General features: G+C 68.9%; 56 protein-coding genes and 2 pseudogenes (2 of these 58 only partly in view). 23 read left to right on the forward strand and 35 right to left on the reverse strand.

Annotation, left to right across the window (positions count from 1 at the left end):
* From pyrG to CKO31_RS03970, 8 genes are all read left to right on the forward strand, one after another.
* On the forward strand, window positions 1–995 hold the 3' portion of the coding sequence (gene pyrG, locus CKO31_RS03935; protein WP_200234246.1) for a CTP synthase. It extends 682 nt beyond the left edge of the window; the window shows 995 of its 1,677 coding nt (coding positions 683–1,677); its start codon lies beyond the left edge, outside the window; its stop codon occupies window positions 993–995.
* 192 nt (window positions 996–1,187) lie between these two features.
* On the forward strand, window positions 1,188–2,465 hold the full coding sequence (eno, locus tag CKO31_RS03940; protein WP_200234247.1) for a phosphopyruvate hydratase: 1,278 nt from the start codon (window positions 1,188–1,190) through the stop codon (window positions 2,463–2,465).
* Between the two features lie 48 nt (window positions 2,466–2,513).
* The gene (gene ftsB / locus CKO31_RS03945; RefSeq protein ID WP_200234248.1) at window positions 2,514–2,810 is read left to right on the forward strand and encodes a cell division protein FtsB; all 297 of its coding nucleotides are present in this window, start codon (window positions 2,514–2,516) and stop codon (window positions 2,808–2,810) included.
* Window positions 2,811–2,859: 49 nt separating this feature from the next.
* A complete protein-coding gene (gene ispD, locus CKO31_RS03950) occupies window positions 2,860–3,582 on the forward strand; it encodes a 2-C-methyl-D-erythritol 4-phosphate cytidylyltransferase (RefSeq protein WP_242475130.1) in 723 nt (240 codons plus the stop codon).
* A gap of 432 nt (window positions 3,583–4,014) precedes the next feature.
* On the forward strand, window positions 4,015–4,488 hold the full coding sequence (ispF, locus tag CKO31_RS03955) for a 2-C-methyl-D-erythritol 2,4-cyclodiphosphate synthase (protein WP_200234249.1): 474 nt from the start codon (window positions 4,015–4,017) through the stop codon (window positions 4,486–4,488).
* Window positions 4,485–5,597: a tRNA pseudouridine(13) synthase TruD gene (gene truD / locus CKO31_RS03960; RefSeq protein ID WP_322789087.1), complete on the forward strand. Its 1,113-nt coding sequence runs from the start codon at window positions 4,485–4,487 to the stop codon at window positions 5,595–5,597. The genes ispF and truD overlap by 4 nt, the downstream gene beginning before the upstream one ends.
* Window positions 5,598–5,732: 135 nt before the next feature.
* The gene (locus CKO31_RS03965; RefSeq protein WP_200234250.1) at window positions 5,733–7,097 is read left to right on the forward strand and encodes an NAD-dependent succinate-semialdehyde dehydrogenase; all 1,365 of its coding nucleotides are present in this window, start codon (window positions 5,733–5,735) and stop codon (window positions 7,095–7,097) included.
* Between the two features lie 35 nt (window positions 7,098–7,132).
* Window positions 7,133–7,996, forward strand: coding sequence for an alpha/beta hydrolase (locus CKO31_RS03970; protein ID WP_200234251.1), 864 nt, complete (start codon window positions 7,133–7,135; stop codon window positions 7,994–7,996).
* Between the two features lie 111 nt (window positions 7,997–8,107).
* Here CKO31_RS03970 and CKO31_RS03975 read toward each other — a convergent pair whose 3' ends face one another.
* The 3 genes from CKO31_RS03975 to CKO31_RS03985 all read right to left on the reverse strand — a co-directional run bounded on the left by CKO31_RS03975 (window position 8,108) and on the right by CKO31_RS03985 (window position 13,369).
* A complete protein-coding gene (locus tag CKO31_RS03975) occupies window positions 8,108–11,209 on the reverse strand; it encodes an efflux RND transporter permease subunit (RefSeq protein WP_200234252.1) in 3,102 nt (1,033 codons plus the stop codon).
* Entirely contained in the window at window positions 11,206–12,483 is a 1,278-nt protein-coding gene (locus CKO31_RS03980; protein ID WP_200234253.1) for an efflux RND transporter periplasmic adaptor subunit, read from the reverse strand. Before CKO31_RS03980 ends, CKO31_RS03975 begins: the two co-directional genes overlap by 4 nt.
* A gap of 181 nt (window positions 12,484–12,664) precedes the next feature.
* Window positions 12,665–13,369 (reverse strand): DUF502 domain-containing protein, encoded by a 705-nt coding sequence (locus CKO31_RS03985; RefSeq protein WP_200234255.1) that lies wholly within the window; start codon window positions 13,367–13,369, stop codon window positions 12,665–12,667.
* A 277-nt stretch (window positions 13,370–13,646) separates the two neighbouring features.
* Between CKO31_RS03985 and CKO31_RS03990 the strand changes: the two genes are divergently transcribed.
* Entirely contained in the window at window positions 13,647–13,886 is a 240-nt protein-coding gene (locus tag CKO31_RS03990) for an AbrB/MazE/SpoVT family DNA-binding domain-containing protein (protein ID WP_200234257.1), read from the forward strand.
* Window positions 13,887–14,223: 337 nt separating this feature from the next.
* Here CKO31_RS03990 and CKO31_RS03995 read toward each other — a convergent pair whose 3' ends face one another.
* Complete coding sequence (locus CKO31_RS03995; protein ID WP_200234259.1) at window positions 14,224–14,469, reverse strand: acetyltransferase; 246 nt, start codon at window positions 14,467–14,469, stop codon at window positions 14,224–14,226.
* A gap of 211 nt (window positions 14,470–14,680) precedes the next feature.
* Window positions 14,681–15,346 carry an FAD-binding oxidoreductase gene (locus CKO31_RS04000; protein WP_200234261.1) on the reverse strand — a complete coding sequence of 222 codons (666 nt, stop codon included), beginning with the start codon at window positions 15,344–15,346 and terminating at the stop codon, window positions 14,681–14,683.
* Window positions 15,347–15,664: 318 nt separating this feature from the next.
* On the opposite strand from CKO31_RS04000, the gene CKO31_RS04005 reads away from it, so the two are divergent.
* Both CKO31_RS04005 and CKO31_RS04010 read left to right on the forward strand, forming a co-directional pair.
* Window positions 15,665–16,051: a TusE/DsrC/DsvC family sulfur relay protein gene (locus tag CKO31_RS04005; RefSeq protein WP_200234263.1), complete on the forward strand. Its 387-nt coding sequence runs from the start codon at window positions 15,665–15,667 to the stop codon at window positions 16,049–16,051.
* A gap of 183 nt (window positions 16,052–16,234) precedes the next feature.
* Window positions 16,235–16,549 carry a hypothetical protein gene (locus tag CKO31_RS04010; protein WP_200234264.1) on the forward strand — a complete coding sequence of 105 codons (315 nt, stop codon included), beginning with the start codon at window positions 16,235–16,237 and terminating at the stop codon, window positions 16,547–16,549.
* Between the two features lie 177 nt (window positions 16,550–16,726).
* Here the strand turns inward: CKO31_RS04010 and CKO31_RS04015 are convergent, their stop codons facing one another.
* The gene (locus CKO31_RS04015; RefSeq protein WP_200234266.1) at window positions 16,727–17,386 is read right to left on the reverse strand and encodes an EF-hand domain-containing protein; all 660 of its coding nucleotides are present in this window, start codon (window positions 17,384–17,386) and stop codon (window positions 16,727–16,729) included.
* Between the two features lie 487 nt (window positions 17,387–17,873).
* Between CKO31_RS04015 and CKO31_RS04020 the strand changes: the two genes are divergently transcribed.
* Together CKO31_RS04020 and CKO31_RS04025 are read left to right on the forward strand one after the other, a co-directional pair.
* Window positions 17,874–18,305 (forward strand): CBS domain-containing protein, encoded by a 432-nt coding sequence (locus CKO31_RS04020; RefSeq protein WP_200234268.1) that lies wholly within the window; start codon window positions 17,874–17,876, stop codon window positions 18,303–18,305.
* Between the two features lie 13 nt (window positions 18,306–18,318).
* On the forward strand, window positions 18,319–19,758 hold the full coding sequence (locus tag CKO31_RS04025) for a sigma-54-dependent transcriptional regulator (protein WP_200234270.1): 1,440 nt from the start codon (window positions 18,319–18,321) through the stop codon (window positions 19,756–19,758).
* Window positions 19,759–20,079: 321 nt separating this feature from the next.
* Here the strand turns inward: CKO31_RS04025 and ligD are convergent, their stop codons facing one another.
* From ligD to CKO31_RS04095, 14 genes are all read right to left on the reverse strand, one after another.
* Window positions 20,080–20,973, reverse strand: coding sequence for a non-homologous end-joining DNA ligase (gene ligD / locus CKO31_RS04030; RefSeq protein WP_200234271.1), 894 nt, complete (start codon window positions 20,971–20,973; stop codon window positions 20,080–20,082).
* Between the two features lie 29 nt (window positions 20,974–21,002).
* Entirely contained in the window at window positions 21,003–22,598 is a 1,596-nt protein-coding gene (locus tag CKO31_RS04035; RefSeq protein ID WP_242475131.1) for a BCCT family transporter, read from the reverse strand.
* Window positions 22,599–23,062: 464 nt separating this feature from the next.
* A complete protein-coding gene (locus tag CKO31_RS04040) occupies window positions 23,063–23,404 on the reverse strand; it encodes a hypothetical protein (RefSeq protein ID WP_200234272.1) in 342 nt (113 codons plus the stop codon).
* Entirely contained in the window at window positions 23,401–24,447 is a 1,047-nt protein-coding gene (locus CKO31_RS04045) for a CHAD domain-containing protein (protein WP_200234273.1), read from the reverse strand. The genes CKO31_RS04040 and CKO31_RS04045 overlap by 4 nt, the downstream gene beginning before the upstream one ends.
* 12 nt (window positions 24,448–24,459) lie before the next feature.
* On the reverse strand, window positions 24,460–25,152 hold the full coding sequence (locus tag CKO31_RS04050; RefSeq protein WP_200234274.1) for a cytochrome c3 family protein: 693 nt from the start codon (window positions 25,150–25,152) through the stop codon (window positions 24,460–24,462).
* A 486-nt stretch (window positions 25,153–25,638) separates the two neighbouring features.
* Window positions 25,639–26,301 carry a potassium channel family protein gene (locus tag CKO31_RS04055; protein WP_200234275.1) on the reverse strand — a complete coding sequence of 221 codons (663 nt, stop codon included), beginning with the start codon at window positions 26,299–26,301 and terminating at the stop codon, window positions 25,639–25,641.
* Window positions 26,301–27,773, reverse strand: a complete 1,473-nt coding sequence (locus tag CKO31_RS04060) for a TrkH family potassium uptake protein (protein ID WP_200234276.1) — start codon at window positions 27,771–27,773, stop codon at window positions 26,301–26,303. Before CKO31_RS04060 ends, CKO31_RS04055 begins: the two co-directional genes overlap by 1 nt.
* Before the next feature lie 104 nt (window positions 27,774–27,877).
* Window positions 27,878–28,222, reverse strand: coding sequence for a Na+/H+ antiporter subunit G (locus tag CKO31_RS04065; protein ID WP_200234278.1), 345 nt, complete (start codon window positions 28,220–28,222; stop codon window positions 27,878–27,880).
* A complete protein-coding gene (locus CKO31_RS04070) occupies window positions 28,212–28,505 on the reverse strand; it encodes a K+/H+ antiporter subunit F (protein WP_200234279.1) in 294 nt (97 codons plus the stop codon). Before CKO31_RS04070 ends, CKO31_RS04065 begins: the two co-directional genes overlap by 11 nt.
* Entirely contained in the window at window positions 28,502–29,095 is a 594-nt protein-coding gene (locus CKO31_RS04075; protein WP_200234280.1) for a Na+/H+ antiporter subunit E, read from the reverse strand. The genes CKO31_RS04070 and CKO31_RS04075 overlap by 4 nt, the downstream gene beginning before the upstream one ends.
* The gene (locus CKO31_RS04080; RefSeq protein WP_200234281.1) at window positions 29,092–30,825 is read right to left on the reverse strand and encodes a proton-conducting transporter transmembrane domain-containing protein; all 1,734 of its coding nucleotides are present in this window, start codon (window positions 30,823–30,825) and stop codon (window positions 29,092–29,094) included. Before CKO31_RS04080 ends, CKO31_RS04075 begins: the two co-directional genes overlap by 4 nt.
* A complete protein-coding gene (locus CKO31_RS04085; protein WP_200234282.1) occupies window positions 30,822–31,166 on the reverse strand; it encodes a Na+/H+ antiporter subunit C in 345 nt (114 codons plus the stop codon). Before CKO31_RS04085 ends, CKO31_RS04080 begins: the two co-directional genes overlap by 4 nt.
* Window positions 31,166–34,054, reverse strand: a complete 2,889-nt coding sequence (mbhE, locus tag CKO31_RS04090) for a hydrogen gas-evolving membrane-bound hydrogenase subunit E (protein ID WP_200234283.1) — start codon at window positions 34,052–34,054, stop codon at window positions 31,166–31,168. Before mbhE ends, CKO31_RS04085 begins: the two co-directional genes overlap by 1 nt.
* Window positions 34,055–34,174: 120 nt before the next feature.
* Window positions 34,175–34,576 carry a CBS domain-containing protein gene (locus tag CKO31_RS04095; RefSeq protein WP_200234284.1) on the reverse strand — a complete coding sequence of 134 codons (402 nt, stop codon included), beginning with the start codon at window positions 34,574–34,576 and terminating at the stop codon, window positions 34,175–34,177.
* Between CKO31_RS04095 and CKO31_RS04100 the strand changes: the two genes are divergently transcribed.
* Window positions 34,575–34,802: a hypothetical protein gene (locus tag CKO31_RS04100; protein WP_200234286.1), complete on the forward strand. Its 228-nt coding sequence runs from the start codon at window positions 34,575–34,577 to the stop codon at window positions 34,800–34,802. The two genes, CKO31_RS04095 and CKO31_RS04100, sit on opposite strands and share 2 nt — an antisense overlap.
* Here the strand turns inward: CKO31_RS04100 and CKO31_RS04105 are convergent.
* On the reverse strand, window positions 34,799–35,209 hold the full coding sequence (locus tag CKO31_RS04105; protein ID WP_200234288.1) for a DUF1523 family protein: 411 nt from the start codon (window positions 35,207–35,209) through the stop codon (window positions 34,799–34,801). The two genes, CKO31_RS04100 and CKO31_RS04105, sit on opposite strands and share 4 nt — an antisense overlap.
* Before the next feature lie 490 nt (window positions 35,210–35,699).
* On the opposite strand from CKO31_RS04105, the gene CKO31_RS04110 reads away from it, so the two are divergent.
* The 4 genes from CKO31_RS04110 (at window position 35,700) to CKO31_RS04125 (ending at window position 40,057) form a co-directional block, all read left to right on the forward strand.
* Complete coding sequence (locus CKO31_RS04110; protein ID WP_200234289.1) at window positions 35,700–35,888, forward strand: CsbD family protein; 189 nt, start codon at window positions 35,700–35,702, stop codon at window positions 35,886–35,888.
* 437 nt (window positions 35,889–36,325) lie between these two features.
* Window positions 36,326–38,692 (forward strand): PAS domain-containing hybrid sensor histidine kinase/response regulator, encoded by a 2,367-nt coding sequence (locus CKO31_RS04115; RefSeq protein WP_200234290.1) that lies wholly within the window; start codon window positions 36,326–36,328, stop codon window positions 38,690–38,692.
* 100 nt (window positions 38,693–38,792) lie between these two features.
* The gene (locus tag CKO31_RS04120) at window positions 38,793–39,503 is read left to right on the forward strand and encodes a histidine kinase (RefSeq protein WP_200234291.1); all 711 of its coding nucleotides are present in this window, start codon (window positions 38,793–38,795) and stop codon (window positions 39,501–39,503) included.
* Window positions 39,504–39,760: 257 nt separating this feature from the next.
* Window positions 39,761–40,057 (forward strand): hypothetical protein, encoded by a 297-nt coding sequence (locus CKO31_RS04125; RefSeq protein ID WP_200234292.1) that lies wholly within the window; start codon window positions 39,761–39,763, stop codon window positions 40,055–40,057.
* Window positions 40,058–40,246: 189 nt separating this feature from the next.
* Here the strand turns inward: CKO31_RS04125 and CKO31_RS04130 are convergent, their stop codons facing one another.
* The 4 genes from CKO31_RS04130 to CKO31_RS04145 all read right to left on the reverse strand — a co-directional run bounded on the left by CKO31_RS04130 (window position 40,247) and on the right by CKO31_RS04145 (window position 44,438).
* A complete protein-coding gene (locus CKO31_RS04130; RefSeq protein ID WP_200234293.1) occupies window positions 40,247–40,501 on the reverse strand; it encodes a hypothetical protein in 255 nt (84 codons plus the stop codon).
* Window positions 40,502–40,783: 282 nt separating this feature from the next.
* On the reverse strand, window positions 40,784–41,077 hold the full coding sequence (locus CKO31_RS04135) for a hypothetical protein (RefSeq protein ID WP_242475132.1): 294 nt from the start codon (window positions 41,075–41,077) through the stop codon (window positions 40,784–40,786).
* Window positions 41,078–41,276: 199 nt separating this feature from the next.
* On the reverse strand, window positions 41,277–41,642 hold the full coding sequence (locus tag CKO31_RS04140; RefSeq protein WP_200234294.1) for a DUF6164 family protein: 366 nt from the start codon (window positions 41,640–41,642) through the stop codon (window positions 41,277–41,279).
* Between the two features lie 90 nt (window positions 41,643–41,732).
* Window positions 41,733–44,438, reverse strand: coding sequence for a cation-translocating P-type ATPase (locus tag CKO31_RS04145; protein ID WP_242475133.1), 2,706 nt, complete (start codon window positions 44,436–44,438; stop codon window positions 41,733–41,735).
* Between the two features lie 323 nt (window positions 44,439–44,761).
* Here CKO31_RS04145 and CKO31_RS04150 point away from each other — a divergent pair, with 323 nt between their 5' ends.
* From CKO31_RS04150 to CKO31_RS27855, 3 genes are read left to right on the forward strand one after another with little or no spacing between them, the layout of a single operon-like run.
* Window positions 44,762–46,462 carry a DUF1538 domain-containing protein gene (locus CKO31_RS04150; RefSeq protein WP_242475134.1) on the forward strand — a complete coding sequence of 567 codons (1,701 nt, stop codon included), beginning with the start codon at window positions 44,762–44,764 and terminating at the stop codon, window positions 46,460–46,462.
* Window positions 46,459–46,842 (forward strand): P-II family nitrogen regulator, encoded by a 384-nt coding sequence (locus tag CKO31_RS04155; RefSeq protein ID WP_200234295.1) that lies wholly within the window; start codon window positions 46,459–46,461, stop codon window positions 46,840–46,842. Before CKO31_RS04150 ends, CKO31_RS04155 begins: the two co-directional genes overlap by 4 nt.
* Window positions 46,839–47,207 carry a hypothetical protein gene (locus CKO31_RS27855; RefSeq protein ID WP_242475135.1) on the forward strand — a complete coding sequence of 123 codons (369 nt, stop codon included), beginning with the start codon at window positions 46,839–46,841 and terminating at the stop codon, window positions 47,205–47,207. The genes CKO31_RS04155 and CKO31_RS27855 overlap by 4 nt, the downstream gene beginning before the upstream one ends.
* 85 nt (window positions 47,208–47,292) lie before the next feature.
* Here CKO31_RS27855 and CKO31_RS27860 read toward each other — a convergent pair.
* Window positions 47,293–47,568 (reverse strand): annotated as a pseudogene (locus tag CKO31_RS27860) (transposase); the annotation flags it as partial.
* Window positions 47,569–47,707: 139 nt separating this feature from the next.
* Between CKO31_RS27860 and CKO31_RS04165 the strand changes: the two are divergent.
* Both CKO31_RS04165 and CKO31_RS04170 read left to right on the forward strand, forming a co-directional pair.
* Window positions 47,708–47,941, forward strand: coding sequence for a DUF433 domain-containing protein (locus tag CKO31_RS04165; protein ID WP_200234298.1), 234 nt, complete (start codon window positions 47,708–47,710; stop codon window positions 47,939–47,941).
* On the forward strand, window positions 47,938–48,381 hold the full coding sequence (locus CKO31_RS04170; protein ID WP_200234300.1) for a DUF5615 family PIN-like protein: 444 nt from the start codon (window positions 47,938–47,940) through the stop codon (window positions 48,379–48,381). The genes CKO31_RS04165 and CKO31_RS04170 overlap by 4 nt, the downstream gene beginning before the upstream one ends.
* A gap of 329 nt (window positions 48,382–48,710) precedes the next feature.
* On the opposite strand, the gene CKO31_RS04175 is transcribed toward CKO31_RS04170, so the two are convergent.
* From CKO31_RS04175 to CKO31_RS04215, 9 genes and pseudogenes are all read right to left on the reverse strand, one after another.
* Window positions 48,711–48,938 carry a type II toxin-antitoxin system HicB family antitoxin gene (locus tag CKO31_RS04175; protein ID WP_322789088.1) on the reverse strand — a complete coding sequence of 76 codons (228 nt, stop codon included), beginning with the start codon at window positions 48,936–48,938 and terminating at the stop codon, window positions 48,711–48,713.
* Window positions 48,935–49,123: a type II toxin-antitoxin system HicA family toxin gene (locus CKO31_RS04180; RefSeq protein WP_200234304.1), complete on the reverse strand. Its 189-nt coding sequence runs from the start codon at window positions 49,121–49,123 to the stop codon at window positions 48,935–48,937. Before CKO31_RS04180 ends, CKO31_RS04175 begins: the two co-directional genes overlap by 4 nt.
* Before the next feature lie 889 nt (window positions 49,124–50,012).
* Entirely contained in the window at window positions 50,013–50,879 is an 867-nt protein-coding gene (locus CKO31_RS04185; protein WP_200234305.1) for a transposase, read from the reverse strand.
* A gap of 173 nt (window positions 50,880–51,052) precedes the next feature.
* Window positions 51,053–51,358 (reverse strand): type II toxin-antitoxin system RelE/ParE family toxin, encoded by a 306-nt coding sequence (locus CKO31_RS04190; RefSeq protein WP_200234307.1) that lies wholly within the window; start codon window positions 51,356–51,358, stop codon window positions 51,053–51,055.
* The gene (locus CKO31_RS04195) at window positions 51,355–51,543 is read right to left on the reverse strand and encodes a hypothetical protein (RefSeq protein WP_200234308.1); all 189 of its coding nucleotides are present in this window, start codon (window positions 51,541–51,543) and stop codon (window positions 51,355–51,357) included. The genes CKO31_RS04190 and CKO31_RS04195 overlap by 4 nt, the downstream gene beginning before the upstream one ends.
* 191 nt (window positions 51,544–51,734) lie before the next feature.
* Window positions 51,735–52,025 (reverse strand): annotated as a pseudogene (locus CKO31_RS04200) (efflux RND transporter permease subunit); the annotation flags it as partial.
* A 59-nt stretch (window positions 52,026–52,084) separates the two neighbouring features.
* The gene (locus CKO31_RS04205) at window positions 52,085–52,951 is read right to left on the reverse strand and encodes a transposase (protein ID WP_200234309.1); all 867 of its coding nucleotides are present in this window, start codon (window positions 52,949–52,951) and stop codon (window positions 52,085–52,087) included.
* A gap of 88 nt (window positions 52,952–53,039) precedes the next feature.
* Complete coding sequence (locus tag CKO31_RS04210) at window positions 53,040–53,438, reverse strand: response regulator (protein ID WP_200234310.1); 399 nt, start codon at window positions 53,436–53,438, stop codon at window positions 53,040–53,042.
* Between the two features lie 753 nt (window positions 53,439–54,191).
* Window positions 54,192–54,539: the final stretch of an alpha/beta fold hydrolase gene (locus CKO31_RS04215; RefSeq protein WP_200234311.1), read on the reverse strand. Its footprint extends 471 nt past the window's final position; the window shows 348 of its 819 coding nt (coding positions 472–819); its start codon lies beyond the right edge, outside the window — the gene reads right to left on this strand; the stop codon is at window positions 54,192–54,194.

Below are 54,539 nucleotides of genomic sequence, written 5' to 3' on the forward strand. Positions count from 1 at the left end.
ATGTGCCGGAGGCGGCCGTCATTTCCGCCGTGGACGCCGACAACATCTACCGCATCCCCATGCTGCTGCACGCCCAAGGCCTGGATGCGCTGGTGGTGGAGCAGTTCGGGCTCGACGTGCCGGCGGCGGATCTCGGCGAGTGGCAGCGGGTGCTCGAGGGCTTCGAGCATCCAACCGAGACCGTCACCATCGGCATGGTCGGCAAGTACATGGACCTCACCGAGGCCTACAAGTCCCTGTCGGAGGCCCTCGCCCACGCCGGCGTGCATACCGGCACCCGGGTGCGCATCCAGTACCTGGACTCCGAAGAGATCGAGCGCACCGGCACCGACTGCCTGACGGGCATCGACGCCGTGCTGGTGCCCGGCGGCTTCGGCGAGCGCGGCATCGAGGGCAAGATTGCTGCCGTGCGCTTCGCCCGCGAGCAACGCCTACCCTACCTGGGCATTTGTCTCGGCATGCAGGTGGCCGTCATCGAGTACGCGCGCAACGTCGCCGGACTCGCCGGCGCCCACAGCACCGAGTTCGACCCCCGGACGCCGCACCCGGTCATCGCGCTCATCACCGAGTGGCAGACCGAGAGCGGCCAACGTGAGACCCGAGGCGCGGACGCCGACAAGGGCGGCACCATGCGCCTGGGCGGGCAGAACTGCCGGCTGGAGCCCGGCAGCCTCGCGCGCCGGGTCTACGGCCGCCACCAGATTCGCGAGCGCCACCGCCACCGCTACGAGTTCAACAACCGCTACTGCGATGCCATGAAGGACGCGGGCCTGCGCTTTTCGGGCTGGTCGCTGGATTCCAGGCTGGTGGAGATCATCGAAATACCGGATCATCCCTGGTTCGTGGGCTGCCAGTTCCACCCGGAGTTCACGTCCACGCCGCGCGACGGCCATCCGCTGTTTCGCGGCTTCGTGGAGGCCGCGTTGGCGCAGCAGCGCCGCACCGGCGCAGCGGCGCGGGTGGGCAAGACGCCGGCACCGGAGCAGGTGGCCTGACGCCGGCGCCGCGGATGCCGCACCGGCGCCCCAGGCCCGACCGGCCGCTGGCGCGACGGCGTCGCGGCACCGGCGCCCAACCCTGACCCGGCAGCCACCAGGGCGCTCATCGCATCGTCTCTGCGACCCAACAGGCTCCCCAATAGGCGATTCGCCCCGCTGTAACCGCGACCCAAGCTGGAGAACCGAACCATGTCCGAGATCGTCGATGTCCGCGCCCGCGAAGTGCTCGACTCCCGCGGCAACCCGACCGTCGAGGTGGACGTTATCACCGCCGACGGCGCCATCGGCCGTGCCGCCGTTCCATCGGGGGCGTCCACCGGCTCCCGCGAGGCCCTGGAGCTGCGCGACGGCGACAAGGCCCGCTACGGCGGCAAGGGCGTCCTCAACGCCTGCGCCAACGTCAACGGCGAGCTCAAGGACGCCGTGACGGGCATGGATGCCAGCGAGCAGGAGGCCATCGATCGCAAGATGATCGACCTCGACGGCACCGACAACAAGGGCCGCCTCGGTGCCAATGCCATCCTCGGCGTCTCCATGGCAGCCGCCCACGCCGCCGCGCAGGAGGGCTCGCTGCCCCTGTATCAGTACCTGGGTGCGGATGCGGCCACGCTGCCGGTGCCGATGATGAACATCGTCAACGGCGGCGAGCATGCCGACAACAGCGTCGACTTCCAGGAGTTCATGATCCTACCGGTGGGTGCGTCGAGCATCCGCGAGGCGGTGCGCTATGGCGCCGAGGTCTTCCATGCGCTGAAGTCCGTGCTGAACGGCCGCGGGCTCGCCACCGGCGTCGGCGACGAGGGCGGCTTCGCGCCGGACCTGCCGAGCAACGAGGCCGCCATCGAGGTGATCCTGGAAGCCATCGACAAGGCCGGCTTCAAGGCCGGGCAGGACATCTACCTCGGCATGGACGTAGCGGCATCGGAGTTCTACGAAGGCGGCATGTACAACCTCAAGGGCGAGGGCCGCAAGCTCGACGCCGCCGGCATGACGGACCTGCTCATCGAGTGGTGCGACAAATATCCCATTCTCAGCATCGAGGACGGCCTCGCCGAGGGTGACTGGGACGGCTGGAAGGATCACACTGCCCGCCTCGGTGCCAAGGTGCAGCTGGTGGGTGACGATCTCTTCGTCACCAATACCAAGATCCTGCAGGAAGGCATCGACAAGGGCATCGCCAACTCCATCCTCATCAAGGTCAACCAGATCGGTACCCTCACCGAGACCCTGGAGGCCATCCAGATGGCGGAGGACGCCGGCTACAGCGCCGTAGTCTCGCACCGCTCCGGTGAGACCGAAGACACCACCATCGCCGACTTGGTGGTCGCCGCCGGCACCGGGCAGATCAAGACGGGCAGCCTCTCGCGCTCCGACCGCGTCGCCAAGTACAACCAGCTCATGCGCATCGAGGATCAGCTCGGCGACGCCGCCGTCTATCCCGGGCGCGCCGCGTTCAAGCATCTCTGAAGCCGGAGGCAGCGCAGCCGCCATGGGCACGCAGCAGAGGCCGGGGTCGTGACACGCTGGGTCATCCTGGGTCTGCTGCTGCTCTTGGGTCTGCTCCAGTACCGGCTCTGGGTGGGCGAGGGGAGCATCAAGGAGCTGCACGCCCTGCGTGCGCAGATCGAAGAGCACCGCGCGGAGCTGGAGCGCCTGGAGGCCCGAAATCTGGCCCTGGCTGCGGAGGTGGAGGACCTGCGCACCGGCGTCGAGGCCATCGAGGACCGCGCCCGCAGCGAGCTCGGCATGATTCAGCGCGGCGAGGTCTTCCTCCAGGTCATCGAGAAGCCCGAGGAGGAGGTTGGCCAATGACGCCGGCGGTCCGGCACCGCGCCGATCCGGACCGGTGGGGCCCGCCGGCATGAGCGCCGACATGGGCCACGCCGTGCGCCATTGGGCGCTGATCCCGGCCGCTGGCGTCGGCCGCCGCTTCGGCGCCGAGGTGCCCAAGCAATACCTCTCCCTCGGCGGGCGGCCCGTCATCGACCACGCCATCGCCGCCTTTGTGGAGCATCCGGGCATCGCCGGCTGCGCCGTGGTGCTCGGCAGCGACGACGGCTGGTGGTCCGATGTCAGTGCCTATGCCGACCACCCGAGCGTCCTGCGCGCACCGGGCGGCGCCGAGCGTTGCTACTCGGTGCGCAATGGCTTGACGGCGCTGGCCGCCCGCGCGACTGACGACGACTGGGTCCTGGTGCACGACGCCGCGCGCCCCTGCCTGCGCCGGGCGGACCTGGACCGCCTGCTGGACGCCCTGCGTGAGGAGCCCGTCGGCGCCCTGCTCGCGGTGCCCATTGCCGACACGGTCAAGCGCGCCGACGCCGGGCAGGTGGCCGAGACCCTGCCGCGTACGGCACTATGGCGGGCCTACACGCCCCAGGCGTTTCGCCTCGGCCTGCTGCGCCGGGCCCTGGAGTATGCGCAATCCCAGGACCTGGTGGTCACCGACGACGCCAGCGCGGTGGAGCTGCTGGGTCTGCAGCCGGCGCTCATCGAATGCCAAGCGGACAACATCAAGATTACCCGCCCGGAGGACCTGCCGCTGGCGGCCTTTTATCTAGAGCAGCAGCAAGAAGAGGCCTGAGAGCCAGGGGCCTGATCCGGTCGCGGCGGTCACAGACAGCGCGGTGTCGGGCTTCGCGCCTCAGCCCGACGGGGCGGCAAGGCGTAGGTCGGCGCCGATGTCAGGAGGCCCGACGGTCAGGCTGCGGTTTCGGGATCCGTGCCTCAGCCCGACTTGCGGGCTAGGATGACACCGACGAGCAAGATTCAGCGCCAAATATTAGAATTTGGTGTTGTACTGCCGTAAACGGCAGCTCGTCGGCATTCGGCTCCCCTGTATTAGCCGCGACCACCGCTCAACCAGAGACGCCAGCATGCACTCAACAAACGAAGCCACCGGCGCCGGACCACGGCCCGCCGGCGGCAGGCATCAAGAGCCCCGGTCCGGACCTGCGGCCGCCGGCCCTCGGCCCTGCGCGAGCGCCGAACGGGCGTTCTGGCTTGGGGCCATCCCATGCTGATCGGCCAAGGCATTGACGCCCACCGTTTCGAGCCCGGCCGGCCGCTGGTGCTGGGCGGGGTGGAGATCCCGCACGATCACGGGCTCGCCGCGCACTCCGACGGCGATGTCGTCATTCACGCCCTCTGCGATGCCCTGCTCGGCGCCGCCGGCCTCGGCGACATTGGCCACCACTTTCCGGACACCGACGCCGCCTACGCCGGTATCGACAGCCGCATCCTGCTGGCGCGGGTGATGGACGCCCTGCGCGAGCGCGACCTCGCCGTGCACAACGCGGACCTCACCATCGCCGCCCAGCGCCCGAAGCTCGCCGCGCACATCGCCGCCATGCGCGAAACCCTGGCCGCGGACCTGGACTGCCCGCAGGCCCGGGTCAACGTCAAGGCCACCACCACCGAGCGGATGGGCTTCACCGGCCGCGGCGAAGGCATCGCCGCGTTCGCCGTGGTGCTGCTGGACGCATCGTGACTGTCCCTGAGCTGGTTGCCGACCCGGATGCCGCGGCACAAGCCCCGGCTGCGCCACCGCCCTGGCGCAGCTTCCGCGCCCTGCCGCGAGCCCACGGCGAGCCGCTGATTCGCTTTCGCATCCGCTCCCAGCCGGCGGACTTCGTCGTCGACGAGATCCTCGCCTTCGGCCCGGACGGCGACGGCGAGCACCAACTGCTCAAGGTGCGCAAGACCAACGCCAACACCGACTGGGTCGCGCGGCGGCTGGCGAGCCTCGCCGGCGTACCGCACAAGGCCGTGGGCTATGCCGGACTCAAGGACCGCTATGCCGTCACCACCCAATGGTTCTCGGTGCATCTCGGCAAACGTGCAGAGCCCGACTGGGGCCTGCTCGACGCCGACGGCATCGAAGTGCTGGAGTCCCACGCCCATAAGCGCAAGCTCCGTCGCGGTGTTCTCGCCGGCAATGCCTTCCAACTGGTGCTGCGCGAGGTCAGCGGCGACAGCGAGGGCCTCGCTGCTCGGGTGGACGCCATCGCCCAGCAAGGCGTGCCCAATTATTTCGGCCCGCAGCGCTTCGGCCGCGACGAGGGCAATCTGGTGCGGGCCGACGCCATGTTCCGGGGCGCACCCGCCGAGGACGACCGCGGGCGTCGCGCCGACCGCCACCTGCAGGGGCTCTATGTCTCCGCCGCCCGCTCCCAGCTGTTCAACGAGGTACTCGCTGCACGCGTCGAGCGCGGCGACTGGCACCAGGCCCTGGCGGGCGAGCGCCTGCAGCTGCGCGGCAGCCATTCCCACTTTCTGGCCGAGAGCGTCGATGCGCGCATCCGCGAGCGTGTGGCCAGCGGCGATGCCCAGCCCACGGGGCCCCTCGTCGGCGCGGGCGAGACGCTGACCACCGGTGAGGTCGCGGCGCTGGAGGCCGCCGTCGCCGCGCCCTTCGCCCAGTGGCAGCAGGGCCTCGCCGCCGCCGGCCTCAAGCAGGAGCGCCGCTCCCTGGTGCTCTACCCAGAGGCGCTGCGGCTGGATCGCCGCGCCGGCGACGAGCTGGGCATCGCCTTCACCCTGCCCGCCGGCAGCTATGCGACGGCGCTGCTGCGGGAGCTCGGCGACTGGCAGGACTGACGCCGACGGTCCTGCATCCCGTCGCCAGCCGCCGTCCCTCCCTGGGTCGCGACGCCGAGGCGGCCCGGCCGGGTCGACAGATGGCGGCCTTGAGGTTGATCCTTGGGTCACGCCAACCCCGACGGAGGCTCCCCAATGCCCATCGCGCATACCAATCCCGCCACCGGCGAGCTGGTCCGCCGCTTCGACGCCATGGACGATGCCGCGCTCGCAGCTCGTCTGGATGCCGCACAGCAGGCCGCCGCCGACTGGGCGGAGCGCACCCTCGCCGAGCGCTGCAGCCTACTGATCCGGGTCGCGGCCTTGCTGCGCGAGCGCCGCGACGACCTCGCCCGGCTCGTCACCATCGAGATGGGCAAGCTCATCGGCGAGGCCGAGGGTGAAATCGACAAGTGCGCCTGGGTCTGTGAGCACTACGCCGAGCACGCGGCGGCCTATCTCGCCGACGAGGCCATTGCGTCGGATGCCACCAGGAGCCTCATCGCCTGTCGGCCGCTGGGGCCGGTGCTCGCCGTCATGCCCTGGAACTTCCCCTTCTGGCAGGTCTTCCGCTGTGCCGCCCCGGCGCTCGCTGCCGGCAACCCGGTGCTGTTGAAGCACGCCTCCAACGTACCGGGCTGCGCGCTGGCCGTCGAAGGCCTGTTGCGCGATGCCGGTGCACCGGACGGCGTCTTCGCGACCCTGCTCATCGAAGCGGACCGCGTCGAGGCCGTCATCGCCCATCCCGCGGTACGGGCCGTCAGCCTCACCGGCAGCGACGCGGCCGGGCGCAAGGTGGCCGCCGCCGCCGGCGCCCACCTCAAGAAGACCGTGCTGGAGCTCGGCGGCTCGGACGCCTTCGTGGTCCTGGACGACGCCGATCTGGACCGCGCCGCCGACATGGCCGTGACATCGCGGTTTATGAACGCCGGGCAGAGCTGCATCGCCGCCAAGCGCTTCATCGTGCTGGATGCGGTGGAGGCCGACTTCATGGAGCGCCTGCGCGCCGGCATCGAGGCACTGCGGCCCGGCGACCCGGCGCACCGCGAGACCACCCTCGCACCCATGGCCCGCGCCGACCTCCGCGATGACCTGCACGCCCAAGTCCAGGTCAGCATGGATGCCGGCGCCGTGCTCGCCATGGGCGGTCAGCCGTTGGACCGGCCGGGCTTCTTCTACGCACCGACCCTGCTGGAGCACGTCTCCCCGGGCATGCCCGCCTACGACGACGAGCTCTTCGGCCCGGTGGCCGCCGTCATCGACGCCGCCGACGAGGAGGAGGCCCTGCGCATCGCCAACGACAGCCGCTTCGGCCTCGGCGGCAGCGTCTGGACCCGGGACGCCGCGCGTGGCGAGGCCTTCGCCCGGCGTATGCAATGCGGCTGCGCCTTCGTCAACGGCATGGTCAAGAGTGACCCCAGGCTGCCCTTCGGCGGCATCGGCGATTTGGGCTATGGGCGGGAGCTCTCCCGGCTCGGCATCCGGGAATTCGTCAATCAGCAGACGCTCTGGGTAGCCTGAGTGTTTCGACGGCCGTCCGTGGCTCGCGTTGGACCATGAGCCCCTGGCTCGCGCTCATCCTGGGCGGCATTCTGCTGGCCGGCCTGCTGCCGCTGGGCGTGCATCTGGGCTTTCGGGCGCCGCGCGTGCGCGCGGATCGCTCGCCGGCCGACCTCGGGCTCGCCTTCGAGGCGGTGCGCATCCCCACCGTCCGCGGCCGGTCCCTCGCCGGCTGGCTGCTGCCGGCGCCAGACTCGGCCGCGACCGTCGTCATGGTGCACGGCTGGGGCAGCAATGCCGACCAGATGCTGCCGCTGGCTTTGCCGCTGACCCGCGCCGGCTTCAATGTCCTGCTGTTCGACGTCCGCAACCATGGCGCGAGCGATGCGGACACCTTCTCCTCGCTGCCGCGCTTCGCCGAGGACCTCGCCGCGGCGATCACCTGGCTACAGCAGCACCGGCCGGCGCAGGCGGCCCGCCTCGCAGTGCTCGGCCACTCGGTGGGCGCCGGCGCCGCGCTGCTGGAGGCCACCCGCAACGCGTCCGTCAGCGCCGTGGTCAGCATCGGCGCCTTCGCCCACCCGGCCGAGGTGAACCGGCGCTACCTCGCGCAGGTGTACATGCCCAAGCCCGTGGTCTGGCTGGTGCGGCGCTATGTGGAGTGGCTGATCGGCTACGACTTCGCCAGCATCGCCCCCGTCAACACCATTCGCCGTGTGCGCTGCCCGGTGCTGTTGGTCCACGGCAGCCGTGACCGCCGGGTGCCAGTCACCGACGCACGCCGCATCGCCGCCGCGGCGGACCCGGCACAGGTGACACTGTTTGAGGTCGCAGACGCCGACCATGACTCCGTGGACCTAATCGAGGCCCACAGCAGCCGCCTGGTGCGCTTTCTGCGGGAGGCGTCAGCCGCCGGCTGATGGCGTGTCCGTGAAAGGGCAGGCTCGTCTGCGGTGACGTAGGACGCGCTAGACTCGACGCTGAGCAGGTGGAGCGCCCTCGTAAAGGGCTCTGACCCCTTTTTTGCACCGTCAGCCGGCCTCGCTGCGCTGCGCCGCGAGCTCCCGCGCCAGCGCCGCCCGTGGGCGGGTGCGCCGGGCCATGAGCAGGTAGAGCACCGGCACCAGGAACAGGGTCAGCAGGGTGGCCGCGATGACGCCGCCGAGGATGGCCAGCCCGATGATCCGCCGGGTCTCGGCGCCGGGGCCGAAGGCGAGCGCCAGGGGCAGGGCGCCGAAGAGGGTGGCGATGGAGGTCATCAGGATGGGGCGAAAGCGCACCCGTGCGGCTTCTTCCACGGCGGTGCGGAAGTCCTCGCCGCGGTCGCGGAGCTGGTTGATGAACTCCACCAGGATGATGGCGTTCTTGGCCATGATGCCGATGGCGAGGATAAAGCCGATCTGGCTGTAGATGTTGATGCTGCCGCCGCCGAGGCCGAGGGCGACCAGGGCGCCGAACAGGGCCAGCGGCACGCCGGCCAGCAGCACCAGGGGCTGGATGAAGCTCTCGAACTGCGCCGCCAGCACCAGGAAGACGATGATCATGGCGAGCCCGAAGGCGAGCAGGAAGGCGCGGCCCTGGCGCTGGTAGTCCTGACTCACCGACAGCCAGCGGATCTGCATGTCCGCCGGCAGCAGCGGCCGGGTGGCCTCGCCCAGGCGTCCGACCACATCGCCCAGGGCATAGCCGCTGGTGAGCGATGCCTTCAGGGTCACCGCCGGCAGTCGGTCCACACGGTGACGCTCGGCGGCGCGGCCGATCAGCTCGGTCTCGATGAGCCCGGCGAGCTTCACCAGGCGCCCGTCCTCGGCGCGCAGCTGCACCCGGCCCAGGTCCTCCGGCGCGGCGCGGTCCTCCGCGCGGGCGCGGACCATGACCTCGTAGGTCTCGGCGTCCAGGGAGAAGTCGGTAATGTCCTCGCCGCCCATCAGGATCTGCAGGGTGCGGCCGATGTCCGCCACTGGGATGCCGAGCGCCGCGGCGCGGTCGCGGCGCACGGTGATGCGCAGCTGCGGGTTGGTGGGCTGGTAGTCGAGCCGGGCCTGGGCAATGCCGGGGAGCTTGCGGGCTTCGGCTAGGGCCTTCCGGGCCACGTCATTGACCTCGTCCAGGCGCGCGCCGGTGATGGCCATCTGGATGGGCTGCTCGAAGCCGCCGCCGATGCTGGGCGGGTTGACGGCGAAGGCCTGGGCGCCGGTGACGCCGGCGAGCATGGGCAGGATCTGCCGCGTGACGTCGAACTGGCTCTGCGCGCGCTGGCCCCAGGGCTTGAGCTTCAGGATCACGATGCCGGAGTTGACCGGGCCCTGGCCTGCGCTGCGCGGCGCCACCAGGGCGATGACATGCCGCGCCGGGCCGTCGGGACCGGTCAGCGGCAGCAGCCGGGACTCGATGTCTTTCAGGACGTCGGTCATGTACTCCAGCGTCGCGCCCTCGGGCGCCGCCACCGGGATGAACACCGCACCGCGGTCCTCCCGCGGCGAGAACTCCCGCGGCAGGTCCCGATACAGCCAGACGGTGCCCGCCACCAGCGCGATGGCCAGCAACAGCACCAGCCAGCGCCAGTGCAGCACCCCCCGCAGCAGGCGCTGGTAGCCGCCGGCAACACCGTCGAAGAAGCCGCTGACCCTCGCATGGAAGGGGTTGGCGCGGATGCGCTCGGCATCCACCAGCTTGGAGGCGACCGTCACACCCGCCGTGAGCGCCACCAGACTGGACAGCGCCAGAGCGCCGCCGAGGCCTGCGGCGAATTCGCCGAACAGCCGCCCGGCATCGCCGGTGAGGAAGCCAAGCGGGGTGATGACCGCCAGCAGGACCGTGGTGGTGGCGACCACGGCGAAGGCCACCTCGCCGGCGCCCAGGTCCGCCGCCAGGAGTCGCGGCTTGCCCTGCTCCGAATAGCGGAAGACGTTCTCGCCGACGACGATGGCATCGTCCACCAGCATGCCGATGGCCAGGATCAGCGCCAGCAGGGTCAGCACATTGATGGAAAAGCCCAGCGCATAGAGCAGAATAAACGCCCCGATGACGGACGCCGGAATGGTGGCCGCCGGCACCAGGGTCGCCCGCCAGGAGCCGAGCGCCAGGAAGACCACGATGATCACCAGGGCGATGGTGAGCAGCAGCGTCAGCACGATCTGGCGGATGGACGCCTCCACGAAGGTTGCGGCGTCATAGGCAATGGTCACGCTGACCTCGTCCGGGATGCGCGGGTCCAGCGCATCCAGCTTCTCGCGCACGGCGTGTGAGATGGCGACCAGGTTGGAGCCGGACTGGCGCACTACGCCGAGGCCCACCGCATCCTTGCCGTCCAGGCGCACCGCGGTGCGGTAGGACTCGGGGCCGTACTCGATCTCCGCAACGTCGTCCAGGCGCACCTCGGTGCCGTCCCGGTCGGCGATGATCAGCTCACGGTACTCGGCCGGCGCCTTCAGCTGCGTCATGGTGCGCAGCGTCAGCTCCCGCTCCGCGCCCACCAGCCGGCCCGCCGGCAGCTCCAGGTTGCGCGCGCGCAGGGCCTGCTCCACGTCCAGCACCGTGAGCCCGCGGGCGGCGAGGCGGTCCAGGTCAAGGTGGATGCGCATGGCATAGCGGCGCTCGCCGCCGAACAGCACCTGCGCCACGCCGGGCACCGTCGACAGGGGGTCCACCAGCACCCGGTCGCCCAGGTCCGAGAGCTGTAGGCGGTTCAGGGTCTCGCTGGTGAGCACGATCCACATCACCACCTGCCCGCGCAGGGATTGCTGGGCGATCTCCGGGTCCTCGGCCTGATCCGGCAGCTGATTGCGCACGCGGGAGATGCGATCGCGCACGTCCGCCGCTGCCAGGTCCAGATTCCGGCTCAGCAGGAACTCCACCTCGATGCGCGCGCGCCCGTCGCGGGAGTTGGCGCGGATCTGGCGCACGCCGTCGATGCCGCTGACGGCCTCTTCGATGGGCTCGGTGACCTCCCGCTCCACCACGGCCGCCGACGCGCCGGGGTAGATCACGGTGGCGGTGATGGTGGGGTCGTCGATGTCCGGATATTCGCGCACCGGCAGGTTCAGCACCGCCGCGGTGCCGATGACGACGATCAGCAGCGACACGACCGTCGCGGTGACGGGTCGGGTGACGGCGAGGCGGGTGATGCTCACGGCTGCGCCTGCGGTGCCTTGTTCGGGTTGCCGGCGCCGGCACCCGGCGGCGGGCCGGTGCGCACGGCAGCGCCGTCGCGCAGGCCCTGGAGGCCGGAGACCACCACCTGCTCGCCGGCGCTGACGCCGTCGGTGACGGCCACCCAGCCGTCGCGACGCAGACCGGTCTGCACCGTGCGGCGGCGGACCTTGGGTGGCTCAGGTCCGGCACCGTCGGCCTGCGGCTCGCCGGGGGCGGCGGCCGGCGGTGGGCTCGCGGTGTTCGGCTCCGGCGAGCCTGCCGATGCGCCGGCAGCTGATCCAGCGGCCGCGGCGGTTGGCGGCGACTCCAGCACGAACAGGTGCTCCGTCGGCCCGCGGGCGATGACGGCCGCCTCCGGCACGGTCAATAGTGACTGCTCGCCGCTGAGTAATGCCGCTTGCAGAAACATGCCGGGCTTGAGCGCACCCTCGGGGTTCGCGAAGGTCGCCTCCACCGGCAAAGTGCGCAGCTGCGGGTCGACTTGGGTGCCGACGAAGGTCACCTCGCCGCTGAAGGTCCGCTCGGGGTACGCGGGCGTGGTCGCCTGCACGCGCTGGCCCTTGGCGATGCGCGCCAGCGCCGTCTCCGGCACGTCCAGCAACAGGTCCAGCGGGTCGCTGCGGCGCAGGTCCGCCACCGGTGTGCCCGGCTCCAGCAGGGCGCCGGGGCTCACCAGCCGGCGGCCGACCACACCGGTGAAGGGCGCGTCCACGACCCGGTCTTCCAGGTCCTCCTCGGCCACCGCCAACGCCGCCGCGGCGGATTCGGCGGCGGCCTCGGCTTGCTCCAGGTCGGAAGCGGAGACGAAGTCGTTCTGTTTTAGCTCGCGCAGGCGGTTCAGGTCTCGGCGCGCCTCGGCCAGCTGCGCCTCGGCCTCGTCGACGCGCGCCGCCGCACGCTCGCGCTCCAGCCGCAGCAGCGGGTCGCCGGTGCTCACGCGGTTGCCCTCCTCGAACAGGACCTCCGCCACCCGCCCGCGCGAGCGGGCCGTGACGGTCACGGATTCCGGCGCCGTCAGGGTGCCGGTGGCGGTGATGCGCTGCTCCACCCGGCGCTGGCGGACCGGCTCGGTCTCCACCAGGGGCGGTGGACGGCCGCGCTGCCCCGGCGGCCCGCCGCCGGCGATCAGCATCATCAGCTCCGCTCGGTACAGCCAGCCGAGGCCGAGTGCCGCGGCCAGCGCCAGCAGCAGCAGGCCGAGGGTCAGCAGGCGGGCAGGCTTGCCTGAGGCGGACTGATTGGCGTTGGACATCCGGGGTTGGTCTTCGCAGCGTGGGCGCTGTGCAGGCAGCAACAGCCGTGCCGGGTCCCATTCGGGGCCAATCCCCCATCCGCGGGGCGAGGTCTGCGCCCGGGCTCGGCTGGTGTGGGGCAATGGCCCCGCTTCGAGAGCCTAAGCTGGGGCAAATGCACCAGCACGGGTCCGTCAGGGGTCAGCCTCGGGCATCGACGCCCTCGGCGGGCTTCATGTCGGTGTCCGCGCCGCCGCCCGCGGCCGCGGCGGGCTGATCGCCGGTGAGGGACCCGCCGGTGAGCACGGCGCGCAGTGCCTGCTCGGTGCCCACGTCCAGGGGCGTGACGCGGGCCGGGTCCAGGTACAGCGTATAGCCGCCCACCTGGTAGCTCATGGGCAGGTAGACGGCGATGCGCTGTGCTGCGTCGTCAGCATGCACCTGTCCTGTGGGCAGAGTCGCGCGCTCCTGCATGACGAAGCCCACCAGTTGCATCTCCCCGTCGCCGAGCGGCAGGCCGACGCTCACGGGCCGGCCGAGCTCCTGGTCACTGCCCTGGGCAAAAAAGCGGGAGACGTCCTTCAGGCCCTGGAACAGGCTCTTTACCAGGGGAATCCGGTCGAGCACCCCCTCCAACAGGTTCACCAGCCAGCGCACCAAAAACAGGTTGGCCAGCAGCCCGGCCGCCAGCGTCAGCACGACGCCCACGGCGAGCCCCGCGCCCGGGATATACCAGTCCGGCGGGAGCAGCTGTCGTAGTGCGCCGCCCACCACCAGCTCCACCGAGCGGCCGAGCCAGATGATGAGCGCAATGGTGAGGATCAGCGGTGCCAGCAGGGCGATGCCCTGCAGGAACAGGTTGCGCAGGCGGGTCAGGACCTGGGTGGTGGCAGATCGCTCCGGCATTCGAGTCTCCGTAGTCGAGGATGGCGGTGTTCATGCAAGGGGCGTGCAGAACAGACCCGTGGTCAACGGCTCGCGCTCGCGCTTCGGCTCGATGCGCTCCAGCAGGTCCTCGATGACCCCTGCCTCAGGATCTCTGGCTGCGACAAGCTGAAGGCCGTCAGCAAAGCGCTCAGCCGGCAATGGCAAGTAAGACCGGGGCGGAGCCCGTCGCAAGTCGGCCTTGACCTGCCGCATCCGCCGGCATACCGTTCGGTAAGAGTCTATGGAGAGTGTAAGAATGTCCACCTCGACCATGACATCCAAGGGCCAAGTGACCGTACCGCTGGCGATTCGTCGGCAGCTGGGTATCGGTCCTGGAGACCGACTCTCGGTTAGCGTCCGCGACGATGGTGTGCTGGAGGTCGTCCCTGAGACCGGGGATTTCCTAAGCCTTGCGGGCTCGATCAAGCCGCGGGTCAATGACGTGACGCTCGAGGATATGGAGACCGCGATCGGAGCAGGCGCCTGTGGCGAATGATCGCACTCGACACCAACGTCCTGGTCCGATTTCTCGTCGCCGACGACGCCCACCAGCATAGGCAAACGGTCGCCTTTATCGAGCGCGCCCTATCCGAGGCATCCACCCTACGCCCTGCGCATCCGAGTGGCGGTCTGAGCTTTGATCGACGCTGACGGTCGGGTTGAAGGCACGAGGTGTGGTGGGGCCGTGCGGATGGCGCACGGTCCGGGAGCGTGTCGGGCCTCGCTGCCGCTCAGCGCCGACCTACGGCTCGGCGCGGGTCTCAGGCCCAGCGGGACTTGCGGTGCGGCGCTGGCGGACAGGGGCCGCCGGCAGGCGGCCCGGCGCGGGATGCTCAGGCGGCTTTGCCGTGATGGTGGGCCGCTTCCACCTCGGCGTCGCGGTAGTGTGGGTCCGTCCAGCAGCGAGGCAGCGGCTCGCCGGAGGCGAAGCGCAGCTTGCCCTTGTCGAAGTAGGCCGGGTCCTGGGGCTCTTCGCCGTAGTGAAGGCGCCCAGCGACACGGTCGTGCCGGGGGCTGTAGAGATCGCCGAGGGAGAGCACCTCGACGAGCTTGCCGGTGTCTTGGTCTTTGAGCAGCATGATGACCTCCGTTCAGTCGGGGCCGCAGCCTCGCGGCGATGCAGGCGCAAGCGTCGACCAAGACGCTCTGCACCGATACTGCCCGCCGATAGGGGCCTCTGCGGCGTGGTGGTCGCAGTTCTGTCTTTCAGATTAGCTGATTGTGAGCAGTACACGGCAGCGAGCGTCGGCTGCGCCGAAACGCCCGTCGCAACCGGCGCCGGCGCCGGTGTCAGTGCTCATAGACGAGCTGTTCGGCACGAATGCCCAGGGTCGTCAGCGCCTCGTTGATGGCCGAGACGAAGGCGTCCGGTCCGCACACGTAGAAGTAGCCGTCGCGGTTGCCGATGTTGGCATCCAGGAAGCTCTGATCGATGCGCTTGCCCTCGCGCCCCGGCTCGCGCTCGCGGGTGAAGGTGAGCACCAGGTCGTCGCCCAGGTAGTGGCGTAGCTCTTTGGCGCAGATCACATCCGCTTCGCTCTTGTTGCTGAGCAGCAGCCGATGGCCGGCCAGAGTGTCGTCCTTGGCCAGGCGGCGCAGCATGGCCAGGAAGGGCGTAACTCCCGTGCCGGCGGCAATGAAGGTGCCGGGTCCCTGGTAGGTGATGCTGCCGAAGGGGTCACTGACGCGCAGCCGGGCGCCCGGCTCCAGGGCGTGCAGGGCTTCGGTGACGCCGTCCTCTTCCGGGTAGCGCTTGACGGTGAGCTCCAGCAGGCGATCCTCCAGCAGAGAGGTGGGCGTGAAGGGCCGCCACTCGTCGCGGAAGCCTTCCTGGTCTAGGGCCAGCTCCACGCCCTGGCCGGGCAGCCAGTCCAGCCCGTCCGGGCGACTCAGCAGCAGCCGCTGTACGTCATGGGTGACGAGCTCGCGCATCATCAGAGTTGCGTCATGGGGCATGGGTCGATCTCCGGCATTGGCTGCGTCGGCGGACCGGCTCGGGGTCCGCATCCGAGTCTGCGTAAACCTCAGCAAGCGCGGTGCCAGAACGGTTGTCGCGGCTTCGCTGCTGTGGCGGCGCGCGGGCGCTGCGACAGCGGTCCCTATGCCCCGTTCACGGGGCAAATGCACGATCCGTTGGGGGCTTACGGGCGCGAGGCGACGGCGCGAGCGGACCAAATCGCGTCCCGGCAAAGATTGGTGCAGCGGTTGCAACGGATTAAATCGACCGGGTCGCCGCAAGCTGCCCGGCCTCACCGACCGCACCGGAGGACTGCCATGCCCGCTTCCGCTCCCGAGCTCGATCACCTGCTCGATCACAACGGCTTCATGGCCGAGCCCGAGCAATGGGACGCCCGCCTGGCGGCAAAGCTCGCGCGGCGCCTGGGCCTGGGGGAGCTGCGCGTCGAGCAATGGCGCATCATCCAGCAGCTGCGAGAGGCATGGCTGGTGAAAGGCAGCTTGCCGGTGCAGCCCAGTCTGTGCCGGGAGCTGGAGCTGCAGCGCTCCTGCCTCGATGACCTGTTCGGCGGCCCCCTGGAGGCCTGGAAGATCGCCGGACTGCCCGACCCGGGCGAGGAAGCGCGCGTCTATATGGAGGACATGGAGGCCGTCGACAGTATCACCGGGGGGCCATCGCCGGCGTCTGGAGAGGATGCGGGCTGACGGCCCTTGCTCGGCGACAGCAGCCCTTGACAGGCGGCACGCGCCTGCGTGGCATCTGCGCCCGCCCTGGGCGCTAAGACTATGCGGGTCCTTGAGCCTCGCCCTTGGCATCCCGACAGCTGAGCCTAATCACCGATCCCGGGCAAATGCGCCCGGCGGAGCTCGATTGCAGTGGAGGAAACCATGACCCGACCCGAGCGCGCCCGGCGGCTGCGGCCCATTCCGGGCTGGCGCGGCCTGCCCTGGTGGCGCAAGGCGCTCATGTGCTGCGCCCAGCCGACCTTCACCTATAGCCTGTTGTTTGCGCTGGTGGGCGCGGCCTTTCTGCTGGCGGCGCCCTTGCTGGACCCCGACCTGGCCGTAGTGGGGCTGATTCTGCTCGCCGTAGCCGTGCTGATGTTTGCGACCTTCTGGGTGCTGGCCTATCGCGCCTTCGGGCGTGACACCAAACCCCATCAGGACAGCGAGCCACCTCAGCGGCGCGAGCCGCCCCAGTGAGCTTATCGTTCCGGTGCGTTACACACCGGGGCGAGCGGCTGCCGTAGGCCGGGCTGAGGCACGAAGCCCGACACCATGCTGGCGGCAAACGTCGGATTGTCGGGCCTCCTGTCGTCGGCCCGACCTATGCCGAGGTCGCTACAGGCTCCCGGCGCCAAGAGTGGCGCGCGGCGCCCATCAGCGGCTCACTTCCTCCGCCGTCGGCGGTGCTCCCTCATACATATCGTCGTAGAGCACGCTCGCCTCGGAGCGGTCGATCACGCCGTCGTCGTTGACATCGAGCTCCTGCCACGCGTCGCTGATGGCGGTGCTGGCGTGGGCTTCGCTGCTGGTGAGCACGCCGTCATGGTCCAGATCCAGGTCACTGAAGGGCCGCAGCGGCTCTGTCTCCTCGGCGAGCTCTTGCAGCTTGCCGCCTTCGGCGAGCTTGCGCAGATGGATGTCGCCCGGCACGGGCTCAGCGGCAACGGCAGGTCGCTCGCGGGCCGAGGCCACCGACTGTACCGTCTGGCCGGTGGTGGCCCGCAGGTGGTCCTCGTGGCGGGAGAAGTTGGCCAGCGGCACCAGGGCGCCGACACCCGGTTCGCTGTCCACCTCGCCCGGGCGGACCACGGCGAGCAGCTCCCCGTCTTCGCCGCGCACCACGTCGGCGAGCTTGCCGATGACGACGCCGTCGCGGTTCTCCACCAAGGCACCGCGCATCTGGTCGACCGTGCTCTGGGCCACACCCGGTGCCAGATCGTTCGGGTCCGCGGCGGCCTCGGCGGCCAGTGCCGGCGTCGTGGCGCCCGTCGCTGCGAGCAGGATGGCGGCGTAGAGGGCTTTGCGTGCGTACATGCTGGTCTCCGTCGGGTCTCGTTGGCTTGCTGTGACCGGAGCCCGGCGCTGGCCGGGCTTGGCCCCGCACTTCTGCGATCCATCCGACCGCGCGGCAGTGCAGGGGCCTTTGCAATGGGCAGCAACACGCATGCCCGGGCCTGAGGGGCCGAATCTGGGTTATGGTGGGGCATATGCACCGGCGCTCGGTCCCTTTGCCCTGTCCCAGCGGTGGTTGACAGCCGCAGGGGCGCCGCCGGCTTGGACTATGTGGTGCCGGACCGTCGCTGCGCGGGCGGTTGGGCCCGCGATGACAGCGGCTGGCGGCGGCAGCAGCCGCTGAGGCCGTACCGGCGCGACATTTGCTTAAAGTTGCGCATGCGCAGGCTTCGCTCGCTGGAGCTTCGCAGCCAATGACGATGCATCCCGGGGGCGGGCTGGTCACAAGCCTGCAGGCACTGTCGGCTGTCCGGGCCCTGCTCCCGATCACACAAGCGCAGGAGGTCATGTGACACTGATCCAGACCATGCAGCGGCGCCCAGCCGTGACGACACCGGAGGCCACGCTGCGCAGCGCCGCCAAGGAGATGGCGAGCCAGCGCACCGCCCTGCTGCCGGTGATCTCCAAGGGCAAGCTGGTTGGCACCCTGTCGGCCATGGACGTCACCGCCCGCAGCGTCGGCGGCGGGCTGGATCCGGACCGGCGTACGGTGCGGGCGGTGATGCGCCCGGACCCGCCCACCTGCCGGCCGGAGGACACGGTGGACCAGGTGTACGGACAGATGCGCCGGCTGCGCCAATCCGTGCTGCCGGTGATCGAGGCCAATGGCGAGCTCGTCGGGCTGGTGGACCTCTTCGACATCGAGGCCGCCGAGGACCCCGGTAAGGTCGCCGGGCCGGAGCCCGACATGGTCAAGCGCGTCCGCGGCGAGGCCCATTGATAGAGGTCCCTGCATGTCCGACTCACTGCTGATCATCGAGGACGAGCCCACGCTCGCCACCGAGCTCGCGCGCCATTTCACCGGCAAGGGCTGGGATGTGGAGCGCGCCGGTAACCTCAAAGAGGCCCGCGAGGCCGTGCTGGGTCGGCGCCTAGAGCCGTTGGTGATCCTCGCCGACATGAGCCTGCCGGACGGCAACGCCCTGGACTTGCTGGAGGAGGCCCGCAAGCAGAAGCTGCCCGGCGAGTGGATTCTGCTCACCGGCTACGGCGGCGTGCCGGATTCCGTGCGCGCGCTGCGCCTCGGTGCCTACGACTTCCTGGAGAAGCCCTGTCCGCTGGCACGTCTGGAGATCGTCGTCACCGGCGCACGGCGCAGCGCCTTGGCCCAGCGCCGGCTCGACACCCAGAGCCGTGACAGCCGCCGGCGCTACTCGCCGGAGTCCTACATCGGCGCCAGCGCCACCACCGAAGAGACGCGGCGCATGATCGCGCGCCTGGCGGAGGTGCCCTTCAGCGCGCTCATCATCGGCGGCGAGACCGGCACCGGCAAAGGCCTGGTGGCGCGCATCCTCCACCACGGCGGGCCGCGCGCCGAGGGCCCGATGATCGAGGTGAACTGCGCCGCGCTGCCGCGGGACCTACTGGAGTCCGAGCTCTTCGGCCACGAGGCCGGCGCCTTCACCGGCGCCAAGGGCCGCCACCGCGGCTACCTGGAGCAGGCCCACGAGGGCACGCTGTTCCTCGACGAGATCGTCGAGATGGACCTGGACCTCCAGACCAAGCTGCTGACGGTGCTGGAGGACCGCAGCCTGCGGCGCCTCGGCGGCGAGAAGTCCATCGACGTCGACGTGCAGATCATCGCCGCCAGCAATCGCAACATCGAGGAGCGGGTGCGCGCCGGGGATTTCCGCAGCGACCTCTACCACCGCCTGAGCGTGTTCCGCCTGGACCTGCCGCCGCTGCGCGAGCGCCTGGACGACCTGGAGCAGCTGGTGCCCGCGCTGGTGGACGAGTACAACGCCCGCTCCGGGCGGCGGGTGAATGATATTCCAGACACCGTCTACCGCCAGATGCGCGGCTATACCTGGCCCGGCAATGTGCGCGAGCTGCGCAACGTCATCGAGCGCGCCGTGCTGCTGGCCCAGGACGAGGTGTTTCCCATCGAGTGGCTGCAGCTCGGCCACGGCGTCGCAGCACCCCCGGATGCCCAGCCGGACGCCGGGCCCTTCGTCGACGGCGACCGCATCAGTATCCCGCTGGACGGCAGCATGGCCCTGGACGACATGGACCGCTACATCATCAAGACGGCGCTGGAGCGCAGCCAGCACAACGTTACCGCCGCCGCCCGGGCCCTCGGCACCACTCGCGAGACCCTGCGCTACCGCATCCAGAAATACAATCTCAACGCCGAGCGCGAGCCCGATGCCGCCCCCGCAGACACCGGCGACTAACCAGAAATGGGGACGGTATCCTTATCTCGTCAGCGGTTTCGTAGGTCGGGCTGAGGCACGAAGCCCGACGCAGCGCTGGCGGCAACCGCCTGATCGTCGGGCCTCCTTGCGTCGGCGCCGACCTACACCAAGAAATGGGGACGGTATATTTATCTCGTCAGCGGTTTCGTAGGTCGGGCTGAGGTACGAAGCCCGACGCGGCGCTGGCGGCAACCGCCTGATTGTCGGGCCTCCTCGCGTCGGCGCCGACCTACGAGGTGACGCTCTGATTGTCGGGCCTCCTGGCGTCGGCGCCGACCTACGTCGTCACGCCCTGCGTCGTCACGCATGGACATCGAGGGCGGCGCGCAGGTCGGCCGGGTCCGCGGCCCTGTTGCTCAAGGCCGCCCAGGGATCTGCCTTCTGCGCGAGCCGGCGGGGGATGCGCCGGATGTCGTAGGCGCGGGCGTCCTCCAGGCCGCCGAGCTCATCCCAGTCCAGGGGCGTCGCCACCGGCGCGCCGGGCTTGGCGCGGGGGGAGTAGGGCAGCACGGCGCTCTGGCCGTAGGCGTTGCGCATGATGTCCAGGTACAGCCGCCCGCCGCGCTTGTCCTTGCGCTGGGCGGTGGTGAGGCTGTCCGGATGCCGCTCGGCGAGGCGCTCGGCCATGGCCTTGGCGAGGCCGCGCACACCGTCGAAGTCCATCCTCGGTGCCAGCGGCGCCAGCACGTGCAGCCCGCGGGAGCCGGTGGTCATCAGGTGCGGGGCGAGGCCGAGCTCGTCCATCAGCTCGGCGACACGGCGGGCGGCGTCGCGCACGGCCTCGAAGTCGCCGTCCGGCGGGTCCAGGTCGAACACCACACGGTCCGGCTTGGTCAGCTCGGGGCTGCGTGACAGCCAGGCATGGATCTCTACGGTGGCCATATCCGCGAGCGTCGCGAGGCCCGCCGGCGACGCCAGGGTGATGTGCACGATCTCGTCTTTGCCGTCGGCCGTCGGTGCGGGGAGCGGCGGCAGGCCGTCCGGCAGCTCGTCGCGGTGGTGCTGCTGGAAGAAGCCATCGGCGTCGATGCCGTCCGGGAAGCGCCGCAGCGTCAGCGGCCGCTGCTCGGCATGGGCCAGCAAGGGCTCCGCGACAGCGGCGTAGTAATCCGCGAGGTCCTGCTTGGTGAGACCGGCGTCGGGGTACAGCACCTTGTCGGGATGGCTCGGCGCCATTGATTCGGCTTTGGGCATGGCGATGGTCGCTCGCTGGATTGATCGGCTCAGTCGTCTGCGTCCACCGCGTCGCGGCGCAGCTCGTCCCGCTCGGGGACGCCATGGGTGCGTGAGTCTACCCGCAAGGCCTTCGCAAGGCCCCAACAGGACACCAGCAGGAAGGCCGTCATCGGCAGCCCGGATGTCAGCGACGCCGTGCGCAGCGCCTGTAAGCCGCCCGCCAGCAGCAGCGTCGCCGCCACCGTGCCCTCGGCCACCGCCCAGAAGATACGCTGCGCCTTCGGCGGATGCGGATGGCCGCCGGAGGTGACCATATCGTCCACCAGGGAGCCCGAGTCCGACGAGGTCACGAAGAACACCACCACCATCAACAGCGCCAGCACGGACGTGAAGGCCGCGAAGGGCAGCTGCTCCAGCATCGCGTAGAGCCCGGCACTGGCGTCGTCGTCCACCACCTGGGTGATCTCGGCGGCGCCGGTCATCTCCGCGTGCAGGGCCGTGCCGCCGAACACCGACAGCCACAGAAAGGTGATGAGCACGGGCACGAAGAGCACGGCCAGGATGAACTCGCCGATGGTGCGCCCGCGGGAGATACGGGCGACGAATACGCCGACGAAGGGCGACCAGCTGATCCACCAGCTCCAGTAGAACAGCGTCCAGTTGGCCTGCCAGTCGGAGTCCGGGCGCAGGTCCAGCCACAGACTGGTACCCACCAGCTGCTGCAGATAAGCCCCGGTGCCGGACAAGAACACCTCCAGCAGGTAGACCGTCGGCCCCGCCACCAGCACGAAGGCCATCAGCACCCCCGCGAGCCCGACATTGAAGCGCGACAGCAGCCGGATGCCGTGCTGCACGCCGCTCACCACCGAGATGGTCGCCACCAGGGTGATGACCGCGATGATGCCCACCTGCACCCCCTCGCCGCGGGGCCAATCCAGCAGGCGCGTGAGACCGGCGTTGATCTGGATGGCGCCGAGCCCGAGGGAGGTGGCGACGCCGAACAGCGTGCCCACGGTGGCCAGGATGTCCACGGCGTGCCCGATGGGCCCGTAGATGTGCCGGCCGATGAGCGGGTAGAGCAGGGAGCGCGGCGCCAGCGGCAGGTCGTGGCGGAAATGGAAATAGGCGATGGACAGCCCGAAGACGATGTACACCGCCCAGGGATGGAAGCCCCAGTGGAAGAAGCTGAGCCGCAGCGCCTCGCGCACCGTATCGCCGTCGGGACCCGGCGCGAAGGGCGGGTCCTGCCAATGCATCATGGGCTCGGCGACGCCCCAGAACACCAGCCCGGTGCCCATGCCGGCGCTGAACATCATCGCAAACCACGACGGGTACGACAGCTCCGGTGCCGCGTTCTCGCCGCCGAGGCGGATGTGCCGGTAGGGGCTCACCAGCAGCCAGAGCACGAATATCAGCATTGCCGTGGCGCCGAGCACATAGAACCAGCCGAAATTGGCCAGAATGCCCGACTGTATACCGCCGAACACCGTCTCGGCGGCATCCGGCCAGCCGATGCCGAGCCCCACGAAGGCCAGCACCAGACCCGCCGAGCCGAGGAAGACCGTCGGCTGCATCGCGGAGAAGAGCTTCTCCGGCAGGCCTTTCTTGAGCTCATCCCGGAGGCGGCGGAGCAGAGACATCATCGCCTGCCCACTATGGCGAGGCAGTATCGCCTCACCGCATTTCCAAGCAAGCCGCACGCCCATTTGCAGATGCCTGCCTGTGCACGGCGAGCGTATATTCCTGGGGCAAATGCCCCAGCCTTCCTTGGCATATCCCCCGGCCCGTGGGGTTGTCGTCCAAGTGACTCCAGCCGCGCCGGCACGGGCTGCTGGTACAGCCAAGCAGCAACTGGCGACCCGAAAGATACAGTGACAGTATACCAAATCCTTGTTAGGGGGACGGTTACCTGATCTCATCCGCACCGAGTTTGTTTCTCGGGGCGCGAGTTATAGTTACTGTCCCTTGATCTGAAGCCGCTCTGTGCGAGGCTGACAAGGAGCGCAGGCGCAGAGATCGGTTGCAGCAGGAGGCAAGATCGATTGGGGGCGCCTGGCTTAACAAGGCTCGGGCCTGAGCTTGCATGTTGATCGCGCGCTGTGGTGCGCTAACGTCGGAAGCGCTCGCACTCGGCCAGATATTCATCCAGCTCCACGGCCAGGGCGCGGCGCCGGGCCCCGCCTTGCTCGGCGGCCTGCACCGCATCGGCGGAGAGCTCCAGCAGGAAGGCGCGAAAGCGACCGGCGACCCGACACTGCAGCGTGAGGCACCAGCCTTCCGTGCAGGGTATCAGCACCAGATGCCGCCAGCGGATGCCGAGTGTGGCCAGCAGATCGCCGATGACGGCAGGCGCGCCTGCGACCGCCTCAGGGCTGAGATGGCGCGGGGGTGCATTGCTCGCGCCCGCGAGTGCGTCGGCGCCGACGGGTGACAGGATTTGCGGACTCATGGACGCTCCTCGCTCTGGGCGCCGGCTTCGGCCTGGTGCCAATAGACGCCGATGCGCCGGCGAAAGGCCTTGGGACGCTCGGCATAGACGTAGCGGCCGAGCCCTTCTGCCTGCTCACGCAGCATCGCGCTCTGGCGGCGCAGCTCGGCCCGCAGGCCGGCCTCGGCGTGCCGCCGGGCGACCGACGCCTCCTCGTCGCGCAGCTCCACCAGCAGCTCGTCGAGCACGGCGAGGTCATGATCGTCGCCGAGCCGGTCGGATAGCGCTTTGACCGCGGTCCGCTGTGCTCGGAGCAGGTCCGGCCAGGCCGGGCGCAGCAGGCGCAGGTGATAGCCGAGGTATTTGGTGCGCTTGCGCCAGTCGTGGAAGGCGGCGACGCCGGGCTGCGCATAGGCGCGGGCCATCGCCTTGCGCCCCCGCTTGTAGGTCTTCTTGAGGCCCCGGCCGAACACCGCGAAGGCGCTCGCCTCGTCATCGACGGGCGGCAGACACCAGTCGGCGGCGCGCTCGCGGGCGGCGACGAGCTGCTCCCGAAAGGCCTGGCTGCGCGCTTCGGGCTGGCCGTCGGCGGCCTGTGCTTCCGCGCGCCAGGCCGCGAGCCGGGCCCGCAGCGGCGCCCAGGCCAGGGTGTCCAACGCGGGCGGGTCCGGCCCGTCGTGTAGCGCGGCTGCCGATTCGGCGCCAGCCCCGTCCAGGCCGACGGGCGCGGTGCCGGCGCCCGTGCGCGGCGCCTCGGCTGCCTGCGCCGTGGCGATGACGCGGTCGAAGGTCTCGACGGCGACGTCCGCATCCCGCAAGGCCGACAGCTCCGCGGCGGCATCGCGCAGGGCCGCGTTCTCGGTGCGATACAGCTGCGGCGCCGCCGGGCGCACCAAGCGCAGCAGTCCGCGGAGCTTCTTCATGCTCTTGCGGGCCTCGTGGACCATCGTTTCCCTGGGCCGGGCCGGGTCGTCGAGCTGCGCCAGGGTCTCATCCATGAGCCCCCGGGCGACACGGCGCAGGCCCGTGCCTGCGGATTCGCCGGGCTGGAGCTCGAAGCGCATCGCATGCCTCCTTCAGCTGGAGGCCGATTCCGAAGGCCGGGCGCGGGCTTTCGCCGCGTGCTCGGCGGAGTCCTCCTCATCGTGCTCCTCACCTTCAGGCACGAGCTCGTCCGCGACCTCGGGCACTTCGTCGAAATGCGCCTCCAGCGCATTGCGCAGGTCCTCGTGCCCGACGTGCTCATGGCAGTCGACGCAACTGCTCGGGCCCTGACCGCCGCCCTCTGCGTCGGCATTGGCGAAGTAGGCACTGTGCGCCGCCGAAGCGGCGGGATCGTCGGTGGTAGCGCGCTCGAGCGCCGAGTGGCAATGGAGACAGCCGGAGTCGTAAACATACTCGGCGCGCTCGTCGAGCTTGCCGATCCAGTCCGGCTTGTGGATGGGATAGATGGTCTGCGCCCAGAGGTCGCGCAGGCCCGTGGTCGCCTTGGCGAAGAGGTGATTGGCCGCGTTGTCGTGGGGCAGATGGCAGTCCGTGCATTCGGCCACCAGCCCGGCGGGGTTGTCGCCGCCGTGCTTGGAGCGCGTGTGTGCGATGGCCATTGGCTCCATGGTGTGACAGTGGGTGCAGAACTCGGCGTCCGAGGTCTGCTTGATCATGGTCTCCGTGCCCATCCAGGCGGCGGCGATGGCCGCCGGCACCACCAGCAGCAGCACCACGAGGATCAACAGAAGACGGCGCGAAAAGCGTTTGGATCGCTTGGCCATGGTCTGAGCCTCCGTAATCCGGGGCTGCGGCGCCATGGTCTGGCCGCACGCCACCCGATGAATTCGCCGCCGTGGCTGCAGTCGTCGTGCCAGCAAACAAGCCCACCCCAAACCCGCAGCGCGCCGCAGCCGTCAACGGCGCGGGGGAGCGACGTTGCACCCTCGGGCCGGGGCAGAAGCCCAGCGCATTGGTTGCTATGCCCCGCGACCACCCAGCTGGCAGGTGCGGCCTAGAAATACGGTGAAGGTCTATCGAGCTTCGAGGCGTCAGGAGAGTCTTACCAGAGATTCCGTGACGGTATACTCAATTGCTGAGATCCCGGCGAACGCCGCACGCCGCTTTCTCTACCGTGGCCTGAGATGAAGACCATTGCACTCGCTTCTCTGTGCTGACGGGCCTGCCTGCTGACAAGCGCAGTCCGAGATAAGGTTACCGTCCCCGCATTTTTCGGTGGTGTCGCTCGGCGGTTGGTTGGGTCTCGCGGGTCAGTCTGCGGCCTCGGTCGGCTCGCCCCAGCGGCGGTGCAGCTCGTCGAGGTGCTCGCGGGCGCAGATGAGGATGATCTCGTCGTCGGCCTTGATGCGGCGGGTGTTCTCGGGCAGGCGAAAGCGCTCCTGGCGGTAGAGGCAGACGATGCGGGTGCGCTCCGGCAGGTCCAGCTCCTCCAGCGGGCCGGTCTCGTCGTCGCCGGCGACGAAGCTGAACACCGCCGCGTCGTCCCGGATGACCGATGACAGCTCCAGGGACTTCTCGCCGCCGAGCAGGTCGCGCAGGTGGCTGGCGACGGCCTGGTTCGGCAGCACGGTGTCGTCCAGCCCCAGCTCGTCGGTGATGTGCTGGAATTGTCGGTCGTTGATGCGCGGCACCACCCGCTTGAAGCCCAGGGAGCGGCCGATGAGCGCCGCCAGGATGTTGCTCTGATCGGATTCCAGCAGGCAGAACAGCGCCCCCGTATTCTCGGGCTCCACGTCCCTGAGCACGTCCGGGGAGGTGCCGTCGCCGTGCACGAAGCCGGCATCCAGGCGCTCGGTCAGCGCGTCGATGCGGTTGCGGTCGCGCTCGACGATAATGACCTCGTGCCCGTCCGCCAGCAGCAGCTCGGCGGTGGTGACAGTCAGCGAGTTGCTGCCGATGAAAGCGGTTCGCATCAGGTTTTGCGCCTCCTGCCGATCCAGGTGGGTGGGTAGAGCAGCACCAGCATGGCCACGATCTCGACGCGGCCGAAGAGCATGTCCACGATGAGCACGGCCTTGAGTAACGGCGCCAGCTCCGGGCCCGTCAGCCCGGCGCTGAGGCCGGCGTTGGCGGTGGCGGAGACCACCTCGAACAGGCTCGGCAACGGCGGCGCCCCGTGCAGCAGGAACACCAGCCAGGAGAGCAGCAGCACCGTGAGCCACAGCGTGAGCAGCTGCAGCGCGCCGGTGATCATGTCCTGCTCCACCCGCTCGTCGTCGACGCGGGCATTGAGCACCGCCCGCTCGGCCACCGCCGTGCGCCGCAGGGCCAGCTGCACCAGGCGCAGCAGCACCAGCAGGCGCACGATCTTGAGCCCGCCGGCGGTGGAGCCGGTGCAGCCGCCGATGGTCATGGACAGCATGAGCACCAGCAGCGCCGCGGCGGGCAGCGCCGCGATGTCGGTGGTGCTGAAGCCCGTGTCCGTCTGCGCGAAGACGCCGAGCGCCAGCCCGTGGCCCAGGGCCGCCGGCCAGTCGAGCCCCTGCTGCCATTGGCCGATGAGCATCAGCGCCAGGGTCACCAGCAGCACCAGGGCCACCAGCATGTGGACCTCTTCATCCCGCCAGAGGACACCGAGCCCGCGGCTGGGCACCCGGGCGTACAGGGGCAGGCTCACCGCCGCCAGCAGACAGACGGCCGTGAGCACGCCGATGGCCGCCACCGGCAGCCCCGCCAAGCTGTCGTCCGCCGGTGCGAAGCCCCCGGTAGCCGCCGCCGGCAAGGCGTAGAGCACCGCATCGAAGGGCGCCACGCCCGCCGCCCAGACCGCGGCCACCGCCAGCACCGTGAGTCCCGCGTAGACCACGAACACCGTGCGCGCATGATGCCTGGCTCCCGCGCTGGTGAGGCGCTCGCCGGTGGTCTCCAGCAGCCGCCGGGCGCTGGTGTGGTGGCGCATGATGAGCGCGGCGGTGAGCACCGCGATGCCGAGCCCGCCGTACCACTGCATCCAGGCGCGCAGGAAGAGCACCGCCGGGTCGGCGCGCTCCAGCCCGTGCAGCACCGTGAGACCCGTGGTGGTGACCGCAGAGACAGTCTCCAGCAGCGCATCTATCGGCTGGATGCCTGCCGCCATCATGGGCCAGACCATGGCCCCCGCCGCCAGCAGGAAGGCCAGCGCCGTCACCGCCAGGGCCTCGTTCCATTGCAGGTCCACCCGCCGCAGGTCCAGCCCCGGCAGGCGCAGCAGCAGGAAGCCGAGCACACAGAGCACTCCCGCCACCAGCGCCAGGCGCCCGGCGAGCGCCGTGCTGCCGAGTCCCAGCGCCACCGCTGCCGGCACCGCCGACAGCAAGGCCAGCATCACCAGCAGCTGGGCCAGCGTACCGGCCACCACGCGCACGCGCGCCGCATGCATCAGGACTTGGACGGCGGGCTCGGGCATGGTGGGTCTCCGGCGGTGCATCCGGATCATACTGCCGATTCGCCGCGGTGTGACCCGCTCGTGCCGGCGGTGCACCTGGTGGCCGAGCCCTGGTCCACAGCGGATCAGTGGCCATCGTCAACGTCGCTGTCGGCGGCGTCCTCGGGCGGCGGTGCAAGACTCTTCACCGCCAGATGCCGCGCCGCGCTCGCCAGCAGTTGCGCACTCACCGGCGCGGTTGCGAACAGGAACACCAGCACCAAAAGCTCCCGCGGTGTGTCGCCGGCGCCGTCGCTGCCCAGATACAGCGCCGAGGCCAGCAGCGTGGCGCCGACGCCGAGCGTGGTCGCCTTGGTGGGCCCGTGCAGGCGGGTATAGAAATCCGGCAGCCGCGCCAGGGCAATGGAGCCGACCAGCGCAAAGCCGGCCCCGAGCAGCAGTAGTGCCGCCACTGTCAGCTCAATCAGCATCGCTCGACTCCCCCGCCGGCACGCTCCGGCGCAGCAGCACCAGCGCGAAGCCCACCGTCGCCGCAAACCCGAACAAGGCCAGCACCAGCGCCGCCTCCACGTATTGGCGCCCGCCGTAGGCGATGCCGAGCAGCACCAGCAGGGCGATGGCGTTGATGTACATGGTGTCCAGCGCCAGCACCCGATCCGGCAGTGATGGCCCCCGGGCGAGCCGCCACAGGTTCAGCAGCAGCGCCAGCGTCAGTGCCGCCAGCGCCAGCACCAGGCTCAGATCCAGGATCATCGAAATACCTCCAGCAGGGGCGCCTCGTAGCGGGCCTTGAGCACGGCCGCCCAACGCTCGGCGTCGGGCGCGCGCACCGCCGGCCCGCCGTCCTCGCCGGTGACCTCGGAGCGGTCGATAGCATGCACCAGCAGTCGGCGCCGCGACTCCGAGCCCGCCAGGTCCACGGTGACCGTGCCCGGCGTCAGGGAGATGGTCGCCGCCAGCAGATAGACGCCGAGGGGTGACTCCAGCGCCACCGGCAGCACCACCTCCACCGGCTCGGGCTGCCGCCGCCGGTCTACCACCAGCGCCAGCACCATCGCCGCGATGCGGAAATTGGCGACGACGATGTCCGCGACCAGCCGCCGCAGCCAGGTCAGCAGCGCCCAGACCCGACGCAGCAAGAGCAGGCCGCATGCCGTGCGCCCGGCCGCCGCCGGAAAGGGCCGCAGCTGCGGGCCCAAGCGGCGTCGCAGCCGATCCACCGTCAGGGCCGCCGCTGCAGCCGCCAGCAGCAGTCCCAGCAGCAGCCCGCCGGGCGTGTCCGTGCCCGTCAGCAGCACCCAGAGCCCGAACAGCAGCGCGGTGGTGACCACGACAGCGGTCATGGTGGCTGCTCCATCGCGCTAGAGGTTGGGACGGGATCTCGCATAGAAGTTCGGGCCGAGGCGCCAGGCTCGACGCCGTGCCGGCAGTCAATGCTCGATTGGCGGGCCTCCTGGTGTCGGCCCGACCTCCGGCGAGTGCTGCTGGGAGCTGCGGGGGCCGCGGTCGGGGCCAGCTTGGCCACCGCGGCAGCATAGCTGCCGCCGTCCCTGGTCTGGCGGGCGACGGCCTCGGCGAGCTGCGTGGCCGGCCCGGCAAGGACCGTCAGCAGCGGGCCGGCGGCGATGAGGGCCAGCGCCGGCAGCAGCACCGGCAGCGACGGCGCAGCGGCCGCCGGCGCCCCGGCGCCGAGGGGTGTCCAGAACAGCCGGATGCCGGTGCGCGTCAGCGCCAGCACCAGTGCAAGGCTCGCGGCCAGCACAACGGTCCAGATCCAGGCCCACAAGGGCCCGTTCGCCGGCGCGACGGCGCTCAGCACCAGGGCCTTGCCGATGAAGCCGCTGAGCGGCGGCAGGCCGGCGATGCCCATGGCGCCGAGCAGGAACAGCACGGCGAGCACCGGCGCCGGGCGCTGTCCCGGGGGCGTCTCCTGCCCGCGCCGGCCGTCTGCGACCGCCGCCGGCAGCAGATCCGCCAAGAAGAAGAGCCCGGCGGTGATGAATGTGGATTGCACCAGGTAGTAGAGGGCGCCGGCGAGCCCGTCGGTGCCGCCGGCAGCGATGCCGGCGAGCAGAGTGCCCACGGACACCGGCACCAGCCAGGCCACCAGGCGCCGCAGCCCGCGTGCCGCCAGCGCGCCGACGGCGCCGGCGGCCAGCGTCGCCAGGGCCGCCGTGACCAGTACCGGACCCAGCAGGCCCGCTACCGGGTGAGCCGGGTCGCCGCCGGGCAAGGGCGCCGGGAGTCCCGGCAGAGCCGCGGCGATGCCGCCGTTGGCGATGGTCCACAGGCGCACCAGCCCATAGACTCCGACCTTGGTCAGCAGGGTAAACAGCGCCGCCACCGGCGCCGGTGCCGCTGCATAAGTGCCGGGCAGCCAGGCCAGCAGCGGCAGCAGGGCCGCCTTCAGCGCGAGCACCGTCGCCAGCAGCATCAGCCCGGCCCCGGCCAGGGCCTGATCCGGCGCCGGCAGCGAGCCGAGCCGCGCTGCCAGTTGGCTCATGCTCAGCGTGCCAGCGGCGGCGTAGACCAGGGCCACGGCCAGCAGGAACAGCGTCGAGCCCATGAGGTTCAGCAGCACATAGTGCAGCGCCACCGCCGGCGGGCAGGGGCGCCCCTGTCGCCCCTGTGCATGCAGCAGCAGCCCGTAGGAGGCGAGCAGCAGCACCTCGAAGAACACGAACAGGTTGAACAGGTCCCCGGCCAGCAGCGCCCCGGCGAGGCCGAAGAGCTGTAGCTGAAACAGCGCATGGAAGCCGCGATGCGGGCGGTCGGCATCCGTCGCCGCCGCATGCCCCAGCGCTGCCAGCGCCAGCAAAGCCATGACCACCAGCAACAACGCCGCCAGGGCGTCCGCCACCAGGACAATGCCATAGGGCGCCGGCCAGCCGCCGGCGACCGCCGCCGCAGGCGTGCCGTTGAGCGCCGCCTCCAGCAGCCAGAGCGCCGCGGCCAGCAGCCACAGGCCGGCCGCCAGAGCCAGCCCCCGGCGCAGGGTCGCATCCGGCCGCGGCCAGAGGATGAAGAAGGCGCCGAGACCCAGCGGCAGCAGCAGCACCAGTGCCGGCATCATGGGTCGTCATCCCCGTCGTCACCTGCGGCCGCGCGGACATCACCGCTGCCGCTGCGCCGGGCCGCCCACAACGCCAGGGCCAGGGCGAAGGCGGTCATGCCGAGGCCGATGACGATGGCCGTGAGCACCAGGGCCTGCGGCAGCGGGTCCGCCGCTGCAGGGCCCGTGGAGGCCAGCGGCGGCTCGCGCACCACCAGCCGCCCGCCGGCGAGCACCAGCAGGTTGACCCCGTAGGAGAGCAACAAGAACCCGAGTACCACCGTAAAGCTCTGGGTCGACAGCAGCAGATAGACACCGCTGCCTACCAGCAGCCCGATGGCGGCGGCCAACAGCCATTCCATCAGCGCCTCCCCACCGTTCGGCTGGCACCGGGCGCCGCCGCGGATTGCGCCCCGAGGCGCCGGAACACCGCCAGCAGGCTGCCCGCCACCACCAGCAGCACGCCGGTGTCGAACACCAGCGTGGAGCTCAGGCCCACCGCCCCCAGCAGCGGCACCCGGCCGTCCCAGTGCAGGCTCGTGAGCACGTCCTCGCCGAGCAGCAAGGGGCCGAGGGCGGCGAGCCAGGCCAGCACCAGTCCGGCGCCGATCAGGCTCAGCGCCCGCGGCCGGGGGCGCTCCGGCACACCCCAGGCCAGTTGGTCGAGCACCAGGGCCGTGGCGATCACCAGACCGGCGACGAAGCCGCCGCCCGGTGCTGCATGCCCTCGCAGCAGCAGGTGCGCCGCCAGCAGCAAGGCCGCCGGCAGCACCAACAGGGCGAGCACGCGCAGCAGCAGCGGGGCCGGCGGCGGCTCTGTGGCGGTGCTGGTGTCGGGCTCCGATTCGGCCTGTGGCGCCAGCAGCAGGTGTACGCCGAGCCCGGCCATCGCGAGCACCGTGATCTCGCCCAGGGTGTCCAGCGCCCGGAAATCCACCAGGATGGCGTTCACGACATTGGCGGCGTGGGCGGCGGGCGCCGCGTGCTCCAGAAACCACTCGGCGATGGTCGCCTCCGGGCGCAGCAATGCGACGGCCGCGAGGGCGGCGCTGCCGACCCCGGCGGCCCCGGCGAGCGCGAGCCGCAGCCGCTGGTCCGGTGCCGCGCCCGGCGCGCTGCGCCCAGGCGCCATTCTGCCGCCGGCGGGCGCCGTCGGCAGCTGCACCAGCACCACCAGCAGCAGCAGCGTGGTGATCACCTCCACGGCGATCTGCGTCAGCGCCAGGTCCGGCGCCGAGAAGTGCGCGAAGGTCAGGCTCACCACCAGGCCCACGGCGCCGGTCCAGAGCACCGCCGCCAGGCGCCGATCGGGGTGTCTCGCGATGGCCAAGACCCCACTGGCCAGCACCAGCGCTGCCGCCAGGCTCGGCACATCCACCGGCAGTACGCTGCGCCAGTCCGTGGCCCCCCGCCCGGTGGTGTCAGCGGCGCCGATCCACCAGCCGGCGGCCCCCGCCGCCACCGCCGCGGCGAAGAGCCAGGCGGCAGAGACGGGCAGGGTCGCCGGGCCCAGGCGCGCCAGCAGGGCGCGGGCGTGGGCCACCAACGCCTCGCCGCTGCGGTGGTAGAGCCGGGCAGCGCGCAGCCGCGGGAAGTACATGCGGTGCCAGCGGAACAGGGGGCGGCGCAGGGCATAGACCAGCATGCCCAGAGCGAGCGCGGCGGCGCTCATCCACACCGCCGGCGTCAGCCCCTGCCAGAGCGCGAGATGAAACTCCGGCAGCGGCACCGCTGCCGCGGCAGCGCCGGGGGCGCGCAGCATGCCCGTGCTGGCGGTGGTGAGCAGCGGGGCGACGGTCTGTTGCGGCAGCACGCCCACCAGCACGCACACCGCCACCAGGGCGGCCACGGGTAGGCGCATCCACCAGGACGGCTCGCGCGGCGGGCATTGGCCGGTGGGCGGGCCGTTGAAGAAGACATCGTGGCCGAAGCGCAGCGAATAGGCCACCGACAATAGGCCGCCCAGCACCGCCGCCCCCGGCAGCAGGGTGTTCAGCAGCGCTTTCAGCGCATCCGGCGCCGCGGCCGCCACCGGCGGGTCCAGGGTCTCGGCGAAGAACATCTCCTTGCTCAGGAAGCCGTTCAGCAGCGGCACCCCGGCCATGGCGCCGGCGGCCACCAAGGCCAGCGTGGCCGTGATGGGCAGACAGGTGAAGAGCCCGCGTAGCCGGCGCATGTCGCGGGTGCCCGTCTCGTGGTCGATGATGCCGGCGGCCATGAACAGCGACGCCTTGAACACGGCGTGATTCAGCGCATGGAAGAGCCCCGCCACGGCGGCCAGCGGCGTGCCCAGCCCCAACAGGAACACCATGAGGCCCAGGTGGCTGATGGTGGAGTAGGCCAGCAGGCCCTTCAGGTCGTGCTTGAACAGCGCGACATAGGCGCCGAAGACGAAGGTAACGAGCCCGACGCCTCCCACCAGCGGAAACCAAAGCTCCGCCGGCGAGAACACCGGCCACAGCCGCGCCAGCAGGAAGACCCCCGCCTTCACCAGGGTCGCCGAATGCAGATAGGCCGACACCGGGGTCGGCGCCGCCATGGCCGCCGGCAGCCAGGCGTGCAGCGGGAACTGCGCGGACTTGGTGAAGACGCCGAGCAGGATCAGCACCAGGATGGGTCCGTGCAGCGGGTGGGCGCGGATGGTCTCCCCCGCCGCCAGCACGGCGTCCAGGTCGTAGCTGCCCACGACTTGCCCCAGCAGCAGCAGGCCCGCCAGCAGCGCGATGCCGCCCGCGGCCGTCATCAGCAGGGCGATGCCGGCCCCGCGGCGTGCCGCGCGGCTCGCGGGGTCGAAGGCGATGAGCAGGAAGGACAGCAGGCTGGTGAGCTCCCAGCAGAGCACCAGCCACAACAGGTTGCCCGCCAGCACCAGGCCGAGCATGGCCGCCTGGAAGATCAGCATCAGGGCATGGAAGCGCCCGCGCGGGGCATCCGCCGGCAGGTAGTAGCGCGCATAGACGCTCACCAGCAGCCCGATGGCGAGCACCAGCAGGGCGAAGGTCAGGGCCAGGCCGTCCAGGCGCAGGGTCAGCGCCAGGCCCAGCGCGGGTATCCAGGGCAGGGTCAGGCTCGGCACCGCGCCGCCGGCCACCGCCGGCAACATACCGAGCGCCAGCAGCAGCGCCGCGCCCGTCGCGAGGCTCGCGGCCAGCGCCGCGCCGCGCGTATAGCGCCGCGCCGCCAGCGGTGCCAGCCCGGCGCCGAGCAGCGGCAGCAGCAAAAGCAGCAGGAGCTGCGGGGACTGGCTCATCCGAAGCTGGTGGCAGCCATGGCGTGCGGGATGGGCAGGGAGCGGCCTCGAGGCGTCTGCCGAACTGCGTCGGCCACCCGTTGTGCCCGCAGGCGGTCAGGGTGTTTGCTGGGCCCGGCCTCAGCCGGCGGGCTCCGAGACCCCTTCCAGCACCTCGCCGGCGAGCTTCGGCTCACGAGTGCCGGTGGCGATGTCGCCGCTGGACAGAACGCCCACGCAACGCTCGTCGCGGTCCAGGATCACCAGACGGCGCACCTGTGCCGCTTCCATCGCCTGGGCGGCCTCGTCGACGTCGGCATCGGCGTGGATGCTGTGTATGCCCCGGCTCATGATCCCGGAGACCGGCGTCTTCGGGTCCAGGCCGTCGGCGAGCCCGCGGACGACGATGTCGCGGTCGGTCACCGTGCCCACCACCTGGTTCTCTTCCAGCACTGGCAGCATGCCGATGTCTTGGTCGCGCATGAGCACGGCGGCGCGCTCAAGGGAGTCGCCTTGGCCGATATAGGTGAATTGGTCGCTCATGATCTGGCTGATTTGCATAGTGGCTGAGCCTCTGTATTCGCTGGTGGTGAAAAAAATGTGGCGTCGCGGCATGGTGCCGAGCCGCGCCCGCAGGGCGGCCGGCGCCAGCCCCGATCCACAAAAGGCGCGGTTTCCCGGCTCCTGCATGCTCGGCAGCGTACCCGCCCGAAAACTGCGGGGCGCCCTGCTGCGCACGGGAAACACCAAACCATCGGCGCTTCCTTAGATGCCCCGCTGCTCGGCGTCCGACGGCGCCATGCGGCAGCGCTCGGGCGCGTCGATGGAGACGGCGTTCGGAAACATGCTGAGCCACGGAATCCGCAGGCCGTAGCCATGGACGATCACCGGCTCCTGCGGGCATTCCTTGGTGATGCGGTTGGCGATGGACTGCAGCCGCGCGGAGTCCCACTTGAAATAGGGCGGCGTGAAGCCGGCATCCTCATTCTTGAAGATCAGGGTGTCCGAGGTGCCGGCCTCCACCGTCTCGATGCGGTACTGCACCTCTTGGCCGTCGCCGGTGACGCCGGTGATCTGGACCTCCCAGGCCTTGGGGCCCCAGCGCATATAGATCAGAGCCAGCGCGATGACCGCGACGGCAACGACGCCGATGACGACTTTGTTCTTGGTGGTCATGGTTCTGCTCCTTAATCTGCATCGAACAGGCTCAAGCGACGGCAGCCTCAAGCGGCGGTAGCGCCAACAGCGCCGAAAATTCGACGCTGACCGCGACATCCGCGGCGACCCGGCAGCGGCGCAGTGGCTTTGCCGGTGTCGCCTGCGCCGGAGCTCCCCTTGGGCGCTGCCCTTGCGGGTGGCCGGGCAGCCCACCTGCTGCTTTTTGGGTACTTGTCGCATTCCCTAGCAACTTCCGAGCCATGGCAGCCGAGCTGCCGGCGCCAACGCCATCCCCGTCCTGTGACGGGGCTTAGCGCCCGGGTGTTGGTGCAAATGCCCCGGCTACGGCGGAGGACGCAGCGGGCTGGCATGCCCGGGGGCGCTTCGCCACGGCAGGCGGGCCCGCGGTTGCGGTGCCCTGTCGGTCGGCGGTGGATCTGGTATGGCTGATGCACGCTTCGGGATGCAATCCAACCAGCGATGACCGCGAGCGCGGTCAGGAGGCGACATGAACTGGGAACAGATCCGCGGTAACTGGGAACAGGCCAAGGGCGAGCTGAAGGTGCAGTGGGGCAAGCTCACCGACGACGACCTGGCGAAGATCAACGGCGAGCGGGACAAGCTCGTCGGCCGCCTGCAGGAGCTCTACGGGATTACCAAGGACGAGGCGGAGAAGCAGGTGAACGAAAAAACCTGAAGCCCGCTGCGCACGCACGGGCCCGCGCGGCCGAGTCCGCGCGCTGGCGCGGGCAACGGAGCCAAATCCGCTCGTGCCTCTGGCATCTCAGTGAGGCCGCCCGGGCGTATGCCTGCCGCCGGGCCGAATACCGACCATGCCCCCGCAGTCGGCGCCCCCGCAGTCGGCGGATGAGCTCGCCCGGGATGCCCGCTTGACCGACCGGGGGCGCTCTCCTATGGTCAATGACTCAAGCAGAACGACCGTCATCTCCCATTCTTGCTGATCCTGCTGACCGGACCGATGCTTGGCCCTGGGCGCTGCGTGGCGACCGCCGCGCTTGCACCGCCGGCCGTCGCTGCGCCCGGCTCGCTGTCGCGCCGCCGCGGGCTTCGACCTTGCTCGATCCGCCGGCCCGGCCAGTGGTCGCCCTTCGCCCGCAAGTCTACGGAGCCCTTATGAATCTTTCCGCCGAGTCACGCTGCGCAGGGGTGGCTCAGCGCGCCGCCTCCGATCCGCGCGCCGAGCCCGCCGGGGCGCTGGTCGACGGGGCTGCGCCCACATTCGGGCTCGAGTGGGACCTGCGCACCGATCAGCTCCGGCATGATACCGCCGGCGCCCGCGCGCTCGGTCTGGAGACCGACGGCAACGGCGAAACCGGAGCCGACTTCCTCGCCCGGGTGCACCCGGCCGACCGGGCCGGGCTGCGCGCCGCGATCGCCGCCGCCACACCGGCCAAGCCCACCTTCTGCGCGCGCTACCGCTTGGAAGCGCCGGCGGGTCAGCGGGTGATTCAGGATCAGGGGCGTGTGCGCTTCGATGCCGCCGGCAGCGCCATTGCCGTCACCAGTGTCAGCGCGGATGTCACCGCGGACGTGGCCGCCCACGCCGACCATAGCCGCAGACTGGACTTGCTGGTGGACGTGATGGACCGGCTGCCGGCCATGGTCATGGTGCTCGATACGGAGCTTGCCGACGTCCGCGTCAATCGCAGCATGAGCCGCATCCTCGGCTGGAGCCGCTTCGACCTGGAAGAGCAGGACCCGCTCAGCCTCTGGTGGCCGCAGCCGCGGTTACGCGAGCACGCCCGGGCGACCTTGGTGCACGGTGGTGCCGGCACCTGGACGGACCTGCCGATGATGGACCACGACGGCAATTGGGTGGATGTCGCTTGGTCCAGCGCGTCGCTGCCGGACGGCCGGCGCGTGGCCCTGGGCATCGACGTGCGCGAGCAGCGCTGCACCGAGCGCCGGCTCGCCGCGCTGGAGCGGCGCTTTCGCACCATGGCCGAGACGGTGCCGGACATCCTGTTCACCACCGATGCCGAAGGCCGGGCCGATTACGTCAACGACCGTTTCTACCGCACCACCGGCCTGCAGCCGGGCAGCGCCCTGGGCGAGGGCTGGCTGGATGCCCTGCACCCAGACGACCGTGCGAACGCGCGCAACGTCTGGCGCGAGGCGGTGGCGCAGGGCAGGTCGCTGCGGCTGCGCTACCGGCTGCGCTGTGCCGACGGCGCCTACCGCTGGTGGGAGAGCCGCGCTCGGCCCATCACGGACCCCGACAGCCCGGATGCCAAGCCCGCCTGGTTCGGGGCGGCCTCCGACATCGACGAGCTCGTCTGCACCCGCGAGGCGCTGGAGGAAGCCGATCGGCAGAAGGACGAATTCCTGGCCATACTCGGCCACGAGCTGCGCAATCCCATGGCGCCGGTGCGCAACGCGGTAGATCTGATGCAAACGCACAGGCTCACCGAGCCCCAGCTCGCCTGGGCGGTGGGAGTCATCGACCGCCAGACCCGGCAGATGGACCGATTGCTGGATGACCTGCTGGATGTCTCGCGCATCATCCGCGGCAAGCTGCATCTGTCGCCGCGGGTGGTGGACATCGCCGAAGTCATCAGCCAGGCCGTGGACGCGAGCCGCCAGCAGCTTGAGGCCCGGGCTCACCAATTCCAGCTGGACGTGCCGGATGCACCCCTGTATCTGGCGGCGGACCCGGCCCGGCTGGCGCAGGTGCTCACCAATCTGCTCAACAACGCCGCCAAGTACACACCCGAGGGCGGGCATATCGCCTTGCAGGTGGAGGCGCGCCCGGGCACCCTGGTCCTGCATGTGCGCGACGACGGCGACGGCATCGACGCCGATCTGCGCGCGAGTCTGTTTCGCACCTTTACTCAGGGCCAGCGGCGGCTGGAGCGCACCGGCGGCAGCAAGTCCGGGCTCGGGCTCGGGCTCGCCATCGCCGCCCGGATTACGGAGCTGCATGGCGGCCGCATCGAGGTGGACAGCCCTGGCCCCGGTGGCGGCGCGACCTTCAGCGTCTACCTGCCCCGCACCGATGCGCCGGCGCCGGAGCGCGCTCCCGCGCAATGCGCCGAGGCGCCGGCGGCCAGCGGCGAGCTGTCGGTGCTTGTGGTGGACGACAACCGGGACGCAGCCGACGGGCTGGCCATGTTGCTGACGGCCATGGGCCACCGTGTCCAAACCTGTCACAGCGGTGCCGAGGCACTGGCGGTCGCCGGCGGAGAGCGGCTGCATCTGGTGCTGCTCGACCTCGGCATGGACGACATGGACGGCTTCGAGACCGCACGGCGGCTACGGGCCACTGACGCCGTCGGCCGGCCGATGCTGCTGGCGGCCGTCTCCGGCTACGGCGACAACCGCACCCGCGAGCGGGCCCGCGCGGCGGGCTTCGACCGCCACCTGACCAAGCCCGTGAGCCGCGAGGCGCTGGCGCAGCTGCTCTGTGACGCCGCCGCAGTCGGCGCCCGGGAAGACGGTCCGGCAGACAGCGGGGAAACCGGTCAGGGTGGGCCCGAATGACATGCCGATGCCGCAATTCCTCGGCGTCGGGAACAATTATTGCTTTGGTAGATATATCAGATGTATCACCGACAGCACGCTGAGCACGCATAGCACGCACATGGCAACGGACAGGCGGCGCCGCGGTGGAACCGGTCCCACCGCGCCCGACGCGCCCACGGCCGGCAAAGACCTGAATCCCGTGCTGGAGCGGCTCGCGGACTTGGAGCGACGCTCTCTGCTCGCCGAGCAGGCCCGTCAGCAGGCGCACAGGCTGCGTACACCGCTGAGCGTCATCGACCTCATTGCGGAGACCATGCAGCTCGAGAGCCATGCCGACACCCAGCGCGCCGAGCGTCTGGCGCGCATCCAGAGCGCGGCGGGCAGTCTGGCGACCGAGCTCTCGGAGGCGGTCAAGTCCACCCGCTTCGGCGATGGTCCGCGCCAACGCGTGGACGCCAGTGCGCTGGCCGCCGAGGTGGTGCGCAGCTTCGGCGGCGACGTGGCGGCGGACGGCGCCGTCGGCATCACCATCGCCGTCGAGCCGGGCAGTCTGGAGGCCGCTCTGGTGCACGCCCTGCGCCTGGTGGGCGTGGGCACCGATTGCAATGGCGTCTGCGCACAGCGCCCGCGGCTGCGCACCGAGCAGCGCGACGGCGAGGTCTGGCTCGCCATCACCGCCGCCGGTGCCCAGCCGCCGGATACCCCGCGGGAGCGCGCCGACCTGCGCCTCATGGCCAAGGCCGCCGAGCGTGTCGCCCAGGACCATGGCGGCAGCCTGACGCTGGGACCGGACAGCGCCACCTTCCGTTTGCCGCTGGGCGGGGACTAGACCGGGCGCCCCAGTCTGGTTCTGGCCCAGTGGGAGCGGCACCCCTGCCGCGACGACTTCCAGGGTTTGCGCTCGGCCATCCGTCGCGGCAGGGATGCCGCTCCCACAGACGCGGAGCGACGGTGGCTCGGTCTGGGCGACGCGTCCGGCGCTGCCGCCCGATTCCGGCACGCGCGCTGCATTCCTTTTGGGGTCAGGGCCCGGTGGGGACAGGTCCCCGCCGGCCCGCCACGTCAACCAGCAACGGGAGCAGCAGCATGCCCAAGACCCTCGACCCCCGAGCCGCACCTGGTGCCGACGCCGTGCGGGCCCGCGCCGGCTTCGAATTGGCGCGGCCGCAGGATATTGCCGAGCGCAAAGACATGAGCCACGAGCAGAAGGTCGCCCTGTTGGAGCAATGGGAGCAGGACCTCCGCGAGGAAATGGTGGCCGAAGAAGAGAATATGTCCGGCGCGGGCGGCCCCGTGGCCGACACCTTGGCGGACGTACGCCAAGCCCTGGGACAGCTCGGCAAAGACAGCGCGAGCCGCCCGGTGCCGGACAAGCACGGCTGATCCACTGACGGCGCCCGGCAGAAGACCGCCGCCGGAACACCGCCGCAGACAGTAGGCAGGTATCCCCTGTCCGCGGCTCGCGCGCCTTGGCGTAGGTCGAGCCGACGTCAGGAGGCCCGACACAATCATCTCCTAAGCAGTCGGCGTGGTGGCGGGCCTCATGCCTCAGCCCGGGCGGGGCGCCGGACGTCAGTCGGTGGCCGACTCGATGCGGTCGCCGGTCTCCTCCACCGTCTGCTTGGCCTGCTCGACGGCCTGACTAGCAGCCTCCTTGGTTTGCTCCGCCGCGGCCTGGGCCGCTTCGCGGGTTTCCTCGGCCGCCTCGCTCATCTCCTCGCTGACATCCGTGGTCTCCGTGTCCTGGGACTGCTCGCCGCAACCCCAAAGCAAGGCTGCGGACAAACCGATGGTGGTCAGGGTTAGCGCTGGTCGTATGGTCTTCATGGGTCTGTCTCCTGTCGATGGTGAGGTCAGGGGCGCGCCCTGCTCGGCATACCCCGCGCACGGATCGGCTCGGCTCGCCGTTTACAGCCGCACATCGAAGATGCTGCGGGCCGGGCGTCGCACCGACTCCTCCGGAAGGGTGCAATCTTCCGGCCATTGTGCACCCCGGCGACCTGAGCGGCCTAGCCGGGCTCCGCTGTGTGTCGGATCGGGGACTGTCCGCGGCAGCGGGCGGTGATTTACGCCCTCGGCTGGCTCATATCCACCAATCCAATATCTCCGTCAGGCATCGGGATCCTCCTGGCGGCCAGAGCGCACGCGCTCCCGGGAGGCGACGCGATCCTGCTCCGCCACCGCCGCCTGGTGGGCAGTTGCGTCGCCGGTGCGTCGGCGCACCGGATGATTGACCACCTTCTCCGACTCGTTGGTCGTGAAGCCGGCGCCGGAGAAGGCCGAGCGCGCCTGGAAGCGGGCGGTCTGACGGGCGAGGCCTGTGTGGCGCAGGGCCACCGCGGCGATGCGGGTCACCAGGATGGAGAGCGTCACCACCAGCAGGAGCGAGAGGATCGCGGTCATACTCGGTCAGCGTTCTGTTCGCAGCGCTATGGCCGACGCCGGCGGTTACGGCTCGGCTTCCTGTCAGTGAGCGCCGGTTCAAAGTGCGCAAGGGCCGTGCCCGGCGGCGGACCGCGCGTCCGGGATGTAGCGGGGCGGGAAAGCGAGCGCAGAGTCCAGACGCCTCGGCGCGCTCGATGCGCACGCCATCGCGCGGTGGTCAGCGCCCCAAGGTCAGGAAGGGCCAGAGCATCAGGTACAGCACGCCGGCGGCGCCGGCGATGTAAAACAGGGACTGCACGGGATGGCGGGCGATTCGCTGCGGGGTGGTCTCGGCGCGGCCGGCCAGGCGCGCCGCCTCGTGCTCGGCGGCAAGGCGGGCGCTGCGGCTGCGCTGGTAGTCATCGATGACCGCACGGGCCGCGGCCTTGTGGCTGTCGTCCAAGAGCCAGAGACCGGCCACGCCGAAGCCGAGGAAGCCGCCGGTGGTCTCGTGATAGGCAAAGCCGTGCTCGTCCAGCAGGGCGCGCACGTCGGCGGCCTCGTCATCGGGGACGCCGTTGAGACGGAAGATCAGAACCGACATTGCTGCATGAGCGCTGCTGCACCACTGGGGCCAAGCCGAGAAACCTACAGGCTGGCTCATCGGCAAACAAGCGCCGGGAGCGCCGGCTCGTCAACCCCGTGCCCGCCGCCAGAGCCACAGCAGCAGCTTGCGCGCCTCCTCCACCACCAGCACGCCGGCGGCGACCGCGGCGGCCAGCAGCCAATGGCCGGCGCTCAGGTCGGTGGTGCCGAAGACGGTCTGCGCCGGCGGCCAATGCACCACCGCCACCTGCAGCAGCACCACCACCAGCAGGGCGAGCCAGAGCTTGCCGTTGCGCAGGAAGTTGGCGTTGAAGGCCGTGCCGTGCTCGGCGCGCGCATTGAAGACGTTGAAGAACTGAAACAGCACGAAGGTGGTGAAGGCCAGGGTGACCGCGTAGGCGGCGTCGGCGACCACCAGTGCGTACAGGAACACGCCCAGGGTCCCGGCCATCATCACGGTGCCGAACAGTAGCAGCCGCATCAGCCGCCCGCCGGAGAGGATCTGCGCGCCGGGTGCCCGCGGCGCTTCGCCCATCAGGCCCGGCCGGGCCGGCTCCACCCCCAGGGTCATGGCCGGCGGGCCGTCCATGATGATGTTGATCCACAGCAGCTGGATGGGCGTGAAGGGCGTGGGCAGCGCCAGCAGCGTGGCCGCGAGCACCGTCAGGATGGCGCCGATGTTGGTGGAGAGCTGGAAGCGCACGAACTTGACGATGTTGTCGTAGATGACGCGGCCTTCCTCCACCGCCCGCACGATGGTGGCGAAGTTGTCGTCGGTGAGCACCAGGGTGGCGGCCTCGCGGGTCACGGCGGTGCCGGTGATGCCCATGGCCACGCCGATGTCGGCGGCCTTGAGCGCCGGGGCGTCGTTGACGCCGTCGCCGGTCATGGCGGCCACGTGCCCGTCGGCCTTGAGCGCGTTGACGATGGCCACCTTGTGCTTGGGCGCCACCCGGGCGAAAACGCTGATGGCGTCGATGCGGCGGGTCAGCTCCTCCGCAGGCATGGCCTCCAGCTCGTCACCGCTGACCACATCGCCGTGCAGCCCGAGCTCCCGGGCCACCGCGGCGGCGGTAACGCGGTGGTCGCCGGTGATCATCTTCACCTGGATGCCGGCGTCGCGGCAGCGCTCGATGGCCGCGGCGGCCTCCGGGCGCGGCGGGTCCATGAGCCCGGCGAGGCCGAGGAAGGTCCAGTCCTCGGCCCATCGCCAGAGGTCGCCGGCGGGGTCGAAGTCGGCGGCGGGGATGGTCCGCGAGGCCACCGCCAGCACCCGCAGGGCCTCATCGGCGAAGTCCTGGTTGGTAGTGGCCAGCGTCTGCTGCATCGCCGCGTCTAGCGGCGCGTCCTGCCCGTCCGCGCCGAGCCAGCAGCGCGAGCGTGCGAGCAGCACGTCTGGGGCGCCCTTGACGTACATCACCACGCGGTCCTGCTGCGGATGGAAGCTGGCCATGAACTTGTGCGCGGAGTCGAACGGGATCTCGGCGATGCGCGGCGCACGCGCCTGCTCCGCCACCGGGTCCAGGCCGCCCTTTTGGGCCAGCACGTAGAGGGCGCCTTCGGTGGGGTCGCCCACCAGCTCGCCGTCGCGCACGCGGGATTCGGTGCACAGCGCCATGGGCAGCAGGTAGGGACGCAGGTCCGGTGCGTCCGGGTCCCGCTCGATGGCGCCGTGGGGCTCATAGCCCTCGCCGCCGACCGCGAAGGACCGGCCGGCGTACCAACCGGCGCGGGCGGTCATCTGGTTGAGGGTGAGGGTGCCGGTCTTGTCGGAGCAGATCACGGTGGTGGAGCCCAGGGTCTCCACCGCGGCGAGGCGCTTGAGGATCGCTCGGTTCTGGGCCATGCGCCACATGCCGATGGCCAGCGTCACCGTCACCACCGCCGGCAGTCCCTCCGGAATGGCCGCGACCGCGAGCGCCACGGCGGTCATGGCGGCATCCAGCAGGGGCGTGCTGCGCGCCAGGGACAGGGCGAAGATAATGAGCACGAAGCCCCCGGCGATGGCCGCGAGCCGCTTGCCCAGCACGTCGAGCTGGCGCTGCAGCGGTGTGCGGGTCTCCGGCGTGGCCGCGATCATGCCCGCGAGCCGGCCCATCTCGGTCTGCATGCCGGTGGCGGTCACCAGCAGCTCGGCCCGGCCCCGCGTGACCACGGTGTTCATGAACAGCAGGTTGAGCCGGTCGCCGAGGGGCAGGTCGGCGTCTTCCAAGGTCTCGGGCCACTTGCCCACGGCGTGGGACTCGCCGGTCAGCGCCGCCTCGTCCACCTCCAGGCTGTGCGCCGCCATCAGCCGCCCGTCCGCCGGCACCCGGTCCCCCGCCTCCAGCAGCACCAGGTCGCCGGGGACCAGCGCCGCGGCCTCCATGTCATGCAGGTGTCCGTCGCGGCGCACTCGCGCCTGCGGCGCCAGCATGCCTTTGAGAGTGGCGAGGGTGCGCTCCGCGCGGTGCTCCTGGTAGAAGCCGAGCGCCGCGTTCAGCATCACCACCACTAGGATCACCACCGCGTCCTTGAGGTCGCCGATGGCCCCGGCCAGCACCGCCGCGCCGAGCAGGACGATGACCAGGTAGCTGCGGAACTGGTCCAGGAACTTGAGCCACAGGGGCCGCGGCTTGGTCTCGGCGAGGCGGTTCTCGCCGTAGCGCGAAAGCCGGGCTGCCGCCTCGGCGGCGGACAGGCCCTTCGCCGGGTTTGCGTCCAGCGCCGCGGCGGCATCCTCGGCGGACAGCGTGTGCCAGGCGCGCTCGGGCTCGGCGCGGTCCGCGCTCGTCATGACTTCAGGGGCATGCATGGTGGTCGTTGCTTGATGCGGACGTCGGTCCGGGGCGGCAGGAGGGCGACCGGGTTGAGTGCTCGTTGCTGCGGTTGTCCTCGCGCTCGGCGCGGGTGAAATTGGGCGACTATTGCGTACCGCTACCGCGCGCATGCTCTGCGGTAGGTCGGGCCGACGTCAGGAGGCCCGACACTGAGGCTGAGCGCTTGTTTCTTGCCGCAGCCGCAGCGCTTGCCGGTCGGCGCGGGCGGTGCTAGGTTGGGCGGTCGAGCTGAGCCACGGTGCCGTTGCGTGATTGGCTGTCTCATCCTTGTACCCGACCCTGGGAGGTGGCCCGGACTTTGAGCGAGCGCGAGATTCGCTACGGAACCTATTTGGGCGCGATCAAGCGCCATAAGCGGCGAGTCAATTTCTCCGCCATCCTGGAAGCCGAGCGGCTGCGGCCGGCGCGCCCGCGGTTGCGGCTGGTTGATCTGCACCGCCTGCTCACCCCCTACATCTCGGTCCGCCTCGCCGAGCAGTTGCGCGCGGTGGTGCCGCTGGCGCTGCTGCTGATCGCCTTTCAGGCGCTGGCGCTGCGTACCTCGTTACTGGACACCGAGACTGTCGTCCTCGGCATTCTGGCCGTCATCATCGGGCTGATGTTCTTCATGGAGGGCGTCAAGCGCGGTCTGATGCCTTTTGCCGAGAACGTCGGGTTCCATATGCCGGGGCGCATGCATCCGTCGGTGCTGCTCGGCTTCAGCCTGCTGCTGGGGGGCGCGGCCACCTTCGCCGAGCCGGCCATCGGCGCCCTGCAGGCGGCCGCCGATGCGATCTCCAGCGAGCGCGCGCCCTGGCTCAAGCAGCTGCTCGGCCCTTATGCGCTCTGGCTGGTGCTGGCGGTGGCCACCGGTGTGGGTCTGGCGGTGAGCTTAGGCATGCTGCGGCTGATGTTCGGCTGGCGGCTCAAGGTGCTGGTGATGGTCATCGTGCCGCCGACGCTGCTGTTTACGGTCTGGGCTGCGCAGCAGCCGGCGCTCGCGCCCATCATCGGCCTCGCCTGGGACTGCGGGGCCATCACCACCGGGCCCGTGACCGTGCCGCTGGTGCTCGCGGTAGGTGTCGGCGTCGCCGCGTCCACCGGCCGCAGCGACAATCCGCTGTCCGGCTTCGGCATCGTCACGCTGGCGTCGTTGTTCCCCATCGTCGGCGTGCTGAGTGTCGCCACCTACCTGACCGCCCAAGGGGCAGAGGGGCTGCTGCCGATGGCGAGCGAGGCGCCGGACGGCTGGCACGCCGAGAGCCCCTTTGCGGAAATCCTCGGCGCTTTCCGCGCCATCGTACCGCTGCTGCTGTTGTTGGTGCTGGTGCAGCTCCTGCTGCTGCGCCGCCGCATCCGCCAGCGTAGTGTGTTCCTCTATGGCGTCATCATGGCCATCGCCGGTATGGCACTGTTCAATCTCGGCCTGACCGCAGGGCTGGTGACCCTCGGCGAGCAGGCCGGGGTGAATGTCCCCTGGGCCTTCTCGCCGCACTGGCAGACCGGTGCCGCGGCCCTGTACCCCTTCGCCCTCGGCATTGCCGTGACCCTGGCGTTCGCGTTCACGGTGGGCTATGGCGCCACCCTCGCGGAGCCGGCGCTGAACGCCATGGGCGTGACCGTGGAGAATCTCACCGACGGCGCCTTCCGCAAGCGCCAGCTGCTGCACGCCGTGGCCATCGGCGTCGGCTGCGGCGCGGCCCTGGGGGTGAGCCGTATCCTTTTTGACCTGCCGCTGTGGCTGCTGCTGGTGGTGGGCTATACGCTGGCGCTGGGCCTCACCATCCTCTCCCGCGAGGAGCTGGTCAACCTGGCCTGGGACAGCGCCGGCGTCACTACCGGACCCGTGACCGTGCCGCTGCTGATGGCCTTAGGCATCGGCCTGGGCCACGCGGTGGAGGCCGCCGACAGTTTCGGCATTCTGGCCATGTGCTCGGTGGGCCCGATTGTGTCCGTCATGATCACCGGGCTGTGGATCGATATCAAGACCCGCGGCCGCTTCCAGAGGAGACCCGCATGAGTGCCGGCAATGAGTTTATCGTCCTGACCGGCGCCACGCTGCTGACCGCCGTCGTTCAGCGCGGCACCGCCGATATGGTGGTCCGGGTGGCGATGGAGGCCGGCGCCCAGGGCGCCACCGTGTTCCATGCCCAGGGCAGCGGCATTCGCCAAAAGCGCATGGGCATCCTGGGCCTGACCGTCGACACCGATAAGGAGGTCATCTACGTCGTCGTCCCCAATGAGCAGGCGGATCACATCTTCGAGCGCGTCTTCGTCGCCGCCAAGATGGACACCCCGGGCATGGGCATCCTCTGGCTCAGCCGGCTGGAGAAGATGGCGACCCACATTCCCCAGGATATTGCCGCCCGCTTCGGCGTGCACAAGGAGCGCCGCGAATGACGGTCCTCGGCCACATTGGCTATGGCGTCGAGAAGAAGCTGGTCACCGCCATCGTCATGAGCGGTCGCGGCCTGGCGCTGATGAAGCTGGTGGAGGAGCACGCCGGCGTGCTGTCGGTGACCCACCACCATGCCCGCGGCACCGACCGCCGCGGCCAGCGCCCGGGTACCATGGTCTGGGTCGAGCGCGACGTGGTCATGGTCCTGGTGGAAGCGGCCCATGCCGACGCCGTGTTCAAACTGCTGTTCGAGGCCGGCGACCTCGGCGTCCCGCACCAGGGCGTGATCTTGATGGAAGAGGTCTCCCGCGGCCATCCGATGATGCCGTTTCCGGAAGGGTTCGAGGGGGAGCAGGCGAAGGGGTGAGCGAGCGGCGCAGGGGGAGCGCCTGGTCAGATCTTGCATGTTGCGTCCCGCAGCCTTCTTGCGATGCGACTGACCTGAGCTCCGCGTTGAACTGCTGCGTGTAGATCCCCGTCAGTTGGCGCATCCCCTTGGAGAGATTCCCGTCGGGCGTCTCGACCAGCAGATGATCGTGGTTGGTCATCAGGCAGTCAGCGTGCGCCCAGCAGTTGAAGCGCTCGCAGACCTCCGCGAACACCGCCAGGAACGCCTGTCGGTCGGTGTCGCCCCGGTGTCGCCCCGGTAAGATGTCCTCCCGCCTGTCTCCGCGCGAGGAGACGTGGTAGAGCGCTCCGGGAAGCTCGATGCGCAGCGGTCTTGCCATGGCCCAAGCCTGGCGAGCCAGATACAAAATACAAGACCCTGTGCCCTTAACAGCGCCAGCACCGAGGTAAGCCCATGGCGACCTTGTGGATGCCCGATTGCCCATTCGAGCCTGGCTTCTTTTCCTCTAGACTTAGCGCATGAACATCGAAGACCGTATCTCCATCGATCCGCGCGTCTGTCACGGCAAGCCCGTGATCCGCGGTACCCGCGTGCCGGTCGCCATTATCGTCGGCAGCCTCGCCGGGGGCATGAGCTTCGAAGAGATCGAAGCCGAGTACGACGTCACCCGCGATGACATCAAAGCAGCGCTGGCCTTCGCCGGAGCGCTCGTTCAGGAGGAATCCTTTCATCCCCTGCCTGGCGCCGCATGAGGTTCCTGCTCGACGCAAACATGCCCCGCGCCGCTGCCGTGCTGCTGGAGCGCTCGGGCCACGACACCGTGCACGTGCGAGATACCGCGCTCAAGCACGCGACGGATCAGCGCATCTCCGAATTCGCCCGCACCGAGCAGAGAGTCATCGTTACCCGCGATCTCGACTTCGCCGATGTGCGCCGCTATCCACCGGAGAGCTCCCCGGGATACCTTGTCTTGCGAGTCCCCGAGTCCTGGGTTGCAACGGAGATCGTCGAGCTACTGCAGCGCTTTCTGGATGTGCGCGGCCTGGTCGAGCAGATTCCGGCGCACCTGGTCATCCTGCGGCTAGAAAAAGGGGCCAGGCTTAATTACGTCCCCCAATTCCGTCCGCTTCCCTCGCCGGATTTAATTGAGCCTGGCCCGAATGGCGCTAACTTAAGCCAGTCCGCGATATGAATCAGACACTTACGTTGACTACGATACGACGATCCAAGCTCTCCTGCGACACAAGCGGGCGGTCTTCGCATGTCGGACGGCCTGGAGTTGTTCGGGTTGCAGGCCAAGCGCTTCGCTAAGTGACTGTTTTTATGAAGACGCCGCTTAAGTTAGTGCCATTCGAGCCTGGCCCCTTTTTTACGCTTTTTTACGCTTTTTTACGCTTTTTTTCCGGCCCCTTTTTTCCCGAAGCGGGTCAGTTTAACCTCAACCGAAGCCCGCGCCAGACTGCGGCTGCGCGCGAAGCGTCAGCCGCAGTTTGGCGTCGGGCTGGCGGGCTAGTTGGCAATTTACGCTGCGACCTCAATTGTCTCAGAGGAGCTATGCGGTTCGGGGATAGGTTCTCCGCGTGCCTTCAAATCTTCAAGATGCAACTCAACGGCTTGTGCAATGAGTTGAAGTGCTTCGGCCTTCGTGTCGGCGGCGGCAATGCATCCTGGGAGGTCCGGCACATAGGCGCCGACACTCGTAGGGCTCTGCTCAAGGATGACGGTGTATCGCACGTAGAGATACCTCACTCGGTCAGGCCGGCTTGTTTGAGAGCATTTTTCAGCGTTCCTGGTGGAATGTCTACGCTGGGTTTTCCGGCTACGGTTACGGTGCCGGGTTTAGTTGGATGATGAAACTGCCTGTGGCTTCCGCGAGTCCGGACCAAGAACCACCCGTCGTCTTCTATAAGTTTAATCAGCTCTCCGACTTTCACGAAACTCTCGGTTCAGGTCTCGATTTCAGGAAGCGTGACAACTACTGTGATCGGCGGCTGTTAAGGTCACCTTGCCCAACGTGAGCGCAGCCCGCGCCTTGGAGCAGTCTGAGCGAAGCGAAGGCTGCTCCAAGGCACGATAAGGGGCCAGGCTCAACTACATCCGGGAGCAGCTGAGGGACAATCCAATCGAGCCTGGCCCCTGTTCCCCCCGACGCGCGAAGCGCCCGCCGCAGTTTGGCGTCGGGCTGGCCGGCTAGTTGGGCGATGTCATTCATTCGTGCCAGCGAGAATTGAGCCTGGCCCCGTTTTCCACTGTTTCAGTAGTCGTTTAGTCCTGCTTTCTACTGGCATCGCCCTTGCCTCTTGCCTCGCAACGTCTTGGCGCCGAGAGCCCAACGCCCAGTATCAGCGGCGCGCGCCTTTGGCGCGTCAGCTGGATGCGCTCGTTAGCCTGTAGCTTTCTGGTTTACACGCTGTGTTTCTCGATAAACTACGTTGCGGCCTGATGCTGCTTCCTTTGCACGCAAAGCGTGTGAGATACGGTGAGGATCGTTTCCATACTTACACGCAAAGGCGAGACCGTTAGCACGCGTTTCTTTGACAATAGGGTCTTCATGCATCTTCTTCACCAATAAGCTCTTCGGGAGAACACAAAATCGGGCATACTAGACCGAAACTGGTTACCGCATTTGCCACCAAAGCGCGAGTACTCGCGTTATTGATATGTTTGAAGTTCCAAGTAAGCAAATAGTCCATGCCTTGCGTCGCCGCGATAGCAATATGATGAGCGTCGCGGCTGCTATTCTCCGGAACAGCCCTTGACGAAAGTAATAACTCCGCTAAGTCTTCTGCTCCCGGCTTGATTCCGAGGCTTTGAGAGTTCGGGTCAGGTCTCACATGTAACGGCGACGTTTTCGTCGCGCTTGACCGCGCGGCTCACCGTCATCCGGCTGACGCCGAAGTACTCGGCAATGGTCTGCATGCTGTACGCGCCGCTGCGGTACGCATCCGCCATCGCGCGGTCGCGGTCTGAGCAGCCGGCGGCATACTCAGCCAGCGGCTTGGCCACGGCACGGCGCTGGCGTTTCGGCACCTCCCGCAGCGGGCGCTTTGGGTCGATCCGCGCCTGCATGCGCTCGACGAACTGCTCTGAGCCCAGGTAGATCTGGCCCTTGAGCCCCTGCCATGGGCTGGCGGCGCCGATGCCCGCGGCGACGAAGCGCCGGTAGCCGGACACCGCGGCCTGCCGCTCTTCGGAAAACGCACGCAGCACCGCATCGGTCTCCAGCCATCCGGGCGCCGGCGTCTCGCCGACCGTCGCCCGATAACTGCTCCACGGCCAATCGCCGGGAGCGGCGACCATCCTCGCGCGAACCGGATTGAGCACCACGTACCGGCAGAGCTCCAGCAGATAGCGCTCACGCTCCACCAAAATCGCCTTGAAGCGCCCCTGAAACAGGTGACCGACCCGCGCGTGGGTGCGATTGACGGTCTGCGTAAAGACGCCGTTCAGCTGGCGCATCCCCTTGGACAGATTCGCATCCGGCGTCTCGACCAACAGGTGGTAGTGGTTGGTCATCAGGCAGTAGGCGTGAAGCAACCAGTTGAAGCGCTCGCACGTTGCGCCCAGCACGTCGAAAAACACCGCCCGATCGCTGTCCTCGTCGCCGAGAAAGATGCTCCGTCGCTCGTTACCGCGTGCTGTTACATGATGCAGCGCGCCGGCGAACTCCAGCCGCAGCGGCCTCGCCATTTGCCCACTCCCAGAACGCCTTGCCGCCGCGAACCATAACGCCCCGATGCTGGGTGTGCAATGTGAGACCTCAGGCGCCTTGTGACCCCAGGAGCCTTGACCCTTGTGTCAGGCGAACGTCGCGTGCGGCAACTGGAATGAAACGATCAGGCCGCTTGCCTACATCGAATCGCTTATTGACCGCTCGTCGGCAGATCGTGCGGCAGCAGTTGTCGATAGTGCATAACCGTCAGGATGGCAATCTGATCATCGGTGATGCGATAGATGATCCGGTATGGGCGTTCAAGGAGCTGGCGAATCGTGGCATCGCGATACTCGGGTACTTGTCGTCCGCTGCGGGGTGCGACCTGCAGTTGCCGCGTCCGGCGCAGCAACCGTATTGCGAGGGCTTGTGCGGCTGCGGGATTGTCCTGGGCGATATAGTCTCGAATGCCGCGCAGCTTGGACCGGGCTTCCGAAGTCCACGAAACGCGCGTCATGTGGAGGCGCCGAATTCTGCCTCGATGTCATCTTGACTGATAAGCTGGCCAGCATCGGCCTCGCACAGACCTTGCTGGATCGAGGCGCGCAGTGCGGCGACGTAGGCGAGCTCGCGCCAGGAGGCGTCCTCGGGCAAGGTGTCGATGAGCGCATGAGCGGCTTGCTTGAAGGTTTCTGCCTGCATCGTCGTCGTGTTGCTCGGGTTGGCAGTCCGGATAGTGTTTAGGGTCGCGCAGAGATCGTCAAGCTTGCCGGTCGCGAGGAACGGCTGGGGCGGGGCCGCTGATCGTGACGGGGGCGCCCCGGTCTCGCGCCGGCGGCATCCCTGCTCAGTCGAAACTGCCGCCGTTGGCGGCCTCCCGCCGCCGCCACCCCTCACCCCGTCGCCGTCCTGATCCACTCCACCCGCTTGCGCGTCACGCCGTAGTACACCACCGGGATCACCCCCAGCGTCAGCACGGGGGACACGAACAGGCCGAACAGCAGCGACGCGGCGAGTCCGGAGAAGATCGGGCCGTCGAGGATGAACACGGCACCGGCCATGGCAGCGATGGCGGTGAGCATGATGGGCTTGGCGCGGACGATGGCGGACTCGATGACCGCCTGCTCCAATGTGCTGCCCCCGCGGACCTGCTGGTTGCTGAAGTCCAGCAGCAGGATGGAGTTGCAGGGATGGGGTCAAGTTGCAGGTCTGGGTGCACGGGGCTGGGGTCCAAGGGCTGTGGTCAGGTCTCACACGTAACGCCGGCGTTCTCGTCGCGCTTGACCGCGCGACTCACCGTCATCCGGCTAACGCCGAAGTACTCGGCAATGGTCTGCATGCTGTACGCGCCGCTGCGGTACGCATCCGCCATCGCGCGGTCGCGGTCTGAGCAGCCGGCGGCATACTCAGCCAGCGGCTTGGCCACGGCACGGCGCTGGCGTTTCGGCACCTCCCGCAGCGGGCGCTTTGGGTCGATCCGCGCCTGCATGCGCTCGACGAACTGCTCTGAGCCCAGGTAGATCTGGCCCTTGAGCCCCTGCCATGGGCTGGCGGCGCCGATGCCCGCGGCGACGAAGCGCCGGTAGCCGGACACCGCGGCCTGCCGCTCTTCGGAAAACGCACGCAGCACCGCATCGGTCTCCAGCCATCCGGGCGCCGGCGTCTCGCCGACCGTCGCCCGATAACTGCTCCACGGCCAATCGCCGGGAGCGGCGACCATCCTCGCGCGAACCGGATTGAGCACCACGTACCGGCAGAGCTCCAGCAGATAGCGCTCACGCTCCACCAAAATCGCCTTGAAGCGCCCCTGAAACAGGTGACCGACCCGCGCGTGGGTGCGATTGACGGTCTGCGTAAAGACGCCGTTCAGCTGGCGCATCCCCTTGGACAGATTCGCATCCGGCGTCTCGACCAACAGGTGGTAGTGGTTGGTCATCAGGCAGTAGGCGTGAAGCACCCAGTTGAAGCGCTCGCACGTTGCGCCCAGCACGTCGAAAAACACCGCCCGATCGCTGTCCTCGTCGCCGAGAAAGATGCTCCGTCGCTCGTTACCGCGTGCTGTTACATGATGCAGCGCGCCGGCAAACTCCAGCCGTAGCGGTCTAGCCATTTGCCCATTCCCGGAACGTCATCCTGCCGCGGAGCATAACGCCCCGAGGCCGGCTGTGCAATGTGAGACCTGACCCCGTATCTGCTCGTTAGGCGATCAATTGGTGCTGCTTGAGAGCGGCATCCAATTCCACTGGATTCGTGGTGATCATGGTTGCACCGGCTCGCTTTGCGAGCTCAACCACAGAGGAATCGATATTTATTGTGTAAATAAAGATTGGAATGTGGTTGTTGCTGTTGCGGATCTGTTGGGTAAGCTCGATGCCAGCACTGTCGTTCTTCTGTCCGTACTCCAACCTACGAAGATCAGTTACCACAGCATCGTAACGAGCGCGACCGAACAGATCGACGGCTTTTTCTGTTGAGGCTGCGCAGACAACAGTAACGCCCTTTTCCATAAGAGCCCGGTGCCGGTCTTCGTCCATTGAAAGGTGATCATTCACCCAGAGGATGAACTTGTTGGTCTCAGTCAGGTTTTTCTTTGCCATATGTCAATCTTCCTATGGGTTCCGTTTCTCGTTGATTGGTAGGTACTCTCGCGGCAAGCTCCCTGGGTTTTGCTTTTGCCTAACGTTGGCGATGAGCCGCGCTTGACGGCGACGGAGCGGCAGCAAAGCGACCGAGCAGTCAAGCGTCGGACTCCATCGCCCTTGTTAGCAATTCCAACAAACTAATTAGAGTTGGCTGATGGACTTTTCGTTGGCATGTACTTCCCAATCGCCCTGTTCTCTGCCAGCAATATCTTGGAGTTTCTCGACTACCCTTTCCGCCCATGCTTTATCGTTGGTTAAAAAAATAGGCGTACTAGTACTTTCTGTACTGATATAGATGGCTACATGCGGGATACGACGACTCTTGATTATCGATCTAACCGTCCACCACCCCCCGAAAAAAACTGCTAACACGGCGACGGGAATACTCATATTACCTAGCGGCCAGGCTTCGGTGCTTTCGACGGTGGGCGCTATCAAGAGAATCCCTAGTCCGATTGAAAATGAGATCACCGCAAACAAGTTTGGTTTGTTTCTGTAATTTCCTGACTCGTAATCCACAAACCAAGCGGCCGACCTAAGCAAACTTCGATCTAATTTAAGACCATCACTCCGAATGATTTCATTACCAATTATCTTAACGCTATTGATTCTTTCTCCTTCTAATTGCTAACGCTCGCCATCACCGGTGGCAAAACTGGAGCGAAGCGCAAGTTTTGGCATCCGGTGGATGGTATGGTTATGTAGTTTCTAGGCCTGAGTAAAATCCAAAATTTCCTTTGTTAACTCATCAGGCTTTTCCTCAATGACGAGGTGGCCCGCTTCGTCGATAATGTGAAAAGTTGACTCAGGAATTAGGTCGTGGAGCGCTTTCCCTCGCTCTAGCGGTATCCAACTATCTTCGCGTCCCCACAGAATCAAGGTGGGAGTAGTAATCGTATGATAAAGCGCTTGCGCCTCGTCGGTATATTTGGAATCTGCCTGTGCCATTTGGCGATAGAATGCTGCCTTCCCTTTTTCGCCGGTCCACGGCGCAACAATACCGTCCAGGGTAGCTTCATCAAGCGGCTTGAAAGCAGCCGTTTGCACGTAGGTACG

The organism is Thiohalocapsa halophila, from assembly GCF_016583825.1.
GTDB lineage: Bacteria > Pseudomonadota > Gammaproteobacteria > Chromatiales > Chromatiaceae > Thiohalocapsa > Thiohalocapsa halophila.

Excerpts from the sequence above, each read along its gene's own strand:
- eno (WP_200234247.1), top strand. The coding sequence starts at position 1,188 with ATGTCCGAGATCGTCGATGTCCGCGCCCGCGAAGTGCTCGACTCCCGC.
- ispD (WP_242475130.1), top strand. The coding sequence starts at position 2,860 with ATGAGCGCCGACATGGGCCACGCCGTGCGCCATTGGGCGCTGATCCCG.
- ispF (WP_200234249.1), top strand. The coding sequence starts at position 4,015 with ATGCTGATCGGCCAAGGCATTGACGCCCACCGTTTCGAGCCCGGCCGG.
- CKO31_RS03965 (WP_200234250.1), top strand. The coding sequence starts at position 5,733 with ATGCCCATCGCGCATACCAATCCCGCCACCGGCGAGCTGGTCCGCCGC.
- CKO31_RS03970 (WP_200234251.1), top strand. The coding sequence starts at position 7,133 with ATGAGCCCCTGGCTCGCGCTCATCCTGGGCGGCATTCTGCTGGCCGGC.
- CKO31_RS03980 (WP_200234253.1), bottom strand. The coding sequence starts at position 12,483 with ATGTCCAACGCCAATCAGTCCGCCTCAGGCAAGCCTGCCCGCCTGCTG.
- CKO31_RS03985 (WP_200234255.1), bottom strand. The coding sequence starts at position 13,369 with ATGCCGGAGCGATCTGCCACCACCCAGGTCCTGACCCGCCTGCGCAAC.
- CKO31_RS03990 (WP_200234257.1), top strand. The coding sequence starts at position 13,647 with ATGTCCACCTCGACCATGACATCCAAGGGCCAAGTGACCGTACCGCTG.
- CKO31_RS03995 (WP_200234259.1), bottom strand. The coding sequence starts at position 14,469 with ATGCTGCTCAAAGACCAAGACACCGGCAAGCTCGTCGAGGTGCTCTCC.
- CKO31_RS04000 (WP_200234261.1), bottom strand. The coding sequence starts at position 15,346 with ATGCCCCATGACGCAACTCTGATGATGCGCGAGCTCGTCACCCATGAC.
- CKO31_RS04005 (WP_200234263.1), top strand. The coding sequence starts at position 15,665 with ATGCCCGCTTCCGCTCCCGAGCTCGATCACCTGCTCGATCACAACGGC.
- CKO31_RS04010 (WP_200234264.1), top strand. The coding sequence starts at position 16,235 with ATGACCCGACCCGAGCGCGCCCGGCGGCTGCGGCCCATTCCGGGCTGG.
- CKO31_RS04015 (WP_200234266.1), bottom strand. The coding sequence starts at position 17,386 with ATGTACGCACGCAAAGCCCTCTACGCCGCCATCCTGCTCGCAGCGACG.
- CKO31_RS04025 (WP_200234270.1), top strand. The coding sequence starts at position 18,319 with ATGTCCGACTCACTGCTGATCATCGAGGACGAGCCCACGCTCGCCACC.
- ligD (WP_200234271.1), bottom strand. The coding sequence starts at position 20,973 with ATGCCCAAAGCCGAATCAATGGCGCCGAGCCATCCCGACAAGGTGCTG.
- CKO31_RS04035 (WP_242475131.1), bottom strand. The coding sequence starts at position 22,598 with ATGATGTCTCTGCTCCGCCGCCTCCGGGATGAGCTCAAGAAAGGCCTG.
- CKO31_RS04040 (WP_200234272.1), bottom strand. The coding sequence starts at position 23,404 with ATGAGTCCGCAAATCCTGTCACCCGTCGGCGCCGACGCACTCGCGGGC.
- CKO31_RS04045 (WP_200234273.1), bottom strand. The coding sequence starts at position 24,447 with ATGCGCTTCGAGCTCCAGCCCGGCGAATCCGCAGGCACGGGCCTGCGC.
- CKO31_RS04050 (WP_200234274.1), bottom strand. The coding sequence starts at position 25,152 with ATGGCCAAGCGATCCAAACGCTTTTCGCGCCGTCTTCTGTTGATCCTC.
- CKO31_RS04055 (WP_200234275.1), bottom strand. The coding sequence starts at position 26,301 with ATGCGAACCGCTTTCATCGGCAGCAACTCGCTGACTGTCACCACCGCC.
- CKO31_RS04060 (WP_200234276.1), bottom strand. The coding sequence starts at position 27,773 with ATGCCCGAGCCCGCCGTCCAAGTCCTGATGCATGCGGCGCGCGTGCGC.
- CKO31_RS04065 (WP_200234278.1), bottom strand. The coding sequence starts at position 28,222 with ATGCTGATTGAGCTGACAGTGGCGGCACTACTGCTGCTCGGGGCCGGC.
- CKO31_RS04070 (WP_200234279.1), bottom strand. The coding sequence starts at position 28,505 with ATGATCCTGGATCTGAGCCTGGTGCTGGCGCTGGCGGCACTGACGCTG.
- CKO31_RS04075 (WP_200234280.1), bottom strand. The coding sequence starts at position 29,095 with ATGACCGCTGTCGTGGTCACCACCGCGCTGCTGTTCGGGCTCTGGGTG.
- CKO31_RS04080 (WP_200234281.1), bottom strand. The coding sequence starts at position 30,825 with ATGATGCCGGCACTGGTGCTGCTGCTGCCGCTGGGTCTCGGCGCCTTC.
- CKO31_RS04085 (WP_200234282.1), bottom strand. The coding sequence starts at position 31,166 with ATGGAATGGCTGTTGGCCGCCGCCATCGGGCTGCTGGTAGGCAGCGGT.
- mbhE (WP_200234283.1), bottom strand. The coding sequence starts at position 34,054 with ATGAGCCAGTCCCCGCAGCTCCTGCTGCTTTTGCTGCTGCCGCTGCTC.
- CKO31_RS04100 (WP_200234286.1), top strand. The coding sequence starts at position 34,575 with ATGATCTGGCTGATTTGCATAGTGGCTGAGCCTCTGTATTCGCTGGTG.
- CKO31_RS04095 (WP_200234284.1), bottom strand. The coding sequence starts at position 34,576 with ATGAGCGACCAATTCACCTATATCGGCCAAGGCGACTCCCTTGAGCGC.
- CKO31_RS04105 (WP_200234288.1), bottom strand. The coding sequence starts at position 35,209 with ATGACCACCAAGAACAAAGTCGTCATCGGCGTCGTTGCCGTCGCGGTC.
- CKO31_RS04110 (WP_200234289.1), top strand. The coding sequence starts at position 35,700 with ATGAACTGGGAACAGATCCGCGGTAACTGGGAACAGGCCAAGGGCGAG.
- CKO31_RS04115 (WP_200234290.1), top strand. The coding sequence starts at position 36,326 with ATGAATCTTTCCGCCGAGTCACGCTGCGCAGGGGTGGCTCAGCGCGCC.
- CKO31_RS04120 (WP_200234291.1), top strand. The coding sequence starts at position 38,793 with ATGGCAACGGACAGGCGGCGCCGCGGTGGAACCGGTCCCACCGCGCCC.
- CKO31_RS04125 (WP_200234292.1), top strand. The coding sequence starts at position 39,761 with ATGCCCAAGACCCTCGACCCCCGAGCCGCACCTGGTGCCGACGCCGTG.
- CKO31_RS04130 (WP_200234293.1), bottom strand. The coding sequence starts at position 40,501 with ATGAAGACCATACGACCAGCGCTAACCCTGACCACCATCGGTTTGTCC.
- CKO31_RS04135 (WP_242475132.1), bottom strand. The coding sequence starts at position 41,077 with ATGACCGCGATCCTCTCGCTCCTGCTGGTGGTGACGCTCTCCATCCTG.
- CKO31_RS04140 (WP_200234294.1), bottom strand. The coding sequence starts at position 41,642 with ATGTCGGTTCTGATCTTCCGTCTCAACGGCGTCCCCGATGACGAGGCC.
- CKO31_RS04145 (WP_242475133.1), bottom strand. The coding sequence starts at position 44,438 with ATGCATGCCCCTGAAGTCATGACGAGCGCGGACCGCGCCGAGCCCGAG.
- CKO31_RS04155 (WP_200234295.1), top strand. The coding sequence starts at position 46,459 with ATGAGTGCCGGCAATGAGTTTATCGTCCTGACCGGCGCCACGCTGCTG.
- CKO31_RS27855 (WP_242475135.1), top strand. The coding sequence starts at position 46,839 with ATGACGGTCCTCGGCCACATTGGCTATGGCGTCGAGAAGAAGCTGGTC.
- CKO31_RS04165 (WP_200234298.1), top strand. The coding sequence starts at position 47,708 with ATGAACATCGAAGACCGTATCTCCATCGATCCGCGCGTCTGTCACGGC.
- CKO31_RS04170 (WP_200234300.1), top strand. The coding sequence starts at position 47,938 with ATGAGGTTCCTGCTCGACGCAAACATGCCCCGCGCCGCTGCCGTGCTG.
- CKO31_RS04185 (WP_200234305.1), bottom strand. The coding sequence starts at position 50,879 with ATGGCGAGGCCGCTGCGGCTGGAGTTCGCCGGCGCGCTGCATCATGTA.
- CKO31_RS04190 (WP_200234307.1), bottom strand. The coding sequence starts at position 51,358 with ATGACGCGCGTTTCGTGGACTTCGGAAGCCCGGTCCAAGCTGCGCGGC.
- CKO31_RS04195 (WP_200234308.1), bottom strand. The coding sequence starts at position 51,543 with ATGCAGGCAGAAACCTTCAAGCAAGCCGCTCATGCGCTCATCGACACC.
- CKO31_RS04205 (WP_200234309.1), bottom strand. The coding sequence starts at position 52,951 with ATGGCTAGACCGCTACGGCTGGAGTTTGCCGGCGCGCTGCATCATGTA.
- CKO31_RS04210 (WP_200234310.1), bottom strand. The coding sequence starts at position 53,438 with ATGGCAAAGAAAAACCTGACTGAGACCAACAAGTTCATCCTCTGGGTG.